This is a genomic window from Chloracidobacterium sp., assembly GCA_016711345.1.
In the GTDB taxonomy this organism is placed as follows: domain Bacteria; phylum Acidobacteriota; class Blastocatellia; order Pyrinomonadales; family Pyrinomonadaceae; genus OLB17.
Map to the genome: position 1 here is coordinate 1 of JADJTD010000012.1, position 46,317 is coordinate 46,317.

The window sequence follows — 46,317 nt, forward strand, 5'->3', positions numbered from 1 at the left end:
TGCTGAATTACAGGCCAAAAGACAGACAACTGGTAAAACCGCCAAAGGTGAAAAAGAAAAAGAAGAAATAACACTATGAAGCCTATTATTTGGAGTTACGAAGGCAGCAAACAATCGGTGGCGATTGGCACTCATTGTCGATGGCCGCTTGCCCGTGCCGGAACGTGCAGTGATCGCCGACACTGGACGCGAAGCAACTTCGACGGCGGTATCTCACGGAACACATGCAACCATTGCTTGATAAAGTTGGCCTTACGGTCGAAATTATTCCCCACAGATACGCTCTGCATGACTCTACGACTCGAAAGGCGGCGTTTTGATTCCGGCATATACCGCCAACGGCGTGGGACAACTCGAGCCCTTTGCAGTGGCGAATGGAAACGTGACGTTGTTTATCGTTGGTTGCGTGAGCCTGAACGCGGCTCGGCCCAAAGAATCCAGTCATTCAATGGCTCGGTTACAGCTGAGACGAAATCGGACGTTGTAAGCCGTCTAAACGAAAATGGGCGGAAATTAACTGGCCTCTGCTTATGGGATACGGAATTACCATGTCCCGTGATGAGTGTATCCGCACTATTTTGGATGCCGGATTGCGGAACCCCGTAAATCGCGGTGCAAAATGTGTCCGTTTATGACGAACGCCGAATGGCAAGAGCAAAAACAAGATGACCCTGATGATTTTCACTTTGCGGTCAATCTCGAAAAGCAAATTACGGCTAATGACGAACAAGGCGGCCCTCTATCTGCATCGTTCCGGCGTTCCGCTCGACGTGGCAGACTTGACCGTTCCCGACGCTCCCGAACATCCTTTGTTCGGTCAAGGGATTCGTCTTGTAACGCTTCTGGTTGTTGGACTTAATAGGTTCACTTTTCGCAAACGGGAGTCAAGTATATAATTCCCATAAATAGACCCGTATTGATAAAGGCGGTGAAATGACACTGAAAACGAAAGTTTCTACAACTACATATCTCGGTTCAGATAAGGAACGAGACAAGGCTCTTGCTCAAACCTATCCGGGAATACAATTCACCCAGTCGTGTAAGCATCGCAATGTTGGCGTTACTGTGAAGCAGAAGTTTACAGTTATGGATGGTGTATTCAGTCGCCCAGAATCGCTTAATGTGCTTTGTGCAAAATGTCTCAAACCGTATGGATGTTTAAGTCGAATCCGCCAAAAATATCGAAAATGTAATAAAAATCCCGTAACCCCTTTGTTATCAATAGCCGGACAAGTCCTTGCGAACGCACAGCCCACGTCTCCAAAAATGCTATATTGATTAGGTTTTATCGAGGTTTTGACGTTTTTGCAAAGGGCGTTTTGGGGCGATTTAAGGCGGTCTAGGTCGGTACAATCGCCCCAAATGTCTACCACTAATTGAGCTGCGTCAAAATCATCGTCGCCCCTGCTAAGATCGTCGTGTCGGACGCGTCGGCGCTGGCTTGACGACCTCTCAGCAAAAACGTTCCCGCGTCTTCCGCATCCGGCCCGACTTCCATAGAACCAACGAACTGATAGACGCTGCTAGCCCCGGCAAGGGCGGACGGCCCAAAATTCGTCGTCAGGTCAACGACCCTTAGCACTTCACCTGTGCCATAGTCCGAACGAGCCATCCACTCACCGCTGCCCGTTAGCGTAGCTGTGCCGCCAAATTCTAGTCTTAACTCCGATACGGCACTATCTGACAGGAAGTTAAGCTCGACCTTGTAAAGCCCGCCTGACATTACGTTGCCGACTAATGCCGTATCGCCAAACGTCACGTCGTTGTTGTAGGTGATAGTTGTCTCGAGATACGACCGCTGGACCCTTGCGGTGAAATATGGCAAGTCGTTCCAGTAGCCGGGACCGAGTTTGATGCCACGCCCGCCGTCGCTTTCCTCGCCGAACTCAAATTCAGCGAGGTAAGGATTGTCTGACACCCACAACGCGGTTGGCAGTGGAGCGTGAAATTTTGCGAAAAACTTTTGTGACATAGTTTTTTCCTATGGATAGACAAGGATTTCGACGGAACAGTTATTGGCATTCAAGTCCGCATAAGTACCGACGGTCAGATTATTACTTTCTAAAAGGATATAATTGGCGTGAGACCATTGCCAACTCAAGAGAACACCGTCAGTCTCGTAACTTCCGACGTTCGACCCGTAGGTTGCGAACAGAAGCACTTTAGTATCATCTGGAAACGCACCCGTCAGTGTTGCCCTATATGACCCAATGGAATTGCGCGTCCACACCAGCGTCCCGCCGAGCGTATTTTCCACAACTACAGCAGTCGGAGCGCCCGTCCCCGCTTGTGACAACGACGCCCGATAAATCTTAACACCTGAATTTGCGAGATATGGACGGTCATTCCAACGTCCCGGCCCGACCTTGATGCCGTATGGTGCGTCTGATTCCTGTAAAAACTCAAACTGCGGAATATAAAGATTGTCCGCGACCAGTTCAGCCCGTGTCAGCGGTGCGGCGAATGTTGCTTGATAGTTGTCGCTCATAGTTTTTCTGCTCCTTTTGGTTCGTCTACTTTTGCCTCTTGTTCCGGCACGTTCACTTCCATTTGCTGGCATTGAGACAGTCCGAGCAAAAGACCGTTGACCTGTTTGAACGGCTGCTCCTCGAGAAAATTAACAATGGCTTGCGCCAAGTCTAGAGGTACTAATACGCCTGTTTGTTTTGTCATATTTTTAAGCTAATAGTCCTGTGTTTCGTAGTGCTTTGATTGCCTGAGCCACTGTGTAGCCGTCAAACGTATCGTCTGTAAGTATCGCGGTTGCCGCTCCTGCTGTTCGCGTGGCTGCGGCAACACCCGTTGTTGGTTGCACGATGGGCGTCTTTCCCAAAATCCAAGTTTTTGCGAAGTGGACGTAGCGATTATCGATCCGTTCGCCGTGTTGGTAATGATGTGTTTAGCATCAGCCAGCGTGATGCTCTCGGTAAAAGTTACAGCGTCACCGAATAAGAAAGCTGAACTTCCGCCGACCGCGTCGAACGTAACGACGCCCGCACTGCTCACGGCTATATCAAGATAGTTGCCAGAGTCGCGTTCAACCCGCACCTGTGGAGCGGCGGTGTCTCGAACTTGCAAGCGAGCCGTTGGAGCCGTTACGCCACTTCCCAACCCAAACTTCCCGACATGATGCGACGGCATATCTGGCAGAAAGTAAATGCCGTATTTCAGCGTTGAGCCATAGCTTGCCGTTGACGTGTCGGCATAGATCAGATAGTTGTTCGTGATCGCACCGCTGCCGCTGTAGCCTTCAAACGCGATGCCCTTAAAGTTCGGGATGGTGTTGCCGTTGTTTAATACCGAAACCCGCAGAGCGTTCGCGGCGGTTATCGTTCCGCCGGAGTTGTTTTGTATTCGCGTGAACGTGCCGTAGAAGTTTGTAACAGTTCCGGCGTTTACAAGCTCTTGTTTCAAGCCTGAAAATGTCGTGATGCTTCCGTTGATCGTTGTGCCGAAAAGCACAGCACCGGCTTCTGTTGCTGTCTTGCCGACATCCACAGACAGCCTTCCCCAAAGTCCATAGGCAGTTTCACAGTTACCAGCAACGACAGCGGTGAACTTGCCGCCAAAGATAACGCCGTTTCCGCCGCTTCTATCTACCGCTTGCCGTGCCTCACCGAAAACGCCGTAAGTGCCGGCATTTGCAGCGTTCAAATTATTGATCGAAAAATTTGCTGCAGATACAATACTTGCCGAGCTTTCAAAACTGTAAGCGTAAAAATAAGTGTTGCCGGGATTCGTAAGACCGTTCGCGCTGAACGTTCTACCCCTTACATCCGTGACGTTTGGCGTTGTAAGAAACGACGGCATCCACGACGCCATGCCGCTTAAATTCGCAGCGGGAAAGCCCGTGCAATTCGTGAGAAGCCCTGAGTTCGGCGTTCCAAGTATCGGGGCGATCAATACCGGCGAGGTCGCAAAGACTAATTTGCCTGTGCCTGTTTCGTCGGAGATCTTGGCTGCAAATTCTGCGGAGGTCATCACAGCCAGATCGCCGATAACCAAGCGGCTGGCTTCCATGTCAACCGCGATCTGCACGCCTTCTTTGACGGAACGGACGCTTTTTGACGATCGCGATGTTTTTGAGACTTGGAAGAGGCGAATGTCGCGGCCTTTTGGATCGAATGGAACTGCGATGGTTTGGCCGACGACGCCCTTGGCGAGAAACTGCGGCTCCATCGTCTCTTCGTCTTCCCATCGCCAATAAACATCGACAGCGACGGCCTCGGTCTCGCCGTAATCTACAACGCCGCGCAGCACAAGATTAAGCGGCACGCTTGTCTCTGAAAGGTTTTGTCTTAGTATTAGATCTGACATTTTAGATCGTGATCTGCGTCACGCTTGCCGACAGTCCGTTGTAATTTTCAACGCGAAAATGTACGCGGTCGCCAACGATGGTCGTCAACGTGACCGCCGTGACCTCGCCGTTGACGTCGGTGAAAAGCGGGCTTTCGGCCACGTCACCATCGAGGTCTTCGCTCCAAACACCGACGGCGATATTATCCTCGACCGGCGTCGGCACGCCTGCCTCGTTCTCAACTAAAACTACAAAATCAACAAAGGTCGCTGGCATAATTTCCTCACACGCACGGTTCTATCGGGATCTGCAAAACTCCATTTTCATAGGTAACTGTTCCAAATTCGGTGCGGCATGTTGGCGGCTCAGGGACGCATACGCCGCCAACGCAAATATATCCGTCGGGACATGGATTATTGACGTCGCAAAATGTCTGAGTCGGCGTCGAGATATCGACCTCGAAGTTTTCCATGTAGGCATTCGGATAGGCCTGACACTCGATCTCGACCTGCAGATCGTTGAGCCGTTTCATTTTCTTGACGCGATAATGTGAGAATCCGTATTTCGTCAGCCGCGATGACGGCACCTGAATGACCTTTTCCATGTGCAGGTCGAGCGTCTCGGTGAACCACGTTTTGAATTTGAGCGACAGGTTGTTCTGCAAACCGCCTTCGTCGTGCGGGCCAAGATCGAGCAGCGACCACGCCATTTTGATCGCCTGATTTTTATTTGTGACACCGAGCAGGCTGTATTTTTTCGAGTTGATCTTGCGAGCCTTGTCGCCGACGACGCGGCCGGCACGAAGCTGAGCATCGACATCCTCGACGGGATTGAGCGGCGTTTCGAGCCAGTCGTTCGCTGCGTCGTCAAATGTGCATTCGATGCGGTTCGGCAGTTCGAGATCGGATTTGCGTGAGACGGTCAGCGTCGATTTGCCGTCTTCCCAAATGATATTGCGGCCGTCGTCGCCTTCGTCGGTGAACGTCGGAGCTTCGTCAAGCTCGGCCTCTTCCATCATTCGCAGCGGCACAATGTGGATCTGCCCGTTGAAGAGGAACGGTCGCGACAAACGCCCTGCCATGCAGATATCTTCGACCTGCTGCTGCACCTTTTTGCCGATGAGTTCAGGATTTGATTCTGAGCGAGTATGGTCCCAGTCGGTGTCAAAAGTGTCGGTGAAACGAACGCCCTGATCGCACCATTCGGCCGCCTCGATCCAACTGTCGATGTTCAGCCGTTCGTAATCGTAGCCAAATCCCCAGCGTTTGTCTGTCAGAATGCGAGCAAGCTGCCACGCTCGATTTGTCGTCGTGCCCGTCGTATATGTTACGTCGTCCGTGTAAATGCGGACGTTATTGAGGCCGGTTATGATCGCCGACGCCGTTGCGTTGTCAGGGCTGATCGTTGACGGATCGCACCAGCCGAAGTTGTATCTGATGTGTGCAGTGCCTGAGTATCCGTGCGTCGTTAGATCGGCTCCGGCCGACGTTTGTCCGCGTGTGCCGAGGCGTTGATTGTAGTGCTGAGCCACGACATTCTGAGCGACGCCGCCGACGTTAAAAACTGCCTGCGAAATGCTTGCGATAGGACCTTCGCAAACCTCATACATCGCATAAAACCATCCATGATCAGGATCGTTGTTATTGAGCAATCGATTGAACGCGATCACCGGCATGCCGTGCGAACGCCTGCGGCCCATTATCACGCGGACCGGATTATCGAGATTGGTTTCGTTGCCCTGCGAAGTAGCGAGCAGGTTCGGGCCTTGCGATTGAGTGTTCAGGACGCGGTTTGCGATCGTGCGGTGCGACAGGTGATACATCGTCGGCACGCCGCGAGCGGTGCACGATGCTGTCGTTTGGCGGTCGCAGTATGTCCACGGAGCAGATGTTGCCGGATTGTTGATGCCGACCGCTCCGCCGAGGTGTTTGTCATACGGGCAATCGTGCTCGGCAACCTCGGCAGTCGTCGTAAGTTGCCCGCCAAAGATCGCCGAGCAATTTTGATAGTGAGCACGCCCGGGAACAAGAGCGTCCGACGAACGAAAGCCCTGTACGGCCTTGAGCTTGATCGTATCGACCGACGCCTCATCCTCAAATCTCAAATGTCCATGCCAGATCGGCAGCATCAATTCGACCTGCGGGAACCAGTAATAAAGCTCGACCTTGACGCCCTCGCCGTGATCGATCAAAAGCTGTGAGATGACTTCGTCCGCGTCCCACATTTCGAGGTCGATCTCTTCGTCACCGATAGAGCTATCAAGCTGCACCGGCAAAAACCAATCAGGATTATTTTCGGCAATTATGCGAGTGTCGATCGGCGAAACGCCAGGTGACAGGCTTGCGGCTTCATCGGTTTGCAGGACGCTGTACCAGATCGCACCGTCAGGCGACGGCCATTCGACCTTGACGAGTTCAAAAACGTCGATATTCGTCTGGGCGATCCGCAGCGTTCGAAGTGCGGCGAGAGCGGTCAATGTGGCGGAGTCAAAAACAGGCATTACGTCACACCCCACTTATTGATCAAAAATTGCTCAAGGTCTGCGTAGTCGGTCGCCGGTATTTCCTCGTCACACAGGATGATCTCGCCGACGTTCATCTCGGCAAAGCGTCCGGCAAAATCGCGGTCCTTTCCGATCTGGGCGTTTATCAGCCCAATGCCTGCAGACTTATACCAATGACAGATGCCGAAGGTGTTCATCGGAGCCTGCATGTTCGCGTCGGCAAAAGCAACGCCGTTCTTGCGATAGGAAACGCCGAGTGCGTGATCGTAAAATTTAGTTGTGCCGCTGTCGCCTGACGCCATCGCGACGCTTCCGGCCGCCGTGTCACCGGTGATAATGCCTGCGTAGTTCGAGAACGTCGCCTCTCGCATTTGCATTGCAAAGAATGCGTGTTTAAGAACGGGCGTGGCGGACGTTGTGAGATATCCGGTGTTCGTAGCTCCAACATTAAATCTGAAAACTTCGTGTCCATTCTGCGTCGTTCCTGACAAGGACACATTGCCGACAACGGAGAAATCATGTCCGCTGTTGCTTATGTCAACATCACCATTTACCCCGTTGTACCACGCCCACATGTAATCGATCAATTCCTCGGGGTGGAACACCGAACCGTCCGAACGGTAATAAATGCCCGGCACGCGGCGCTGCTTTAATTTCACCCGAAAGCGAGAAAAGATCATAAGTCAGCATCTCGCCGGAGATCGAGTTTTCCTCAAATGACGCGTGAAACTTACGGCCGCGAAAATCGATCTCAAAAATGTCAGTGTCGCCGGTGATGTGATCGCGAATGAAGTTAAAATAATATTCGAAGCGTGGCAGGCCGCCGATCTCGTTCTGATAGTCTTCGTCGTCCGGCAAACAGTCCGACATGATCTCCCATCCCCAAAGCCCGCTTGCGTGCCCGACGACCGCAGACGCACCGTAACCCGAACCGAAATCAGCCGTCAGGCGTTCGCCCTTCCACTCGATGGCTCCGATCTCCATTCCGGCTAAGTTCAGTTCGACGTAATCTTCGATCGTTGGCATACTTCCTCAAAATTGTCGGCGGCGTTAGCACGATGCGTTGTGCCGGGTCAGGAGGTGAAAACCCCGCCGCCGAGATTGTGTCTATCTAATTCCCATCGACCGGCCGAGATCTCGTCCCGTTCCGGAGTTGCGCTTCACATCGCTGACGACTTGAGCGCCGACGACTCCCGGCTTTTGTCGCATTCCGTTGACGAGGACATCGCCCGGACGCATCGCATTGATCTTGTCATGCAGCTTATTTAGAACGATCTCAAGCAGAGAGTTCGCCTGTCGCCGCTCGCCCGACATAAAAGCATCCGGCGAAACCCGCGAATAAGTTGACGGCCCTGCGTTCGGATCGTAGGACGAGCCTGAACCGGAACCGCCGCCGCTTGCCGCACCTTTTCCGCCGCCGCCGACTGCCTTTGCACCGAGTGCGGCACCGGCTCCGATAGTTGCGTAGATCGCCGCCGCTTGAAAGTGAGCCACCGCCGCAGCTCCGGCTCCGGGATTGCCAAACAAAGAGAGTGCCAACATCGCAAATCCCTGAGCCGTTTCCCACACAGCCTGCGTGATCGCCTGAGCCGCAAGATTCGCGAGGATTGCCGCTGTCGCCTTCTGCAGCGATGCACCGATGCTGTCGCCGTACAAAGCCCACGCCGCGATAGATTGCCCGATTGCCGACGCCATTGATCCGAACGTGTCGTTCGCCATGTCCTTGAGCGTCTTCATCTGATCGGCGGCGATCTGCGTGGCGTCTTTCATCTTGTCGGGATCGAATGCACCGAAAATGTCAAAATCTTCCAGCTCCGAACCTTCGCCGCGTTTCTTCAAACCGCCCGGTCGTTGATTCTTTTTCTTTAATCCCGCGAGCGCATCAAGCTGATCGAGAAACGCCTTATTTTGCCGTTCGACGGCATCGGCAACATCGTTCTCTTTTTTGACGCGAGCAGTTCCGATCTCAAGTCTCAGCAGATCGAGTCTGTGCAGGTTCTCGCTCGTAGGCGTGAGTTTTTCGACCTCATCGCGTTCGTCTTCGAGCATGTCGATACGAAGCTGTCCGACGCGGTCGGCGTAATCGACCTCATCGATCATCTGCTCACGCAGTTGGCCTTGTAGAATTTCGATTGCTTGACCAGCCTCGGCCTGACGAGTTTGAAGTCTGTTCGATACCTGTTGCTCTTCCCAGTCTCGAAACTCGTTCCAGGCAGCCATCAAGCCTGCGGTTTCTTCGTCGGCTTCTTTTTGGCCTTCGTTTTCAAAACCTGAATATGATTTGCCCCATTCGCCGCCCTTGGCATTGGACTCAGAACCACCAAAGAATTTTTTAAGGGCCGCCGGACGATGCGTGCGAAGCATGTTCTGGACGCCGGACATCGGAGACGTGCCGTTTGCGTCTTTGCCCGTCAACGAAGCATTTGGATTGCCGCCGAGAACCGTGCGATAGAGATCGATCAATGACGCTCCGGCGGTTGATCGTCCGACGCCAGCAAACCGCGACGTAAGAAAACGGCCCATGGCCTCAAGCTGTGCTTCAAAACCTTGTCCTTTGAACGCTCCGAACTGTTTCTGCTCGCTCTTACCGAATTGAGACAGCCCGATATATCCCTTGCCGTTATCGATTGATGTGCTGTAGGTTCCGCCAGTTTCAAATCCAACGATGGTCGCCAGATCGAGCGGCGAAATTCCGAGCTTTTCCGCAACCTTTACAAACGCCCGACCTTGAGTGCCGAGTTTGAAAACTTCTTTTGGTGATTTTTTGGAGCCGCCGCTTCCGCCGCCGATGTCCGAGCCGAAGCCTTTTGGCGGATTGTATGATCGCGTATCGTCCGATTGACGCAATGCCCCGATTGACGCGGGGCGGCTGTTTTTGCCCATCATGCCGAGTATTCCCCAAGGCGAGAAGTTCGACAATTTGCCCAACTCAGAGCTGTTGTCACCGTTAGCAACCGCCGCTCCAACCGCTCCGAATGCTCCGGCCTGTGCGTATCTTTTGGCTGCGTCCGCAGCCACGTCCCATGCAACCCCGACGCCGCGAAGAATGTCGGCGACGTACATTCCCCACGATTGAATCTCGCCTTTGTTGTTCGACAGCCACGTACTCATGTACGTCGCCATGTCTTTGAACACCGACATCAACTCAAAACCAATGGTCCGCCCGACGCCCGCAAGCTGAGCCTCAAGCTCAGTCATCTGATCGCCGAATTCGTCAGCCGCGCGAGCAGCCTTGTCATCGATCGTGATGCCGAGTTCTTCTGCTCGTTTTCGGAAGGCCTCGAGGTCGTAACCGACCTGATCCATCACAGTCAGCAGATCGGCTCCCGATTTTCCAAAGGCTTTTTGTGCGAGTGTGATCTGCTCGATGCCGGGTTTTGCTTCGCCGATGCGTTTGAAAACCTTTGCAAGCGAACCATCGAGATCGTTGAGAGCGGCAACAGGTTCAATGCCGAGAGATTTTAGTTTTGCAGCGGCTTCCTTCGATCCTTCGCCTGCTGCACCGACCGTCTTTGCAAATTTTGCAACGCCGCCTGTGATGGCTTCGAGTGATGAACCGCTTTGATCTGCGGCGAGTTTGAGAGCCGAGATCGACGTGGCTCCGAGTCCTGTCTTGACCGACGCATCGTAGATCGTCGAGCCGAACTCCGACGCCGACTTTGTCATCTGGAACATCGCCGCGCCGACGGCAGCTCCTGCGGTCGCAATACCCGTCAACGCTCCGGCGATAGCCGTTCCCGACAGTCCGCCGAGCGAGCCGATCGAACTTGTAATGCCGCCGATCCGCTTGTCGAGATCGTTGAACGCAGCCTTAGCCTTCGACGCGTCCGCGTCAATGACGTACTTCATTTTGAAGTCATTTGATGCCATCGTTTATTTGCGGGTCCGTTGCCTCTCAGCATCCCGACGTTTGTTATCGATTGATTCCGCTTCCATCAAAACTCCGATCTGGTTCAGCCAATAATCAGGACATGTTTCTTCAATGACGTGCGGCAGCACATGAAACTTTTCCGCTACTGCCAAGATAAATGCCTCGTCGGGCGGGCCTGCCTTGTCCGAAACCTTTGCCTTGCCCTTGGTCTTTTCGCCCAGCTCATACCACTTAGCTATTTGCTGGGCTGTTCTTTTGGGGCGAGATCGGTCTCGATAGCTTTCCAGATCGCGGTGATGTTCACAGTCTCGATCTTGTCGAGGTTCTCAACGGTCAGATTGCCGTTATCCTTCGATAAAGCCTTGCCTTTTTCGTCAGCGAGTTCGGGTAAAGCGTGAAGCCTCGGCAGCAAAAATTCGGTGTCGTAAGGCACGTAACCGGGGTCTTCTTTCCGTCTGGTCTGTGCCTCAATGCGGGACGCCTTTATATCGGCCGTCGTAAAGCAGTAATACTGAACAGCGATTTCATCGACCTTTCTTTCGCCTTTGTCGTCGCTGTATTCATAGGGAGCCGTGCATTCCCGCACGACTCGTGTTTTGCCAATTTTGATCATTATTTTTCTCCTGTTTTGTTAAAAAACGGGACGAGCCTGACGACTTGTCCCGTTCGATCTCGCATCTTCGATCTTGAATTAAATTGTCAACGGCCTATCCGTTCGACTCTTGATAGTTGCCATACTGTCCGAGCGAGGCATCAGTTGCCCGGAGCGTGTCTTTGAGGCATTCGAAGTTAAACTCAAACTTGTTGACCTCGTTGCCGCTTGAGAGCAGGTTCCAGTTTGCGAACGGCTCGATCTGTATTTTGTAGAGATTCACGATGCACGGCTTGTCTTCGTCGGCGATGTTGATGCCCGAAAACACCAGGCATCGTTCGTAAATTCGCTGATTCATCAACGCGACTGATACGCCTGCGGCCTCGGTTGCGGCGATCTTGATCGGCTGCACCATTGTCGGAGTGGAAAGGCTGAGGATCTTGATCAGTCCGGCGGCGGCGTCCCAAATTTCGTAATGTGTGCCGAGCGTCAGCGTCTGCGGCGATCCGGTCGAATCTGTCAGCACGATCGACGAAAGCCGTGTTTTGCCGCTCGGATGTGCAAGGATGTCACCGACCGCAACGCCCGCCGCGTAAGACGTCGCCGCAGACGAACCGCCCGCAATCGTTGCTTTTGTGCCGTAGGTGCCGAGTTTGATCAGGTCGGGCGTGTGAACGCTCGTGACGATCTTACCCGACATTCCCATCATCTTCACGACTGAGAGGTCTTTTGACGACAGCGACAGCCGCTTCGAAATGTGCTCGACCTTTTCGTTCGCGACGGTCAGCGACAGTTCGTCGATCTCAAGCAGCGGGATATCGAAAGTCACCGGAACGCCGGTCGTCGTGTTTCGTGTGCCGAGGGCACCTTTGCCGTGTCCAAAATAAAAGTCTGTATCTGCCATGATGTTTTATTCCTCGTTGGGTTATTTCTTCGCTGTTTTTTCTTCGGACGGTGTTTCGGCTTTCTTGACGTTGACGAGCTCGCCAAATGATTCGGCGTGAATTTCGGCAACCTCGACGACCTCGCCTGCTTCGCGGATCTGGTGATCGACATAGCAGCGGGCGTGGAGTTTGACCGCAACTTTCTTTTCCTTCGGGATTAGATCTTCTAATTGCATGATTTGTTATTGCTCCGCATTAAATTTGTCTGTGATGAACTGCACCGCGATCTCGACCTGTGCTCCTGTTATTTCAAAAGTTCCCTCGGCGTACTCAATGCTGTATGCCGTTTCCCGCGTCATCATTGCGAGTCCGATGCCGCTTGCGGGCCATCGTTCGGCGAGATAGTTGTCACTCTGGCTGCCGGTGCCGCGAATTGCCTTCTTGACATCGGCGATGGCGATCCTGGCGTTCGAGGCGTCCGTGCCGCGTTCGAGAAATACCTTGATCATCACCGGCATTTCGTGAACCGTTTTGCGGCTGGCGTTCGACTGCTCCTGCGATTCCGCACGGCCTTGAAAAACGCTGATCGCGGGCAATTCCGTTTGATCCCAATTAGGTCGGCTGTCTGCCACGCGGGTCCCGTTATTCGTTTGATAACCGTTTGCCGTCAGGATGGTTTGCATCCGTGTGACTATCGCCGCGATTATTTTCTGGTCCTTCGGGTCAGCCATTACAAAGTTTTCAAATGCAGGGTTGTGACGCCCGTTCCGTTTACCTCAATGCGTTCGATCCGGTAGTTCGCACTGTTGATGACCGCCACGCACCGCGTGACTATCGAATTTGTCGTCACCACCGAAGACGCCATGTCGAGTTTTGGGTTCACCGTCTCGATCTCATTTGTCAAAAGGTTCGTCTGCTGCGTTGCCTGCGTGAACCATCCGTTCAGGTCGGCGGCGATCCGGTCAGTAAACGCCTCGTTCCAAATATCGACCGACGAGTCAAAATCACCGTTTTCAAATATCGATTCGAGGTCGCCGTCTCCGATCATGATGGAATTGTTGGATAAACAAGGATTCCGACGGGTGTGGCAGACAATTTTCCGTCACCAATCGTGACGACCTTGATTGTGCCTGCATCAACCCATGCCACTTCTGCTGGCTCAAGTGTTAGCCCGCAAGTGCGGGGCGTTTCGATAAAGGTATATGACTCGGTAAACCCTTGTGTCAGCGATCCTAGGTACTCGCCTGAATCGTTGCGCGTCCAAACAACTTCACCGTAAAGAGAGCTCTCCAGAACTATCGCTGTGGGATCGTTCGTGCTGCTTTGATTGAGCAATGCCCGATAAACCCGCACACCGCGTTTAACCTGATAAGGCAGATCGTTCCAAGCCGTCAAGCCGTCACCGAACTTTACTCCGAGGTTGCCGTCAGTCTCGATGCCGATCTCAAACTGAGCCAGAACAGGATTCTGCTCTGTCCAAAGTGCGGCTGGCTGCGGCCCTGCAAATGTTGCTGGATACGACATTTATTTCGTCTTCTTTCCCTTCTCTTCGTCGGTAGCGAGTTCGACATTGCCCTGCTCGATCAGGCGGTCGGCGATGACGGTTTCGACGGTTGCTGTCGATCCGGCTTTGAATTCCGCTCCCTTGTATTTCACATTGCGGACAAATTTGACCTTGACGGTTTCGATAGTTTCTTCTGTTGGTTCTGACATAATTTCCTTTTTCTCCTGTTCCTATGCGTAAAGCAGCCGTGTAAAGCCGCGATCTGATATCGATGATTGACTGATCTCGCTCTTGCTCAAGATCGCCACGCAGCTCGCGTATGTTCCGGCCACGCCGTTGCCGGTCGTTGCCAGCAGGTCCATGTATCGTTTGCGTCCGCCGCCGCCGAGCTTGACGTGAATGCCAAAGAGCAGATCGTCCTCAGTCGCACCGGGCAGACCTTGGCCCGAGACGCCGAAATTCGCACTCGGCACATCGGTCGCTCCGCCCATGTTCGACAGATCAGACTCCTGCAATTTCAGTCCGGTCATCACGATGTCGATCGCGCCGACCGTGAAGATGATCAGCATCTCTTCATAGCCGGCCGTGTCGATGGTGTTCGTCACGAGCGCCGCGTCATCCGATATCGGACCCGGCGAAGTGACGATGACGGTCTTGAGAAGTTGCAGTCTTTGCATCGTTACACGCTCAGTGCCTGGTTAAATCCGCGAAGTGTCGCCGACGAAGGCTTGACCTCTGCCTTTGCTCCAAATGCGAAGACGCAGAGGAACGTTCCCGATGTTCCGTCGCCGCCTGTCGCTGAAAGGTCGAGATATCGTTTGCGTGATCCGCCGCATTTGACATGCACCTGAAATGCCGTATTGTCAGCCGTTGCCGATGGCAGCGTTGCGGGCGAGACTGAAAAGTCGGCTCCGGAAACGTCGGCGGCACCGGACATGTTCGACGCGTCAGATTCCTGCACCTTGAGAGCCGCCATCGCGATGTCCATCGCTCCGAAATAGGCAACGATCATCATCTCGTCATAGCCGTAGGTGTCGATGGTTGCAGTCGTGAATGCCGCGTTGTCAACGATCGCCGCAGGCGGCGTCACGCTGATAAAAGTCATGTCTTGAAGTCTTTGCATTTTATTTTCCTCGTGAAAAACTTAAAAAAGGCGGGATTTTCACCCGCCCGATCCCTATGAAGCGGCTGTGATAAGTCCGACGATGGCACCTTCCTGACGCGATGCGGCGGTTGCCGATGCGTTTCCGATGTCGTGAACAACGATGTCAAATCGCTGCGTGCCCTTGATCTCGATCTGGTCGTTGGCAAAGCGTGAATGCTCGCTGGTCGCGATCGTCACTTCTCGGCGTGTGCCGAGGCTTGCGGCTTTCGACAGGTCGCCGAACAATGCACAGACCTGGCTGTTTGCCTCGGCCTTTGGCATGACCTGCGTGTAAACCACGCGATAGCCCATGAACCGCTGATTGCGTGCATCCTCGATCTCGGAAGCCGTGTTGCCGCCCGCAGCGAGTGCGAGCTTGACCATCACGTTCCAGTAGAACGAGCGATGAACGAACCACGCCGCACGGTCGCTGTCCGCGTACTGCGGCAAGTGTCCGACGACGCCTTCGAAATCAACCAGGGCGAGTTCGCTATAAAGGTTGCCCGAACCTACCTGCAATCCGGCGATGTTGGCGATGGTTCCCGAAAGGTCTTTCAGTCTGTTAGTCGCACCCTTGATGCCGCCGTAGGTCGATGTTCCGTCACCGATGAATCCGCACTCGTCTTCTTTCTTGGCGAAGGCGTATGCGATCTCGTTGGCAACTGTGTCGCCAATGCTGATCGCCGAGTCTTCGTTAAGCTCACTCGAGATGCGGGTCAGTGCGATCAGCTTCTTGGCCGAAAGCGAGACCTGATCCCATGCCATCGTCGATTCGGTCAATGCCGATTCTTCGTTGGCAAAATATGCCGTCACGCCGCCGATCTGTCGCGGGTCAGTGCGGTCGCTGGATGACATCGGCACGATCTTCGCGTTCTGGCGAAATACGCCGTAGCTTTCGCGAAGCAGGATGAGATCGGTTCCGAATTCCTCTGGAACGAGAAAGCCGCCTGTTTCGTTGACGCCCTCGGCGAACGATCGGACGATGCCTTTCTCGATGCAGAATTGGCGGGCGGATTCTTTCGCACCCTCTTTTCCTGCAACGCCGATGAACCACTGTCCAAAGCGAAACGCCTTTTCAGCATCACCGCCGAAACCACGAACGGCTCCGTGCTGCGGCAGGCTGCGTGCCAGCTCGGTTCTCTCGTTGGTCGGAACCGGTGCGGGCGGAACGAATGTCGATTGCGGCATCTGCTTGCGGGCAAACGCCTTGAATTCAGCGATTGTCGGCTCGCCGGCGGTCTCATCGAGCAATCGCTTCTGATGAAACGCGTGCTCAAGCTCTGGCTTGCCAAGTGCGGCGGCCGTCTCGCGAATTTCCGTCTTGACCGTTTCACGGGCAAGTAGTTCAGCGGCTCGTTGATTTTTGGCCTCTTCGGCTGCAATCTCTTCTGGTGTCATTTTTTTATCTTCCTTTTGGTGTGAAATTGCCCGCTGTTGCGAGGCTTCTAGAACTGTGAGAGCTTCGTCGACCTCGGTCGTGTCCAGCTCAAGCTTGTATCGAATCGTGCGGTCAGCATTCTCTTCATCTTCGATCGAACGGCCGACGCCGACGCTGATGTCGGCAGGGACGGCGACTATCGAAACTTCGTATGGCTCCCAGTCGTCAGCGGTGTAAACCCGCTCGGCACCTTTTTTGTCCGATTTGAGATTGAGGTCCCAGATCATAAAGCCGACCGAGACGTTTTGGCGGATGCCGGTGCGAACGTCGTTAAAAACTTCTTGTGCCCGTGCCGATTCGCCAAAGCGAACGGTGCAGCGGGCGATGCCTTCTTTTTCGTTGAATTCGTATTTCTCGATCACACCGACAACATCGCGTGTGTCGTGATCCATCAGCAGCGGTGCGCCGCTGTCGAGCCGCTGCGTGCGGACATTCTTCTTGCCCATTCGCAGTTCGATCGCTCCGTAGTACCAGTTATCGACCGGCTTTGTCGAAGCAAACGCAAGCTCGACCGTCCGCGAATCTGCATTCACATCCTCTTCGCGGATCTGAAACGCGAAGTCGCTGCGCTGCATCTTCCCGTAAACTTGCTGGCGAACCTGGTCGATTGAATTGCGGTCTTGAGGCATAAGAAAAAGCCGCCGGAATTACCCGACGGCTACAACATTAAAAAAAATCAAATGCAATTAAATTTTAGGGGGGGATAAATACACCTGATCTTGTACCCAAACGCACGAAAAGCCCGATATATCGGGCTTTTCGTGTAACAAATGGTTTCGTCTGTTTTCTAGCTAACAAATTCGTGATCGTGGCCGTTTGTTAGCTCGCGTTTTTTCGGCGGAACTTCCTCGTCATCATCGTCCGTATCGTCATCGTCAGACTCTTTCGGCTTCTCTGCTGGAGCCTCCGAGGTCTGCTTCGGAGCATAAAGCTCATCGATGTCAGTTCCGGTAACTTCCTGAGCAAGTTCTTTATCGGCTGCCCATTGCTTGAGAAAGTCTGCATAATCTTCGCCGCCTTCGGCGTGAACCCTGCTCGGCGTGGTAAGACGGTTTTGCAAACGAAGCACGTCGGTCTGGGCGTCCTTCGTTGGATCGACATAGGCAAATCCGCGCGGCTGCCATGCCGGGTTTTGGATCTCGTTAAATTGAGCGGCCGTGATATCGAGTTTGCCGTGAAGCCATGCTCGAAATACCCACGCGTGAAAAACGCGGCGGCACAATGTGTTTGCATAAAATTCCTGATCGCTCTTGCAGCGTTCGCGAAATTCGCCGAGGCCTCCGCGCGACGATGAAAAGTTGACAGCCTTCCAGTTTCCCATCAGCAAGAAATACGGCACTCGAAGAGCGGTCGCGACATCCATGTCGAGCGTTTCTTTGAATGCTGGATGGTTCTGAGTCGGATGATCTGGCTTGAATTGCTGCAGTTCCCATCCCGGTAGCATCTGCGTGATCGCAAGCGGCGATGAGTCGATCAGTGGGTTTGTCTCGTTGCCGTCGTCAGTTTCCTTGCCTGTGAATTGTGCCTCGGCATCGCCGGAGGTATTTTTGAGGATCGCAAATTGATTCGCGCTCACGCGCGAGGCCATCGTCACGCTTTCAACATAGCTGTAGGTGTTTTTCGCCGGAAGCAAAGCGGGAGCGAGTTCCGGAACTCCGTGCACTTGCGAAGCGTCTTCGAGAATTCGAAAGCCGTGGATCATCTGCTCGGCTGGAATTCGTGTGCGTGTCCGCGATCGGTTCCGCGTGAACATCATCTCGCTCGTCGGAGTCGTCAGCCAATATGCGACCGGTTTGTCCCTGGCGTCAAATTCGATCGACATTATGATGCGATTGCCGTCCGTCCGCGTGTCATTATAGGTGAAATCGAACCATGTCACATCCCAGACCTTGAGCGAAAATCCATATTCATTGTCGGCATCGATCATCTGGATCAGAAAAGCACCGTCGCGTTCGCGCTGTGTGAGGCATAGGTCTTGAACGCCTTTCCAGTCGAGGTTTCCGGCGAGTGTGCAAGTTTCCGGCTGTCCCCATTTCCAAAACTCTTCCTCGACGTGCTGATTGAGTTTTACGTTGAGTTTGCCATTGCCTTTTCGGGCTCGCGATTGCAGTTGAATGCCTTTGCGTCCAATGACATTCGCACGCATCAACTGCAAATAGCTGGCGATGTGCAAATAATCGCGAGCGGCGATGCGCGAGCGGGCGATCAGCGTCGATAGCGAAACCTTTTGCTCGTAATTCGCACCGGTCGGCGTCGTCGGCCAGTCGGCGTTGAGACGTGTGCGTTTCGCAGCCGCATAAGCTCGTTCGTTTTTTGGCGGAAACAATGCGTCCCAAATCCTGACCGACAGTTTCTTTTTCTTTTGTTTATTCATCGTAAACCCTCATATTGATCGTCTGCATGATCGGCTTTCCATTTCGAGACCGTTCGGCGGCCAGTTCATTTGCGTAGATCGCGGCGTATTTGTCACGCGTTTTCATCGTCTCTTCGCGCGACGCACGCACGACCTTTTTCGATCCCGACGGCGTCGAGACCTGATATTCGACGGTTTTGCCGTCGGACGTCAGCATTCCGGCGTCGATCGAGTCGATGATCTGCTTTGCCGTCGAACGCGTTTCGATGGTCGCCGTCGATGTCGGATCAAAACCAAGAATGACGCGAGTGCGGCCTTGCCCGATCCTGATCTTGTTTGTCGAGTCGGCGATCTCCGTCAACCACGCCTGCCATGTGTACCATCCTGCGACGGTCATCAGCACGGTCTTTGTCGCCGGAACCGTGATGTCGAACGCCGAACCGTCGGCGACAACCTCAGTTCCCCAAGCGGCATTAAATCCAACGCCGGGACCGCGAAAATAATAATTCAACTGCCAGAGCGTCGCCGGATAATCATCGTAAGATTTTGTCCATTGAACTTCTTCTCGCGTCGTGATGACGGTCGGCTCGATCGTTCGTGTTGTTGCTGTCATGGTCTGTATCCCTCAAATGGATTGTTCTTCGTTAAACTGCCGCGAAACGGCAAAACTCTCGGCGTTGGCGTTGTCGGCGTTGTCGGCGGTTCGTCCGGGGAGTTGTCAAGCATTTCTTGACTACTCGTTTCGTCACGCTCCACAACCTCGCCATGAGCCAGCCTTCGCCTGGCGATCGCTTCATAATTCGGCGGAAAGATCGCCCTGGCCGCGAGTGCGTAAACCCTGACGTCGAGGGCTTCGTTGCGGACGCCTTTCGCGACCGGCTCATAGACTCGATAAGTTCGCCCGCCGCGAATGTGCGTCACCATCCGCTCGCTGCAGAGCTGCTTTTTGTGAGCGTCTTCGTTGTACGGCTGGCGATCCGGAAAATGACAGTAACCGGGACCGGGCTTCTCGACCTTGAACGCGGAGTAAATATCATCCTTCGCTGCGTTCGTGCCGACCGGGAATAGCCTGACCTTCGGGCCGCGACTTGTGACCGTTGGTTTTGCGAGCAGCGGAGCGACCGGACCGCCGATGCCTTTCACTGCAAACCATCGTTTCTTCGCGTATTTCTTGCAGAATTTTGCGACGACGGTCGAAAGGTAGCCGTAATCGACGCCGACGCACTGGATGCGAAACGCAGGCGTTCCGGCAACGCCCGGAAACGATCCCATCAGAAACGCAGCCAGCTCGTCCCAAACGCTCGCGAGAGCCTCGGTTTCTTCGTCCGCTTCGTCGTCGTTCGTGACCTCGATGCCCGGCGAGCCGTAAAAAACCTTGTAATCTATCGACCACGATTCGTGATCTTTTCCCCAGCCGACTATCTCGCACTCAAGACGATCTTTCTGCACATCGACGCCTGCGGTCAACATCAAAACGCCGGGCGGCACGACGGCCGGATATTCTTCGAGGTTCCAGGTCAGGTCTTCGTACTCGATCTGCTCGACCGGCTTCCAGACCTCGCCGAGAACGGTGTTTGTATAAACCTCGAGCTTTGCCATCGACTTTTTCGATTCGAGAAAATCGACGATCATCCTTCCCCAACTTACAAAAGGCGAATAGATCTGATTGATGCGAAACGATGCGACGCCGTTAAATTCCTTCGCCGCCCGCCAGTAACCTTTCGCCAGCATGTCCTCGCGGTCAAATTCCTCGATCATCGCGGCACAGTGTTCGCAGAGATAATATGGCGATTCCGGCGAGTCTTTGTCCCATTTCAGCCCGAAGGACGTTTCCTTTCCGCCGAATTTCAGCGTCTGAAACTCTTCGCAATGCGGACACGGCACATAAAACTCACGCTGATCGCCGCGTTCAAAGTCGTGCGAGATGTCCGCACAAGTTTCGCCCGCCTTCGAACAATCGCACCGACGCGGCGTCGAGTTTTTAATGATCAGTTCTTCGCCGTCGTAGGTCTTTGTTCGAGCCTCGCCGAGCTTGACGGCGTCGCCTTCATTCGTCGGCTTGTACGCGGCCTTCTCGTCAAACGCAAGCACCTGAGCGGGACGCGACGACAGCTCGGCCGGCGATGTCGCCCACACGATGTAAAGCCCGCCGCCGGGAAAGCGTTTGACGTTCTGATTATTGTCTTGAGATGTTTGATAAATCGCGTTTTTCAGTTCCGGCGTCGCACGCACCATCGAGTCGAACGATTCCTGCGTCCACGCCTTTGCCTTGTCTTCTTTTTCGGCACAGTAAATGATCTCGGTCGGCGCCAGATGAATGCGTTTGCCGATGATATTGTTCAGCATCTCGGTCCCGCCAACCTGCGAAGATTTTTGAAAAATGATCTCGCGAACAAACGGATCGTCCGCACAAGCCATGATCTCCGTCAAAAACGGCAAAGTATCGTTCGACCATTTGCCCTTGCGCGAACCGCGATCGACAAACCGAAACGTCTCAGCCCACTCAGGCGTAGTCATCTCGTCCGGTATCGCAAGATCGATGCCAGCTTGTACGGCCTTTAATGCTGTTGACGAATAGGTCATTATTTTTGATCGATGAACGCCGCAAAATTACTCTTCAACATCTTCATGATCCGGTCGCTGTCGGCCTTCAAAACCTTTTTGACCTCTATCAGATTTTTTGCCTTCGCGAGCTTCATCGCGATGCGTTTCGGCTGCCTGACCGTGTATTCCTGATAGATCGCACCGACGATGCTCTGCACGAGCACCGTCATCTCGGTTCGCTCGACCAGTTCGCCGCGTGCCTCGGCGAGTTTTAGTTCCTTGAGTTCGTAGGTTGCACGCAGGTCGCGAAGTTTTGCCGCCGAGATCGAATCTTTTGCCGACAGCAGGGCAAATTTCACCTCTTCGCTAAAGCGGTAAAGCGTCAGTTTTGCTTCAACAAGCACCGGCTCATAACCAAGATCGTCGAGCCGAGACTTCACCGTCGCACGGTCGAGCTTGCACCGCTTCGCGATCTCACTGATCGAGATGTCTTCGAATTCGATTTTCACCGCAGCTTGAGCCATTATTTGATTTTTTTCATGTCGAGATAGGCGCCGAGCCACTGATAAAGCCTGATAGCCTCTTCATCGGTCAAGTCAATGTGAAAGTGGAGATCGCGGAACGTGTCCGGCGTGAAAAGCATCGTCGGATAGCGCTCGTCCACTTCCGAGATGTCGCCGTCAAAGTCCCATGAAATGCTGAGTTGGTGCACCGTACCTTCATCTTTAATTTTTGCGATACCGTAGTTTTCTTCTATATTCATCTCTTATTTTATGACCGTGCCTTTAACCTAGCCATTGTCGTTGCAACGCCCGCGTCGATGTTTTTCGCGAGATTGCGGTCTACGACTTTCCTGATCGGCTTTTCCCAGATGTCGGCTTTTTTCTGTTTTGCTTTCGGTGTCAAAACGTACATCGGCACCCAGCCTTTTGCACCGCCGAGATCGGCATAGAGCAGCTTTGTGCCGTTGTCGTTCTCGACTATCGCCGCCTTGCCCGAGGCTATCAACGCTTTCGGCCTGTGCTCGGCACGGATGCGGCTGCCTTTGTTCGGCCGGGCAAATTTCGTCGGCACGGCGATGTGATTGCCAAGCGGAAACTTTGTCGCTCCGGCCTCGTGCATCGGTAAGAACTTCGCAGTGGTGTAAATTGTGGCCGTAGGTCGATACTGGTCGCCGCGTGCGATGGTCACTTTTATACCGATCGGCGAATTCGTCAGCCACGCATTGCGGATCGTAAACGTCCCGCGCAGATTTGCGACGACCGCCGCCTGAGCTTCCTTGGCGGTTTTGGTCACGCCTATCGCGATGCCGTTTTTCATGTATTTTATGATTCTTTCGGCAGACGGCGGGCGTTGAACGAGTTTTGCGGACATCTTGAACATTTCATTTCCTAAGTCTCGACCGATGTCACAAAGACGCCGGTCAAATTATTATTGCGGGAGATCCCAACGACGTAATATTCATAATTGTTCGGCGAGTTGATCATCTTAAAAACCTTTCTCTGTCCGAGGTGCGTGATAAATGCTGTTCTTAGCTCACGATAACGTTTGCCGACGGCCTGGCCTTGCGAAACGGTCTGCGACGCGATGGTGTGATCCATGAACGTGTCGAAATCCAACTGCTCCTGAAAGCCGAGCCGCGTGAGATCCTTCATCGTCGCCGAAGTCACCGCACCTTTCCGCCTCGCAGTCGGCAAAAATACCTGCCAAAAATCATCCGTTTCCGAAAGAAAATTCAGCCCTTTCACCAATTTTTCAAGTATTTCAGCCGTTTTCGTCATAAATTTTGAGGGAGTTAGTTACTCCCTCGATCCAATTCAGCGAGGCGAGATAGCCAATAGCACCTCATTTATAATTGGATTTCCGCCCTTTCAGGCGAACTGTTTTGTCAATTTTCTACAAATACCCGCAATGATCGCCGCCGTTCGTTGCTGATAGTTCGTCGGTGTCAATCCCGTTGGCGGTCGCGGTTTGCGTCGGACTTCCCTTTGCGGCATCTTGTGTCGCTGATGCCATACGCTGTTGACTTCCATATCCGGCAACGTGTCGAAGTAAACGATTCGCCTGTTCTTTTTTTGCAAGTCTAAGCATTTGAATTTTGCCGATATAAAAAGCCAGTTTCGGTTTACGGTAACAGGCGGTTTTTCAATGATTCTCGTAAAAACTTCCTGTGATATATCCTCTGCGTCTTGCCAGTCATTGAGCATCGAAAAGCAGTAAGTCGTGATCTGCTTGTTATGTTTGAGATAAAGCCCCTCAATATCCATTGACCTCAGCTTTGTTATTGCTCACATCGCAAACAAAAGTGCCTGCCTTGAGGCGTTTGCGATGGTAGAACTGATAGCTCCAAGGGCTTGTTTTGGTGCCGGGCCATCGTGCCTTGCCCCAATTTGCGACAAAGTAATCACAAACCACGTTCTGCGTCGGATCTGTAAGCCGTGCCGGGTATGCGATCTTCATAGTCGCCGCTGCAGGCAGGGCTATATCAACAACAGCCGGTGTCGCCGTGCCCGTCGGCATTTGTGCCGACGCCGTAAAAAATAAGATTGTGATCAGTGCCAGTGTTTTCATTTCCCTAGATTGATCTTTTCCTCGATACGCTGAATGTCTGCCCGCGTTTCGGAAAACTGCTGCTTGATGAAATCGGAGCGCTCGTCAAATAATTTAAGCAGCGTTCCGCTGATATGGATCTCGGAGTTTGCCGTGTGAACCTGAAAACTGCTCTGCATATTGTTCAGCGTCACTTCCATTTCATCGACTTTATCTGACATTGACTTCCATCTCGCCGTCGAAATCCCGTAATGCACCGCCCAGCTAAAAACAATGCCGAGCAAGGTCAATACCTGAAACCAGTTAGTAGCCAGCCATTCGCCCATTCGTGAGAGTTCCCCTTATTCAAAGATCACGCGGCCAAAGGCCTCCGCGATCCGCCACAACCCATAACCGCCAAAACAAAGAACGCCCGCGAATACCACGAGCCAGATGCGATTGATTATCTTTTGTCTTTGCTTCGGGTCCATTGATCTTCCTTTTCGCCTGGCGGCTGATAGCTTGTCAGAACAGCGTCCTTCCGCTGAGGCTTCTCAACGATCCGAAATCCCAACCAAAACAAAAGCATGAAAACCGCTGCTGACATTACTTTTTCTTCCTTCCGAAAAGCCCCTTGAGCATCTTCGTTATTCCCCAACCGACCTCGGCGATCTGAGTGCCTTGATCGATCATCCCGTCAACCGAAGGCGGCGTGAATTCCTTCACCGTGTCCGCGACCTTTTTGCCCTTCTCGAAAGCCTGATCAACCTTTTCGGTTTTAGTTTTCTTATCGGCCATTACTTCCCCAAAGGGTTAGCCGATCCTTGTATGCGGCCCGTAACTGCCTGAATGAACGCCAAAACACCCGCAATAATGGCAGATATCTCAGGATGCCCCGCGAAAAAGGTCGAAAAGAACACCAACGCAAAGTTAATCCCCTGAGCGACCATTGCTAAAATTCCGATAAATTGTGACCAAGTCATAATAGTTTTTCTCCTATCTGATTTTCAGCTTCTGCCCGACCTTGATCAGGTCAGATTTCAGCCCGTTCAACTTCTTAATTTCGGCCACCGAAAGGCCGTATTCGATCGATAAACCCGACAGCGTGTCGCCCTTTTTCACAACGTGAATCGGCGGCTTTGCGGCAGAGATGGTCGTGTCGGCGGCGAGTGTGGGTCCGCTTTCGCCGTCGGCTTTCTCTGTCAGCGAGCCCGGGTTCCCGCCTGCCGGAACAGCCGCGGAAATGTGCCAGTCCCGTTCGTCGTCGTACAGTGTCGGATCGGAAACGACTGAAATATGAGCGTGATGATCGTGCGGATTAACGCCGGAGTAAGTCTTCCAGCGCTGCAAATTACTACCTTCAACCGTGATCTTGCCTTCGTAAATGATGTATTTGACCCGCTTGTCACGGCTCGCACAGATCGCGTCAACGACAGCCTTGATCGAATGAATGTCCGGCGCGAGGTCTTCGTCGATATCGATCGCACAGACAACGCCGGCCGCGTTCGGATTGTGATCGCTCTTGCGGTTTTTGTGCGATAGATCGCCGATCCATCCGTCGGACCGCTTATCCCGATTCGGATACGCAGCATTGATCTGCTGATCGCGTAGATGTGCAAGGCTTTTGGCAAGACGATATGTCACGCCAAACAGATTATTTTTTTTTGGCTTTAATTAAGTTTTAGGGGGGGATAAATTGCCGACGGTTTCAGTCTTCAGCCGCATCCGGCGAGCCTTTCGACCACTGCCCGATCCCGCGGGATCGGCATTGTAAAACACGATCTCACCGTCAGATTCAAGCTCACCGGCCAGCCGCGAGATCACGTCAACATGCCACTTGAAATGAGCCTTGAGTTCAACGATTGAGCAGTTTCCACCCATTTTTCGCATGTATTGCAGGATCGCCTTTTTCTTTTCCCGAACACTGAAACCATAGTGGCTGTCCATCAGATTCGCCGCCCTATGAAGAGCCGTGGCCGCAAAGGTGTCAGGAGCTTCCGAAGCAAGCAACTTCACCCTCGCCGCAAACGACAAGCCCTCACGCTTTACCTCATAATCCAATTCGACCATTTTACCTAATGAGATGTGGTTGATATGAAACCTTTGGAAGACGCGCTCCTTTTGAACTGTTGCAGCTTTGGCACGCTGGAATGATGTTTGCCGCGGTATGATTGCCTTCCATTTTCACGGGAACGATATGATCTTTTGTAAGTGGCTTTTTCAATCCACAATACGCGCATTTGAACCGATAGGCGGCTTTAATTGCCCGCCACTGTGTTTCAGTAAGATCAACAATGGCGTTTTTTAAGTGAGTCCGTCGCCGATACCGTTGAGCGGAAATAGCGGCGGGATTGTTCTTTTTCCATTGCACGCGATTTTGACGCTTTTTCTCTGGGTCTCGCCGGTCATCGCACGCCCGTTTTATTTCTTTTTGGGCAGCACGGTAAAGAGCAGGGTCGTATTTTAGGATTGGGCAAATCTTGGTATGTGCTTTCTTTAGCCGGACGCCTTGTGCTTTTATACGTTCGATGTCCTTTTTTAATTCCTGAATATCACGGATGTTTCTTATTTGGGCTCGCCAGTTGTTGATGTAATCTCTCCGTTTTTCTCTGTGCTGTGATAAGCGAATAGGGTCGTTTTTTAATCTGTGACGCCATTCGAGGGCGTTCTGTCTAGTGCTTTCTTGGGTTCTAATTCGAGTCGCAGCCTTTCGCTCTTTCCATTCATCCTCTGAAATTTTCTGATACTTGTAATTTCTCGCTTGTAACTCTTTGACGCGCTCGGGATGGTCCGCCTGCCATTGACGGGATCGCTGATCGATCTTTTCCTTGTTCGCGAGATAGTGCTTTCGAAAACGGATCGCGTGACAGTTTCGACACTGCGAACTAATGCCCGATTTCAAATGTGCATCCTTCGGGAATGCCGTGATCGGCTGTTCAGTTTTGCATTTGGTGCAAACTTTATTCATAAAATCCGTTGTCGTTGAAATTCATTTTTTTAATAGAAAAGAAGACCCCTCGGGCTCTTGCGATACCCGCGATTCTGATGATGACCTTAGGACCCGTGAAATTCTCACTCATCACTTCCTCCTGCTCTCTCTGGTATGGCTCGATCTTTTGCCACGCGATATATTCATTGGCAAACCACCAAAGCGTATCTGTCGCGTCTTCCCCCCGGCCCCCCGCCCCCCCGGGGCGGGGGGGCCCCGCGGGCCCGGGCCCCCCGGGGCCGCCCGGCGGGGGGGGCCCCTGTTCGCCCCGTGCTTTGCGAGTTGGGCTAAGTGGAAGGTCGCCGCAAAGTCACCAACTCTCTCAAGTTCCTCGTCGTCACCGATGTCAAAATTCTCACTGTAAAGCCAAGAAGCCTCGTGCTTCAAGGCCTCCCTGTCGGCTTTGGCGGGGTTGATCGTTGAACAAAAATGTCGATGTCCGGGAAGGGCCTCTTTGCATTCCTCGCAATGTCGATCCGGTCGAGTACATACGCCATTCTGTTTCCGATGCCCACATTCACAAACGCCCGCCTCCCTGTCGGCTTTGGCATCAGCCTGCGGTTTGGTTGGTTGTTCGGCCGCGACATCGCCGCATTGCGGGCAACGATCAAACGCAGTGCCGTTCCAAGTATGTCCGCAAGATAAACCGAGCCTCAAGCGGCTTTGAAACTCACTCGCACCGCCAGCGGGCCTGCATCGCTTCAAGTCTATGCCGTCCTCGTAGGCGTTCTTACCGCATTTCGTGCAAGTATCTGAAAAGGTGAAGGCGTGACTGCCAGCGGGTTCGGCGGCGGTCAGGGCGGCGTTGTAAATTAGCAACGGCTTCCCTGCCAACTGATTCAACGCGTCAATATCAGAGTGCAAAAGACAAGTATTGCCGTCAGGATATGCCCCTGTTTTAATCCAGTAACCGTCTTGCCCTTGGTCGTATTCCAGTCTTGGCAGTGGTCTCGCCGCGTCTTGGGCTGCGCCTCGCTCGGCGGGTTGTGGTGTCGGGGTTTTAGTCATTTTGATTGCTCCTGTGCGTCTATAATTGCTGGCGTTGGCACTGGATAGTGCTTCTCAAAAAGAACTAGCACATCGCCAACAAAATCCAACCACTTCTGGTCAACCTCAGAAGACGGGTGAACAAATAGTTGTGGTGGCGTTGATTCGTTCTCAAAATAGTAATCGTGAATTGGTGTTTTACGTTCATATTACCCTTTCGTGATTATCCTTGACGGTAGGTATAAATTTTGCTATTATTATAGTTAGTCGAGAGGCTAACTATTATGAAAGCAGCAGTTAAACCCAAAATGAAGCGATATACGGTCAAAGATTTTCGTAATCAATTTCCGACCGATGATGCCTGTCTCGAATATCTCAAAGATTTGCTATATCCAGAGGGTATCACCTGTAAAAAGTGCGAGAAAATCACCAAGCACCATAAAGTAGCCTCACGCCGAAGCTATTCGTGTCAAATTTGCGGTCATCACGTTCACCCGACCGCCGGAACCATCTATCACAAATCAACAACGCCTTTGACCGATTGGTTTTATGCCGTCTTTCTTATGGCTTCAACACGGTGCGGCATATCAGCTAAACAGCTTGAACGTGAATTAGGCGTTACCTATAAAACCGCTTGGCGTATGTTTAAGCAAATTCGATCTATGCTTGACGAATCCGACGCCGACAAACTGACCGGAAAAGTTGAAGTTGACGAAACATACATAGGCGGTAAGCACATCGGCACAAATATCAGAGGTCGCAACACCAAAACCAAAGCCGTCGTTGCTGGAGCCGTAGAGCGTGACGGTGGCAAAGTCAAAACGAAAGTTATCCCAGAGGAAGCGCTCCGACCTTACTTAATTTTGTCTGCAATTCTATCGAGACTCAATCGACCGTATTTACCGACGAATGGAAGTCCTACAACAAAGTCAAAGATCACGGCTACACCCACCACCGCATTTATCACGGTAAACGGGTTTATGTGCAAGGCGAAAATCATACAAATACCATTGAAGGCTTTTGGTCAATCCTCAAAGGTGGCATTAAAGGCGTTTACAGGCACACGAGCCGTCAGCATCTACAAAGCTATGTCAATGAATACGCGTTTCGTTACAACCGCCGAAACGACGAAACGCCTATGTTTCTTCAGTTTCTTGGTCAGGTTCGCAAATCCGTTGACTAGCCTTTTTTTAAGGCGTCCTGAAAATCCTCTTGCGAGAACATTTCTTCGTCGGCTTCCGAGATTTCTTGGACGGCCTGATTAGAAGTCTTTTTCACGTCTTCTTTTTGTTTTATTTTTACGGTGCGTTCACTGACCATAATTTCTCTCGTAATTCACTAAATTTCGCCTGCACGCTATCGCCTATAACTAACTGTTTAGATGCCACCTCTGGAAATTTATCACTACCTTTTATTGTAATTTGTAGTTTTGAGAAGTGAAAATTCAGGTCTGACGCATCTTTGTTTTGAGTAAATTCCTGCCACCCCTCTTCAATAAAGTCTCTTTCCCTAGGGTCTAATTCTTGGTATATCACTAGAACTGTATCCTCATTATTCTGTAATTGTTTTGGCGGTTTATCCACAAACTTTAGTCTTTTCAAGCCTTTACCTCTAAACATTATATCACCGCCCAATTCTTTTCAACGGCAATGTCGAAAACTGAATGGTTTACGATCTTCAAAGTAAAAGCAATATAATCTAAAACTCCGTGCTTACCGCTATCCGCAATCCACGCCTTTGTGGGCTGAATGGTAACAAACCATTCAGGAAATTGAGCGTGGGATGCCGCTAATTCATATAGCCATTTTTTGCTTTCATAATGCCCCTCTAATGTAGTGTAATTATCGCCCGCCCGAACCAGAGATTGCTTCAGCCCATCAATTTCTTTTTGTTGTTCCCGCAGGTCTTGCTTGTGGTTCTCTTTAAGCCGTTCAATTCTTGCGCTAAGCGTGTCAATTTCCGTTTTCCGCCCCTCATTTTCGGCATATACAGCTTGATAACGACCTCGCAATTCATCATCTGGCTCGGCGTCCGGTAAGATTGATAACCCTTTTCCTGAATCCCCATTTTCTGTGGCTTGACCGCTTCGCCACTGTTTCAACCAGATCAGGCCGTTCAAAAGCCACACGGTTGCACAAAGAGTAGAAACAGAAATAAGACTGACTGCCCAAAGCGGCAATTCTTTGACGTAGGCAGAATATCCGGTAAGTGTAGTCACTGCCACACCTCCTGCATACCAAAGTACCTGAAAGATAAAATTGCCGAGAACGCCCTGCGTGAGAGGCTTATTGGCAAGCGGATTTTGCATAAGAAAAGACCAAAAATGTTAATATAACATAAAATCATTCATTTACCTCCCTTGAGGGTATAAGCACGTACCCTTTTAGTGCTTTCCCGTATTGCTATCAATTGTTCAAGAATTTCTAACAACAGTTCCATCATTAGAACGCCTATCGGATTATGAGCGGATCGGGTAAACAACTCCACGCGCTCAGCAAGTTCTTGTTGTTTGTCATTTTCATCACGTTCTCCTCCCTGCGGGTTCAGTGCCTCGAACGGCTGAGGCTCGGTGTCTTTTGTTATCGCTTTTCGCAGTTGCCGTCTCAAAGTGTCAACGTCATCAGCTATACCTAAATCCTCGACTCCGTTAAATGCCGCATCAACTCTTCCGAGAACGGCAATTGATGTTTCAATTTTCTCTTTGAGAATCGCGACCTCGGACATCGCGGCGGCGTGTTCGTTGGCTAGAGATTTGAGGTCGTTGGTGTCACATATACGAGTACAGCCTATTTCTAAGTGCAAATACTGCGGGCAGCGATACACAGTCTCGTCTAGCGGAATTGTCTTTATACACTCCAAAATCGTCTCGATCTTTGCTTCGTTCATACAGCCTCCATTTCGTCTAGGATTGCTCGAAAATCCGCTTTTGTCTCCAAATAACCCTGAGCATAGTAACCGTCCTCATCGCCGTCTTTACGGGCTTTCATCGCCTCCACCCGCGCCCTCAACGTCGCTATGAGGGCTTTCTCGCGTTCGAGTGCGAAGTCTGCCATGTCGATATGTTTCGGATTATAGTTCTTTGGCGTTTCAGCGCCCTGTGCCGCAAAAGTATCATCAATCCATTTTATTGCTTCCTTTTGGACTTTCCGCCGATTATCCATTTTCGTTCTCCTTTAGTTTTTCGATGTATTTACACGCGGGCGATTTTCCCTCAATGCGTCTATTTTCCGCGTCGTGTAACTCCTCGACCGTTAAAAAGCCCAACCGCTGAATCAGGACACACGCCCATCGGACAGCGGATGGCGTCGGCTAATGCTATTTTCAGCTTCGCAATCTCCAACGCCTTCGCTCGCTGTCCGGCGTCGAAGCCTGCCACGAATATATCTTGTTCGCCTGCTTTTGCGTAAACCTCTGGCTCGACGTGATTCATCCACGTTTTCCAAGCCAACTTCGCCTCGTCGCCTTTGTTTTGGTTGCTCATATTACTTTTCCTGTCGTCGTTATTTCAGACCTTGCCTCGTGATCTGAGCCATGATTTGTAGGCCTGCGGGCGGCATTTGTCGCAGGGCCATGATTCGAGTGTTCCGTAAATTCTGCCGTCGGTATCGCGGCAGGCGTCGCATCGTTTGCCGGGATCTTCGGTTTTGGTTCCGCTGCCGTTTTGGGTTGGGATGCCGTTTCGATACCATTCGAGAGCCCAGGCGAAGTTTCCGGGATTGTAGCCTCGTGCCACCCAGGCCGTCCGACATTCACGCAGCTTGTCCATATCGATCTCGCTTCCCAGCCCGCTGGTGATCGTTTCGTGGAGTTCTATTCGCGGCAGTTTTCCGGTGATCGTTCTGACCGATTCGATGGCCGGATGATACTTCTTCGCGGGTGCGGTCGGCTTGGCCGACGCCTCCCTCTTTTCTTCTTCTTTTATTTCTTCTTTCTTATTACTTCTTTCTGATAAGCGTTTCTCAGGCGTTACATTTTGTTTATCTCTAAATTTCTGGACTCGTAAGTTACTCAATTCTTTAGCTTTAAGTTCTCTCGCGTACTTGCGTGATTTGAGCGTTACAATTTTGTTACGAAGCGTTACAAGCGTTACATCGGCCGTGTTGTAGCGTTTGAGTTCCGCAATACATCTCTTTGCTTCGTCAGGAAAACATCCCGTCGCTTTCGCAAAATCTTCATAGGTTCCTTTCATCTCCGGGTTGCCCGCTTCGCGCATAATTGCGATACATTCCAGCCAAAAACCGCGCGTCGCGAGCGAACACATTCTCACCTTCGGCTTTCGCCAAGCCGGTAGTTCAAACTTAAAAAACCAGTCACCTTTTGCCATTATTTTTACCGCGTCGAAGCATCATGAATGCTGGCGGCTGGCCATTCGTGTAAAGTTTGTCGTTTTTAGACCTTCGAATAGTGGTCGAGACCACTGCAAGAGACCCCTTAGTTACTCGATACACCGGAAATGGCAGCTCTTTTCAAGCCAATCAAGCCATGTGTACACGCTTTGCGGCTCGGCCTGTGTATCAGCGAAAATCGCACAGTCTGGTATCGGCGTGATCTCGCCGTGTGCCGCCATTAAAGCCATTGTTGATGACTGAACGCCTGCTCCCAGACTGATGATATGTTTCACATTCTCCATTTTTCTAACAAAGCCCCATCGCCCTGATCTCGATCTCGACACGCGGATTGAGTTTGTCCTCGAACCGCTCGGCACGCAGGCGTTTGATCTGCTTGTCGTCGTGGTAGGCAAAGCCCGTCAGGCTGTCGAGCACGATCTTAAAGATGCCGTCGAGATCGCCGACCCTTCGCGGCCTGAACCACTTGATCGTCACGCCCACATCACCCACAAACGGAACGATGCCGAGCCGCTTTGCCTCTTTCGCGACATCGTTTTTGTAAGCGATGCCGTCAGCGGTCAGCCCACGCTGCACAAAAGCCTTTTTTCCACCAAACTTCGGCGTCACCACCCGCGAAAAATGCAAGTGATTCAAAGCCGGCGGCGTCGGCAAAACTAAATTAACGGCGTTAGGCTGCGGCATTATTACTATTGTTTAGCTCTTGAAAAGCCTGCGGAACGATCTCTTCAAAACACTCAGGGCAACAATCTACAGGCGGGTTACCAACAAGCAGGACGGCAACCGATACTGCCTGCCCCTTAAATGTTGTTTCAATCGCCATCATTGATGCAGCAGGGATGCCTTCTTTTGCTTGCCTACAAAAATCACAAATCTTTGCCATCATATTTATTTCTCCGGCCGCCGGTCGCTGCTGACGGGTAGCTCGGACGCGGCGTAATAGATCGGAATATTAAAGATCTCGGCAAAGCGTGTTCGATGTGGGCACCTTTCGAGTCGCGCCAGTTCGATAGAAAATAAACGCCCTCGCCCTGAAAGATCATGATCTGCAAAGCGTCGAACAAATATTCAAAATACTCACGCCCTGGCTTCTGATCGACCAGCTTCATCGGATTAAGCGGCGTGTGTCCTTTTGCGACAATGAACGCCTCGGCCGATTCAAATAGTCGAAACGCGACGTCTTCGTCTAATCCTGTTATCTTGCCCGCCAGATAGATCTGCATTTAGATTCCCTTCCTATAACTTGTAAGATCGTTGCCGTATTTTTTAGAACGCTTTTTGCCGACGGCGATGAGTTTGCCTTGCTTCTGCAAACGTTGAAAGATGCCGCCGGAGGCCTGTTGTTTCTTCGTCTGCGGGCCGTGGCTTTGCTCGTACCGCAAGCGGACATCCTCAGCCGAAAAAGGCTCGTGAGCGACCGACGCAAAGGTCAGGATGTATCGCTCATAAGCCGCCTTCCATTCCTCATGAGCGGCATCCAAAGCCGCGTCGATCACCGCCTGACGCGGATTGCCGTTAATCACACAAGCGGTCGGATCGGCACCGGGCGGAGGAATATAGATCATGCGTTCATCAAACATTGACGGCTGAATGTGTATTTCGCTCATTTGTCTTTAACCTCGATCCTGTTCGGCCAGTCGTCTTTGCCTTTCGGCGGTTTTGGCAGGTTCGTCTCGTCAGCGATGGCGGCTCGAAAGGCGTGCCAGAAGCCGGGATTTTCCGCGATCGCTCGACGCTTCCAGACACGTTTTCGCCATGCCAGCAAAGCGACGGCAGACGAAAGCACCGCAATGACGCCGATGTAAGCAACGTGAATTAAAATATCCATTTCCACTCCGTAATCTGTCCGGCGGCGACGATGGCGACGGCAAGGATCACCGCAGCAAGCAAGATCGCCCTCGGATGAATGTCCTGCCGGCAAGTGATGCACCGGCAAGGCCGCAAAATATCAGTTGTTCGTCTCATATTTTTCCTCAATCAATGCCCGGCGGTGAGTCCTGTCATCGCCGAAACAGACCGCCGGGGCTTTGGAGGTGTTATCGGCTATTTCGGCCTATGTTGATCAGCCGAAACTTTTTCAAATTTTGCCGCCGAAGCGTGGCATCGCTCGCCCTGTTTCCGGTCAGTGTATTGGCGAGTTCGGCGGGCTTTCGAGTTACAACTGCACCCACGCAACCTTGTCAAAAATTAAATCCGGTGAAAGATTTTGGATTGTCATCTTATCGTTTCAGCTACGCCCTCGACTCGTTGCCGCCTCGGGCTTCTGCGGCCTTTCACCGGAAACTTGTTTTACAACGCCGCCAGTGCTGACTTCATCGCCTGCAAAGCGCTCGCGAGCATCACATCGACGTTTCGCCCGTTAAGGTATTTCGCGATCTCGTCCACGTCACCGGCGAATTTCAGATTGAGCAGTTCGTTCACATCAACACGCAAAGCCGTGACCTCGTCGTCCGACAAAGACGTGCCCTGCTCGGCAGGCGATGAAGCTGTCTGCTGAGCAGGTCGCGTTTGGTTGGTCGCGGACGGGCGGGCTGCGGTCGAAGGTCGTGTTTCCGGTTTCGGCGTCGCGTCGTCTTCCGGTGCAAATATCTCGGACACCATCGGCACATCGCAGACGGCGGCGGTCTTTGCTCGTTTGATCGCCATTTTCAAGACGGTGTTTTCGAGATCGGCCTTGTCGGGATTCTCGACGCGGCCCGTCTGCTGTCCGATGACGCGTTCGTCGTTTGCGGCAAACTTTGCACCGCAGCCGTTCGAAACGCCGTCTTTTTCCAGCAGTAAAATCCGCCGCCCTGCGTTTTGTTATCTTTGCGGACCGTCGGCTGATCGCATTCCGGGCAAAGCCTCGCGCCGGTGAGGTAAGCGTATTTTTTCTCACGCGTCGAGCAGATGCCGTCGCCCGAAGCGATCTGACGGCCCTCGGCGTTGTAAAGTTTGACGTGTGCCCGCACGCGAAAGTGATCGCCGTCGAGATATGTCTCGGTCGTTTCCGGATTGCCAAAAAATAGCTTGAAAAGCGAGCAGATGTTCCGCGTGCCTTCCTGCAGCAGCATCGGTTTTGCGAGCGTCGTCGTGCCGAGCTTGTGCGAGAAGTGATGATCTTCCTTCATGTTCTTTTGCACATAGTCTTTCAAAATATCCCGCATCTGCTGCTCGCGTTCGATCCGGGCCTTAAAGATCTCGGGCGACATTTCCTGCCCGACGACCAAAGCCCCGCCGTTCGGTTCTCTGTGAACGAGGTCCGTGTTTCTCGGATCGTCCGCCGCTGATCTTGTTTCCATTGCTGTTCCTGTGTACATGATTTTTCTCCTGTTTGTTTTGTTAAAAAGGACAGTCGCCCGTGAGTTCGTTGGCGGCGGTCTCAAGATTGTCGATGGCCGATTGAAAAGCCCGATTAAAATAACTGAGGCGTCCGTCGGCTTCTGGTGACGAAAGCATCGGCAGTTTGATCGCCCGAAGCTCGTCAACAAATATCAATAATTTTTCTTTATCCGGGGCGAGAGATTTGGTTTTTTCGATGGCAGCAAGCCGCTCGGCTTCCAAGGCCTTCTCGCGTTCGATCCTGTCCAGTTCGTCCTGGGCTTCTTTTGCTTTGCGATCAGCCTCGCGAGCCCTTTCGTCGGCTTCGGCTTTCTCGGCGGCAATGCGTGCGTTTTCCTGTCGAAGTTTTTCATTTGCCTCGGCGTCAATCGCACGCTGCTCGGCCTCGATGCGTTCCTGCTCTTTTCGAGTTTCAAAAGCAGCTTTTGCCCCGAGCAAATAGACCTCGAACTGGTCGTCAGGTATCGTGCCGAGGCCGACGATGAGCATGTCTGCGGCTTCGAATTTCGCGAGTTTTGCTTTGCGTGCGGTGATGAGTTTATCGATGCGTTCTTTTTCGAGACGTTCGACGTAGGTTGATTGGGCCTTGAGGTGATCGCGAACTTTGTTGACGGCGTTGCTGTACGTCCGACGGATTCCGTCGAGCAGTTGAGCGGGCCGCAGAAGCGGTTCTTTTTCGATTTTGTGACGTTCAGTGAGAGACTTATCGACATGGCTGAGCATCTTGTCGATGTCCTTCGCCCGGGCGATCAGATCGGTTTGTGACGGATCTGTGACGACGATGGCCTCAGCCTCGGCCTTGATCTCAAGAAACGGCTGGAAGTCCGCCGCGAAGCATTCCATGACCTTGACGGCCCGATCGTCGCTGATCTTCGTTTGACGAATGAGTGACCGGATCTCGGTTTCGATATTGTCGGGCAGCGTTGCGAGCGCTGCGGATGCCGTATCGTATGCTGTTTGGATTGCTGTTGATTCCATAATTTCACCACGCCCTTGAGACGTCGATATTCCTTTTCATTCGTTCGAGTTCGTCGGGCGGCAGGACGAATTCGGTTAGGTCGAGTGCGATGGCCATGCCGAGGGGCATTTCGATCAGGAAGAACTGCGACTCGCCGTCGCGGTACCGTTTGACCTGTCCGGCCATCAGCGAGACTTCCAGCTGCTGCCGCCCGCGTAAAGCGATAAACCGAAACGCCGGCAACTCCGCCCAAACCATCTGCCCGTAGATCCACACCATCGCCACCGAAACGCCCGAAACATGCGTGATCTCATCAATGGCCTGCTGCTGAATGGCGGTTGTCATTTGATCTATTGAATCCCCCAGAAGATCTCAGCAACATCGACGATCTCGTGCGGCTCGATGAGCCAGAGCATCATAAAAAATGCACCAAACGCCATGAACAAAATGCACGATAAAATGTGCTTGAACAGCGACGGCTTTACTTGCCGCACGTTGCGCCGGTCTGCCTTCGGGTTTTTGCGTTGATCTTCCATTTTGTAAATTGCTCCTTTCGTTTTCTGTCGTGTTCCCGGGCTTTTTCGAGAGCCTCGGCCTCGGTCGCTGCGTAAAATAATCTCGGCGTGATCTTGCGATGCCCTTTCTCGTAATGCACCGCGACAAACTTCATCTCAGGCCTTCCCGCCGGACAATCAATCGTCTCGCCCGAATTGATCTCCGTCGTGCCTTTCGGCGAATTTTTAAGCTGGGCGAGTGTCATTAGTCCTTTGTTTTCCAAAGCACAAATAGAACGAAACCGGTTACGAAAAGATGGAAGATGCCATTAACGGCATTCAGCGTAGTTATTCCGCCAATGGCCATCGAAAGGCCATTAAATCCCCATCCTGCAATACACAAGACAATCATTAGTGTTCTCATATTTTTTACCTCGCTACCTTCCTGTCCTTATGCCGGGCGATCTCGTCGGCGGGCGAAAAGCCGAGCGTGTCGAGGTGATTTAACTGCCGCTGGAGCGATGCGATGGCTTCGCGGATCTCGCGTTTGCGATCGGCGACCGGCTTGCCTTCAAGCTCGGCCTGCACGGCCTCGGTCGATTCTTTGTGCAGCTCCGCGACCGAAACCTCGCCCGCCTCTTCGAGCAGGTCGAGAAACATCGCGTCCATGTCCGCCTTGATCAGCCAAACGCCTTCGGGATTGACCATCGCGATCTTTCGAATGAGCTTCTTGGTCTTTGCGTAGGTGCATTGATCGCCGAGCATTTCGTACATCCGCGTCAGGCTGATGTCATACTTCGCCGCCAATTCCTTAACATGCCCCGCCGTAACTTCGCTGATAACCGACTGTGAATCCATCATAAAGATCTCCAACTTTTAACCTGTAAAGGCCGCTAAAAATTCCACTTTAAGTTGCCCCGCTTGTTCGTTAATGTGTAACAGTGCCGCTCGTGCGGTGAGTTACTTGAAAATTTACGCAGTCTCTGCAAATTTGAATGAGCCTTGGCGAACAGTGATTTGCAGACACTCTTCGCCGCCCTGACTGACAACCTTCATCGAACGGCATAAGAGAATGTCACCGTCGATCAAAATGTTCGTCTTCAATGCTAGATCGCGAGTGTTACTGTCGAGAGCGTCAACACTCAAATTTGTTCGTTTGCAATTTCGCGGCAAAATGACAGTAACGGTCGCCGGACGCGGACCGGTCGTTTCCTGCTTAGCAACCTGTGTTTTTCGTTTTCTCTTGGGCTTTGGTGTTATTTCGTCTGTCATGATTCTCCTGTTTTCTTAAAGGACGCGAAGCGAAAAAACACGCCAATGTTTCCTGCTCCGCTCCGCGTCCTGCCCTTGGCCCCTTGCGGCCAAACTTTTGAGGGCAATGGTAGCTTTCGCGAGTCCTCGCCCTCATGACTCCGGCGCTATCTCACATCCCGCCGGAATGTCGATCTAAGTTACTGTCGCCGGTATTCTGCGAGGCCGGCGATTATTTGCTTGCTGTGTCGGCGTCGCCCAGCGGACGTTTCCGACTTGATAGTTCCCGTTCGTATCGGGATAGCGATCTATTGAATGTTCCGGTGTCGGCTTCATGCCGACTTCGGCAAAGAACTCGTCAAATGATGTGAAAAGGAACCTAATGCCGCGACCGCCATAACTAGCAAAGTTGATGTGATTAGGGTTGTTGCATCGTTCTTTTGCGGCTCGATAGCTGCGATATTCAGGAGTTTGCTTGCGGCCTAATGATTGACCGTTTGTGCGAGATCGCAAGCCGGTTGCTTCGTGATTGAGGCATTTGCACGAGGTCGTCGGTCGTTTTCGATGCAAAAGGCTCGATGATCGAACAACTGCCAGATTTCCGCACGAACAAAGGCAATGCCATCGACCCGTTCCTTTTATGACACCGGCGAAGCCGATCACAAGAAGCCGCCCAAAGCGCTGGCCGGTCAGATTGGTAAAGCGATGATTGCGTTTTTCGTTCATGCTGCCGCTCCCGTTATCGGTTTTTGCAGAATTTTGCCGTTGCCATCGACAACAGTCACGCCTTCTTTGGTTACATCCATACCGGCGTACTGTGCCCTTTCCCTGACTATCGCAATTTTTTCGCGGGCTGCCTCGCGAATGAATTGAGAAACAGGAATGTCTAGATACTCGGCCGTTTCCGTAATCTCGTCCTTTTCATCGCTGCGGATTTTTATGTGTAATGTTTCGTCTTTATTTCCCATTTTGAAATATCCCTTTTGTGGTCAATTTGTGTTGACATTGTGATTATACATTTCAAATACACATTGTCAACACCTTTTTTTACATTTTGTGTTGTTTTTCTTTTTGAGGTGATTTATGTATGAATTCGTGACTGTGAAAACCAAAGACGATCATTTACACATTCGACTGAAACCGGCAGTCAAAGACGAGTTAAAAATCGTTGCTGATGCGAGGGGGATGACGATGTCAGGATTGGTATACTCGCTGATAGTGAAAACGATTCGCGACGAAAAGAATCTAGAGCCGGAACTTTTCACAACGCAAAAGATTCCGGTTCTGAAACAAAAGGGAATTATATACTTGACTCCCTCAAATAAATCTGCTATATTTTGATTGTTGGTTGCAGAAGCCACAGTAAAATACAGGAGAAAATGAAAATGACAGATTTTAGCCACTTACATGCTTTAGAAGAACGGGCGGTTCGTATACGGGAGCGGATGATAGACGTGCAAAAGAATGACGCTCAATGGAAAGCCCAAGCTACGCAGCTATTCCAAACGGAAAAAGAGATAGCAGACGAACGCGAATTTCTAGGGCTGGAAGATATGTCAACGGACGATCTATATGCGGCTTTGGAGGAAAAATAATATGTGTTTGGTTGAGGATGAAGTACAGAAAACAAGACGGGATGCCGCGCGAGTCGCAGTTGATAGGATTATCAATGAAACGCCGCGTCAAATCTCGACAGAAATGTATGTTCGCTCAGTAGCTTTTGCTGCCTATGCGGAAGGCTGGAACGGAAAAGCGGATGAAATCAAGGAGGAAGAGGATGAAAGTAGCTGGCGAAATCGAAACGTATAGCCCGCGAGTGTGCCAATGCGGGCATTTGGAAAAGGATCATGATTTATATGACGCCGTGTCCAGAAAACGCATGGACTGCCTAGTGGGAGTATTTATGGGGATGGAGATAGATGCGAAGCCGTGTCCGTGTAGCAATTTCAGTCTGGTTCACGTCGGACAACATCACAGAGATAACCCGAACGAACGGCTTGAGATGGACGCAGGAGCCGGACACTCAGATTACCCGTCGGAGCTGATATTTACGTCTGACAAGTTTGTTGTCACCGCCTTTGGCTACGACCGTGAGCATTGTGAAGATGTTTTACAATGCGTCTTACATGGACGGTTTGGGGATCACGAAGGCGACCGTGAATGGAGGAAGGTATGAAACAAAAGGAATTGGAGCGGCATGGCTATAAACACGACCCTTACTGCGATTGTGGTATATGTCAATTTTGTAAAGGCGATGAGGATAAGTTCGGTAATCTGACAAAGAAAGGCGAACAAGATACCGACGCTTTAATGGATGCGGTTAAGCGAATGCTGATTCTCGAATGCTCTGAATGTGACGAAGCCAGAACAGAGAATCTTAAAAACGTCTTGCTACACGCCTGTGCTTTTGAGACTCGCCAGTTTGCAAAAACCGCTTGGAAGCACGGATGGATCGTAGAGGCCAGTAAAGTGCTGTGTCCCAACTGTCGAGCAGATGCAGAGGAATGGAGGGCTATATGAGCAAAAGCACAATATCAACCTTTGAACTATTCCAAATGTTTCCCGACGCAGAATCCGCGAGGCTCTACCTAGAGTCTCGCTTATGGCCTGATGGCGTAACGTGTCCGACGTGCAAAAAGGGCGAACGGATAACCACGCGGAAAGGCGGTTACTATCGGTGTAACGCCTGTAAACTGGATTTCACGGTTCGGACTGGAACGATCTTTGAGCGTTCGCACGTTCCGCTTCACAAGTGGATCTATGCGATGTATTTGCTCGTAACGGCTCGTAAGGGTATTTCGTCGCTCCAACTCGGCAAAGAGATAGGCGTTACGCAGAAGTCGGCGTGGTTTATGCTTCAAAGGCTCCGTGAGGCTTGCGGCTCCGACATTGATAAACTTCGTGGAGTTGTCGAAATTGACGAAACCTATATCGGCGGCAAGGAAGCGAACAAACACGCCAATTTGAAGTTGAATCGCGGACGCGGCTCTGTCGGTAAGCAAGCCGTTCTCGGTATGCGTGAGCGCGGCGGTAGAACCAAAGCAATGCACATCAAAAACAACAGCTTGCCCGTTATCCAACAGGAAATCCACAATCACGTTGAAGTCGGTTCGACCGTATTTACTGACGAACACGGCGCATATAGCGATCTGGACGGACTGTATTTCCATCACGCATCGGTCAACCATTCGGGCGGTGAATACGGACGCGGACTGATAAGCACCAATTCTATTGAAAGCGTTTGGGCGTTGCTGAAACGCGGAATTACTGGCGTTTACCATCATGTTAGCCCGAAGCATCTTGACCGCTACGTTGCTGAATTTACGTTCCGGCTGAACTTCGGAAACGTCAAATATCACACGCTCGAAAGGCTTGATAGCTTCGTTCTCGCGTCCTTTAACAAACGATTGACCTATAAGGAGTTGACGGCATGAATGAGAAAAAAGAGATTCCCGAAGCGCTAGACAAAATAACCGATAAAGTGCTGAATTACAGGCCAAAAGACAGACAACCGAAACCGCCAAAGGCGAAAAAGAAAAAGAAGAAATAACACTATGAAGCCTATTATTTGGAGTTACGGCGGCGGCAAACAATCGGTGGCGATTGGCAATCTTATTGTCGATGGCCGCTTGCCCGTGCCGGAACGTGCAGTGATCGCCGACACTGGACGCGAAGCATCTTCGACTTGGCGGTATCTCACGGAACACATGCAACCATTGCTTGATAAAGTTGGCCTTACGGTCGAAATTATTCCGCACAGATACGCTCTGCATGATCTCTACGACTCGAAAGGCGGCGTTTTGATTCCGGCATATACCGCCAACGGCGTGGGACAACTCCGAACCTTTTGCAGTGGCGAATGGAAACGTGACGTTGTTTATCGTTGGTTGCGTGAGCCTGAACGCGGCTACGGCCCAAAGAATCCAGTCATTCAATGGCTCGGTTACAGCCGAGACGAAATCGGACGTTGTAAGCCGTCTAAACGAAAATGGGCGGAAATTAACTGGCCTCTGCTTATGGGATACGGAATTACCATGTCCCGTGATGAGTGTATCCGCACTATTTTGGATGCCGGATTGCCGGAACCCCGTAAATCGCGGTGCAAAATGTGTCCGTTTATGACGAACGCCGAATGGCAAGAGCAAAAAACAAGATGACCCTGATGATTTTCACTTTGCGGTCAATCTCGAAAAGCAAATTACGGCTAATGACGAACAAGGCGGCCTCTATCTGCATCGTTCCGGCGTTCCGCTCGACGTGGCAGACTTGACCGTTCGACGCTCCCGAACATCCTTTGTTCGGTCAAGGGGATTCGTCTTGTAACGCTTCTGGTTGTTGGACTTAATAGGTTCATTTTTCAAAAACGGGAGTCAAGTATATAATTCCCATAAATAGACCCGTATTGATAAAGGCGGTGAAATGACACTGAAAACGAAAGTTTCTACAACTACATATCTCGGTTCAGATAAGGAACGAGACAAGGCTCTTGCTCAAACCTATCCGGGAATACAATTCACCCAGTCGTGTAAGCATCGCAATGTTGGCGTTACTGTGAAGCAGAAGTTTACAGTTATGGATGGTGTATTCAGTCGCCCAGAATCGCTTAATGTGCTTTGTGCAAAATGTCTCAAACCGTATGGATGTTTAAGTCGAATCCCGCCAAAAATATCGAAAATGTAATAAAAATCCCGTAACCCCTTTGTTATCAATAGCCGGACAAGTCCTTGCGAACGCACAGCCCACGTCTCCAAAAATGCTATATTGATTAGGTTTTATCGAGGTTTTGACGTTTTTGCAAAGGGCGTTTTGGGGCGATTTAAGGCGGTCTAGGTCGGTACAATCGCCCCAAATGTCTACCACTAATTGAGCTGCGTCAAAATCATCGTCGCCCCTGCTAAGATCGTCGTGTCGGACGCGTCGGCGCTGGCTTGACGACCTCTCAGCAAAAACGTTCCCGCGTCTTCCGCATCCGGCCCGACTTCCATAGAACCAACGAACTGATAGACGCTGCTAGCCCCGGCAAGGGCGGACGGCCCAAAATTCGTCGTCAGGTCAACGACCCTTAGCACTTCACCTGTGCCATAGTCCGAACGAGCCATCCACTCACCGCTGCCCGTTAGCGTAGCTGTGCCGCCAAATTCTAGTCTTAACTCCGATACGGCACTATCTGACAGGAAGTTAAGCTCGACCTTGTAAAGCCCGCCTGACATTACGTTGCCGACTAATGCCGTATCGCCAAACGTCACGTCGTTGTTGTAGGTGATAGTTGTCTCGAGATACGACCGCTGGACCCTTGCGGTGAAATATGGCAAGTCGTTCCAGTAGCCGGGACCGAGTTTGATGCCACGCCCGCCGTCGCTTTCCTCGCCGAACTCAAATTCAGCGAGGTAAGGATTGTCTGACACCCACAACGCGGTTGGCAGTGGAGCGTGAAATTTTGCGAAAAACTTTTGTGACATAGTTTTTTCCTATGGATAGACAAGGATTTCGACGGAACAGTTATTGGCATTCAAGTCCGCATAAGTACCGACGGTCAGATTATTACTTTTAAAAGGATATAATTGGCGTGAGACCATTGCCAACTCAAGAGAACACCGTCAGTCTCGTAACTTCCGACGTTCGACCCGTAGGTTGCGAACAGAAGCACTTTAGTATCATCTGGAAACGCACCCGTCAGTGTTGCCCTATATGACCCAATGGAATTGCGCGTCCACACCAGCGTCCCGCCGAGCGTATTTTCCACAACTACAGCAGTCGGAGCGCCCGTCCCCGCTTGTGACAACGACGCCCGATAAATCTTAACACCTGAATTTGCGAGATATGGACGGTCATTCCAACGTCCCGGCCCGACCTTGATGCCGTATGGTGCGTCTGATTCCTGTAAAAACTCAAACTGCGGAATATAAAGATTGTCCGCGACCAGTTCAGCCCGTGTCAGCGGTGCGGCGAATGTTGCTTGATAGTTGTCGCTCATAGTTTTTCTGCTCCTTTTGGTTCGTCTACTTTTGCCTCTTGTTCCGGCACGTTCACTTCCATTTGCTGGCATTGAGACAGTCCGAGCAAAAGACCGTTGACCTGTTTGAACGGCTGCTCCTCGAGAAAATTAACAATGGCTTGCGCCAAGTCTAGAGGTACTAATACGCCTGTTTGTTTTGTCATATTTTTAAGCTAATAGTCCTGTGTTTCGTAGTGCTTTGATTGCCTGAGCCACTGTGTAGCCGTCAAACGTATCGTCTGTAAGTATCGCGGTTGCCGCTCCTGCTGTTCGCGTGGCTGCGGCAACACCCGTTGTTGGTTGCACGATGGGCGTCTTTCCCCAAAATCCAAGTTTTTGCGAAGTGGACGTAGCGATTATCGATCCGTTCGCCGTGTTGGTAATGATGTGTTTAGCATCAGCCAGCGTGATGCTCTCGGTAAAAGTTACAGCGTCACCGAATAAGAAAGCTGAACTTCCGCCGACCGCGTCGAACGTAACGACGCCCGCACTGCTCACGGCTATATCAAGATAGTTGCCAGAGTCGCGTTCAACCCGCACCTGTGGAGCGGCGGTGTCTCGAACTTGCAAGCGAGCCGTTGGAGCCGTTACGCCACTTCCCAACCCAAACTTCCCGACATGATGCGACGGCATATCAGGCAGAAAGTAAATGCCGTATTTCAGCGTTGAGCCATAGCTTGCCGTTGACGTGTCGGCATAGATCAGATAGTTGTTCGTGATCGCACCGCTGCCGCTGTAGCCTTCAAACGCGATGCCCTTAAAGTTCGGGATGGTGTTGCCGTTGTTTAATACCGAAACCCGCAGAGCGTTCGCGGCGGTTATCGTTCCGCCGGAGTTGTTTTGTATTCGCGTGAACGTGCCGTAGAAGTTTGTAACAGTTCCGGCGTTTACAAGCTCTTGTTTCAAGCCTGAAAATGTCGTGATGCTTCCGTTGATCGTTGTGCCGAAAGCACAGCACCGGCTTCTGTTGCTGTCTTGCCGACATCCACAGACAGCCTTCCCCAAAGTCCATAGGCAGTTTCACAGTTACCAGCAACGACAGCGGTGAACTTGCTGCCAAAGATAACGCCGTTTCCGCCGCTTCTATCTACCGCTTGCCGTGCCTCACCGAAAACGCCGTAAGTGCCGGCATTTGCAGCGTTTAAATTATTGATCGAAAAATTTGCTGCAGATACAATACTTGCCGAGCTTTCAAAACTGTAAGCGTAAAATAAGTGTTGCCGGGATTCGTAAGACCGTTCGCGCTGAACGTTCTACCCTTACATCCGTGACGTTTGGCGTTGTAAGAAACGACGGCATCCACGACGCCATGCCGCTTAAATTCGCAGCGGAAAGCCCGTGCAATTCGTGAGAAGCCCTGAGTTCGGCGTTCCAAGTATCGGGGCGATCAATACCGGCGAGGTCGCAAAGACTAATTTGCCTGTGCCTGTTTCGTCGGAGATCTTGGCTGCAAATTCTGCGGAGGTCATCACAGCCAGATCGCCGATAACCAAGCGGCTGGCTTCCATGTCAACCGCGATCTGCACGCCTTCTTTGACGGAACGGACGCTTTTTGACGATCGCGATGTTTTTGAGACTTGGAAGAGGCGAATGTCGCGGCCTTGGATCGAATGGAACTGCGATGGTTTGGCTGACGACGCCCTTGGCGAGAAACTGCGGCTCCATCGTCTCTTCGTCTTCCCATCGCCAATAAACATCGACAGCGACGGCCTCGGTCTCGCCGTAATCTACAACGCCGCGCAGCACAAGATTAAGCGGCACGCTTGTCTCTGAAAGGTTTTGTCTTAGTATTAGATCTGACATTTTAGATCGTGATCTGCGTCACGCTTGCCGACAGTCCGTTGTAATTTTCAACGCGAAAATGTACGCGGTCGCCAACGATGGTCGTCAACGTGACCGCCGTGACCTCGCCGTTGACGTCGGTGAAAAAGCGGGCTTTCGGCCACGTCACCATCGAGGTCTTCGCTCCAAACACCGACGGCGATATTATCCTCGACCGGCGTCGGCACGCCTGCCTCGTTCTCAACTAAAACTACAAAATCAACAAAGGTCGCTGGCATAATTTCCTCACACGCACGGTTCTATCGGGATCTGCAAAACTCCATTTCAAGGTAACTGTTCCAAATTCGGTGCGGCATGTTGGCGGCCTCAGGACGGCGACGCCGCCAACGCAAATATATCCGTCGGGACATGGATTAATGACGTCGCAAAATGTCTGGAGTTTTCGGCGTCGAGATATCGACCTCGAAGTTTTCCATGTAGGCGTTCGGATAGGCCTGGCGCTTTCGATCTCGACCTGCAGATCGTTGAGCCGTTT

The 46,317-nt window shown here is 51.8% G+C and carries 74 protein-coding genes; 9 read left to right on the forward strand and 65 right to left on the reverse strand.

Going from position 1 to position 46,317, the window contains the following annotated elements; translation table 11 throughout:
• Positions 1 to 719: 719 nt before the first annotated feature.
• The gene (locus IPL32_19870; GenBank protein ID MBK8468077.1) at positions 720 to 896 is read left to right on the forward strand and encodes a hypothetical protein; all 177 of its coding nucleotides are present in this window, start codon (positions 720 to 722) and stop codon (positions 894 to 896) included.
• A 476-nt stretch (positions 897 to 1,372) separates the two neighbouring features.
• Here IPL32_19870 and IPL32_19875 read toward each other — a convergent pair whose 3' ends face one another.
• From IPL32_19875 to IPL32_20040, 34 genes are all read right to left on the reverse strand, one after another.
• A complete protein-coding gene (locus IPL32_19875; GenBank protein ID MBK8468078.1) occupies positions 1,373 to 1,972 on the reverse strand; it encodes a hypothetical protein in 600 nt (199 codons plus the stop codon).
• 9 nt (positions 1,973 to 1,981) lie between these two features.
• A complete protein-coding gene (locus tag IPL32_19880) occupies positions 1,982 to 2,488 on the reverse strand; it encodes a hypothetical protein (protein MBK8468079.1) in 507 nt (168 codons plus the stop codon).
• Positions 2,485 to 2,673 carry a hypothetical protein gene (locus IPL32_19885; GenBank protein ID MBK8468080.1) on the reverse strand — a complete coding sequence of 63 codons (189 nt, stop codon included), beginning with the start codon at positions 2,671 to 2,673 and terminating at the stop codon, positions 2,485 to 2,487. The genes IPL32_19880 and IPL32_19885 overlap by 4 nt, the downstream gene beginning before the upstream one ends.
• Before the next feature lie 9 nt (positions 2,674 to 2,682).
• Positions 2,683 to 4,317: a hypothetical protein gene (locus tag IPL32_19890; protein ID MBK8468081.1), complete on the reverse strand. Its 1,635-nt coding sequence runs from the start codon at positions 4,315 to 4,317 to the stop codon at positions 2,683 to 2,685.
• 1 nt (position 4,318) lies between these two features.
• Positions 4,319 to 4,573, reverse strand: coding sequence for a hypothetical protein (locus IPL32_19895; protein MBK8468082.1), 255 nt, complete (start codon positions 4,571 to 4,573; stop codon positions 4,319 to 4,321).
• A 7-nt stretch (positions 4,574 to 4,580) separates the two neighbouring features.
• A complete protein-coding gene (locus IPL32_19900) occupies positions 4,581 to 6,797 on the reverse strand; it encodes a hypothetical protein (GenBank protein MBK8468083.1) in 2,217 nt (738 codons plus the stop codon).
• The gene (locus tag IPL32_19905) at positions 6,797 to 7,459 is read right to left on the reverse strand and encodes a hypothetical protein (protein ID MBK8468084.1); all 663 of its coding nucleotides are present in this window, start codon (positions 7,457 to 7,459) and stop codon (positions 6,797 to 6,799) included. Before IPL32_19905 ends, IPL32_19900 begins: the two co-directional genes overlap by 1 nt.
• The gene (locus tag IPL32_19910) at positions 7,344 to 7,826 is read right to left on the reverse strand and encodes a hypothetical protein (protein ID MBK8468085.1); all 483 of its coding nucleotides are present in this window, start codon (positions 7,824 to 7,826) and stop codon (positions 7,344 to 7,346) included. The genes IPL32_19905 and IPL32_19910 overlap by 116 nt, the downstream gene beginning before the upstream one ends.
• Before the next feature lie 81 nt (positions 7,827 to 7,907).
• Positions 7,908 to 10,670 carry a hypothetical protein gene (locus IPL32_19915; GenBank protein ID MBK8468086.1) on the reverse strand — a complete coding sequence of 921 codons (2,763 nt, stop codon included), beginning with the start codon at positions 10,668 to 10,670 and terminating at the stop codon, positions 7,908 to 7,910.
• A gap of 236 nt (positions 10,671 to 10,906) precedes the next feature.
• On the reverse strand, positions 10,907 to 11,284 hold the full coding sequence (locus IPL32_19920; protein MBK8468087.1) for a hypothetical protein: 378 nt from the start codon (positions 11,282 to 11,284) through the stop codon (positions 10,907 to 10,909).
• A 94-nt stretch (positions 11,285 to 11,378) separates the two neighbouring features.
• Positions 11,379 to 12,167, reverse strand: coding sequence for a hypothetical protein (locus IPL32_19925; protein ID MBK8468088.1), 789 nt, complete (start codon positions 12,165 to 12,167; stop codon positions 11,379 to 11,381).
• A gap of 21 nt (positions 12,168 to 12,188) precedes the next feature.
• Entirely contained in the window at positions 12,189 to 12,383 is a 195-nt protein-coding gene (locus IPL32_19930; protein MBK8468089.1) for a hypothetical protein, read from the reverse strand.
• Between the two features lie 6 nt (positions 12,384 to 12,389).
• Entirely contained in the window at positions 12,390 to 12,878 is a 489-nt protein-coding gene (locus tag IPL32_19935) for a hypothetical protein (GenBank protein MBK8468090.1), read from the reverse strand.
• Complete coding sequence (locus IPL32_19940) at positions 12,878 to 13,195, reverse strand: hypothetical protein (GenBank protein MBK8468091.1); 318 nt, start codon at positions 13,193 to 13,195, stop codon at positions 12,878 to 12,880. Before IPL32_19940 ends, IPL32_19935 begins: the two co-directional genes overlap by 1 nt.
• On the reverse strand, positions 13,192 to 13,671 hold the full coding sequence (locus tag IPL32_19945; GenBank protein MBK8468092.1) for a hypothetical protein: 480 nt from the start codon (positions 13,669 to 13,671) through the stop codon (positions 13,192 to 13,194). The genes IPL32_19940 and IPL32_19945 overlap by 4 nt, the downstream gene beginning before the upstream one ends.
• Entirely contained in the window at positions 13,672 to 13,860 is a 189-nt protein-coding gene (locus tag IPL32_19950) for a hypothetical protein (GenBank protein MBK8468093.1), read from the reverse strand. It abuts the gene before it with no gap.
• 21 nt (positions 13,861 to 13,881) lie between these two features.
• Positions 13,882 to 14,328 carry a hypothetical protein gene (locus IPL32_19955; GenBank protein MBK8468094.1) on the reverse strand — a complete coding sequence of 149 codons (447 nt, stop codon included), beginning with the start codon at positions 14,326 to 14,328 and terminating at the stop codon, positions 13,882 to 13,884.
• 2 nt (positions 14,329 to 14,330) lie between these two features.
• Positions 14,331 to 14,774 (reverse strand): hypothetical protein, encoded by a 444-nt coding sequence (locus IPL32_19960; GenBank protein ID MBK8468095.1) that lies wholly within the window; start codon positions 14,772 to 14,774, stop codon positions 14,331 to 14,333.
• Between the two features lie 54 nt (positions 14,775 to 14,828).
• Positions 14,829 to 16,862, reverse strand: a complete 2,034-nt coding sequence (locus IPL32_19965) for a phage major capsid protein (protein MBK8468096.1) — start codon at positions 16,860 to 16,862, stop codon at positions 14,829 to 14,831.
• Positions 16,863 to 17,020: 158 nt separating this feature from the next.
• Entirely contained in the window at positions 17,021 to 18,607 is a 1,587-nt protein-coding gene (locus IPL32_19970) for a phage portal protein (protein ID MBK8468097.1), read from the reverse strand.
• Positions 18,600 to 19,199 (reverse strand): hypothetical protein, encoded by a 600-nt coding sequence (locus IPL32_19975; GenBank protein MBK8468098.1) that lies wholly within the window; start codon positions 19,197 to 19,199, stop codon positions 18,600 to 18,602. The genes IPL32_19970 and IPL32_19975 overlap by 8 nt, the downstream gene beginning before the upstream one ends.
• Positions 19,196 to 21,169 carry a phage terminase large subunit family protein gene (locus IPL32_19980; GenBank protein MBK8468099.1) on the reverse strand — a complete coding sequence of 658 codons (1,974 nt, stop codon included), beginning with the start codon at positions 21,167 to 21,169 and terminating at the stop codon, positions 19,196 to 19,198. The genes IPL32_19975 and IPL32_19980 overlap by 4 nt, the downstream gene beginning before the upstream one ends.
• Complete coding sequence (locus IPL32_19985; GenBank protein ID MBK8468100.1) at positions 21,169 to 21,639, reverse strand: hypothetical protein; 471 nt, start codon at positions 21,637 to 21,639, stop codon at positions 21,169 to 21,171. Before IPL32_19985 ends, IPL32_19980 begins: the two co-directional genes overlap by 1 nt.
• Positions 21,640 to 21,653: 14 nt before the next feature.
• Positions 21,654 to 21,893 carry a hypothetical protein gene (locus IPL32_19990; protein ID MBK8468101.1) on the reverse strand — a complete coding sequence of 80 codons (240 nt, stop codon included), beginning with the start codon at positions 21,891 to 21,893 and terminating at the stop codon, positions 21,654 to 21,656.
• An 8-nt stretch (positions 21,894 to 21,901) separates the two neighbouring features.
• Complete coding sequence (locus IPL32_19995) at positions 21,902 to 22,513, reverse strand: hypothetical protein (GenBank protein ID MBK8468102.1); 612 nt, start codon at positions 22,511 to 22,513, stop codon at positions 21,902 to 21,904.
• A gap of 8 nt (positions 22,514 to 22,521) precedes the next feature.
• Positions 22,522 to 22,911, reverse strand: a complete 390-nt coding sequence (locus IPL32_20000; GenBank protein MBK8468103.1) for a hypothetical protein — start codon at positions 22,909 to 22,911, stop codon at positions 22,522 to 22,524.
• Positions 22,912 to 23,001: 90 nt separating this feature from the next.
• Positions 23,002 to 23,397, reverse strand: coding sequence for a hypothetical protein (locus IPL32_20005; GenBank protein MBK8468104.1), 396 nt, complete (start codon positions 23,395 to 23,397; stop codon positions 23,002 to 23,004).
• On the reverse strand, positions 23,387 to 23,701 hold the full coding sequence (locus IPL32_20010; GenBank protein MBK8468105.1) for a hypothetical protein: 315 nt from the start codon (positions 23,699 to 23,701) through the stop codon (positions 23,387 to 23,389). The genes IPL32_20005 and IPL32_20010 overlap by 11 nt, the downstream gene beginning before the upstream one ends.
• Positions 23,698 to 24,006, reverse strand: coding sequence for a hypothetical protein (locus IPL32_20015; GenBank protein MBK8468106.1), 309 nt, complete (start codon positions 24,004 to 24,006; stop codon positions 23,698 to 23,700). The genes IPL32_20010 and IPL32_20015 overlap by 4 nt, the downstream gene beginning before the upstream one ends.
• A gap of 259 nt (positions 24,007 to 24,265) precedes the next feature.
• Positions 24,266 to 24,457, reverse strand: coding sequence for a hypothetical protein (locus IPL32_20020; GenBank protein ID MBK8468107.1), 192 nt, complete (start codon positions 24,455 to 24,457; stop codon positions 24,266 to 24,268).
• Entirely contained in the window at positions 24,457 to 24,642 is a 186-nt protein-coding gene (locus IPL32_20025) for a hypothetical protein (GenBank protein ID MBK8468108.1), read from the reverse strand. The genes IPL32_20020 and IPL32_20025 overlap by 1 nt, the downstream gene beginning before the upstream one ends.
• 13 nt (positions 24,643 to 24,655) lie before the next feature.
• A complete protein-coding gene (locus IPL32_20030; protein ID MBK8468109.1) occupies positions 24,656 to 25,210 on the reverse strand; it encodes a LysM peptidoglycan-binding domain-containing protein in 555 nt (184 codons plus the stop codon).
• A gap of 123 nt (positions 25,211 to 25,333) precedes the next feature.
• Entirely contained in the window at positions 25,334 to 25,729 is a 396-nt protein-coding gene (locus IPL32_20035) for a hypothetical protein (protein ID MBK8468110.1), read from the reverse strand.
• 1 nt (position 25,730) lies between these two features.
• Positions 25,731 to 26,627 carry an HNH endonuclease gene (locus tag IPL32_20040; GenBank protein ID MBK8468111.1) on the reverse strand — a complete coding sequence of 299 codons (897 nt, stop codon included), beginning with the start codon at positions 26,625 to 26,627 and terminating at the stop codon, positions 25,731 to 25,733.
• A 456-nt stretch (positions 26,628 to 27,083) separates the two neighbouring features.
• Between IPL32_20040 and IPL32_20045 the strand changes: the two genes are divergently transcribed.
• Together IPL32_20045 and IPL32_20050 are read left to right on the forward strand one after the other, a co-directional pair.
• Positions 27,084 to 27,293 (forward strand): hypothetical protein, encoded by a 210-nt coding sequence (locus IPL32_20045; GenBank protein ID MBK8468112.1) that lies wholly within the window; start codon positions 27,084 to 27,086, stop codon positions 27,291 to 27,293.
• A gap of 626 nt (positions 27,294 to 27,919) precedes the next feature.
• Positions 27,920 to 28,900, forward strand: coding sequence for an IS1595 family transposase (locus IPL32_20050; GenBank protein ID MBK8468113.1), 981 nt, complete (start codon positions 27,920 to 27,922; stop codon positions 28,898 to 28,900).
• A 33-nt stretch (positions 28,901 to 28,933) separates the two neighbouring features.
• On the opposite strand, the gene IPL32_20055 is transcribed toward IPL32_20050, so the two are convergent.
• The 24 genes from IPL32_20055 to IPL32_20170 all read right to left on the reverse strand — a co-directional run bounded on the left by IPL32_20055 (position 28,934) and on the right by IPL32_20170 (position 38,973).
• Positions 28,934 to 29,254 (reverse strand): hypothetical protein, encoded by a 321-nt coding sequence (locus tag IPL32_20055; GenBank protein ID MBK8468114.1) that lies wholly within the window; start codon positions 29,252 to 29,254, stop codon positions 28,934 to 28,936.
• Positions 29,254 to 29,943 (reverse strand): hypothetical protein, encoded by a 690-nt coding sequence (locus tag IPL32_20060; protein MBK8468115.1) that lies wholly within the window; start codon positions 29,941 to 29,943, stop codon positions 29,254 to 29,256. The genes IPL32_20055 and IPL32_20060 overlap by 1 nt, the downstream gene beginning before the upstream one ends.
• Positions 29,944 to 29,981: 38 nt before the next feature.
• Entirely contained in the window at positions 29,982 to 30,521 is a 540-nt protein-coding gene (locus tag IPL32_20065; protein MBK8468116.1) for a hypothetical protein, read from the reverse strand.
• Positions 30,518 to 30,796, reverse strand: coding sequence for a hypothetical protein (locus IPL32_20070; GenBank protein ID MBK8468117.1), 279 nt, complete (start codon positions 30,794 to 30,796; stop codon positions 30,518 to 30,520). Before IPL32_20070 ends, IPL32_20065 begins: the two co-directional genes overlap by 4 nt.
• Before the next feature lie 59 nt (positions 30,797 to 30,855).
• Positions 30,856 to 31,116: a hypothetical protein gene (locus IPL32_20075; protein MBK8468118.1), complete on the reverse strand. Its 261-nt coding sequence runs from the start codon at positions 31,114 to 31,116 to the stop codon at positions 30,856 to 30,858.
• 24 nt (positions 31,117 to 31,140) lie between these two features.
• Positions 31,141 to 31,959: a hypothetical protein gene (locus tag IPL32_20080; protein ID MBK8468119.1), complete on the reverse strand. Its 819-nt coding sequence runs from the start codon at positions 31,957 to 31,959 to the stop codon at positions 31,141 to 31,143.
• A gap of 111 nt (positions 31,960 to 32,070) precedes the next feature.
• Complete coding sequence (locus tag IPL32_20085) at positions 32,071 to 32,256, reverse strand: hypothetical protein (GenBank protein MBK8468120.1); 186 nt, start codon at positions 32,254 to 32,256, stop codon at positions 32,071 to 32,073.
• Positions 32,257 to 32,269: 13 nt separating this feature from the next.
• Positions 32,270 to 32,665 carry a RusA family crossover junction endodeoxyribonuclease gene (locus IPL32_20090; protein ID MBK8468121.1) on the reverse strand — a complete coding sequence of 132 codons (396 nt, stop codon included), beginning with the start codon at positions 32,663 to 32,665 and terminating at the stop codon, positions 32,270 to 32,272.
• Positions 32,652 to 32,867, reverse strand: coding sequence for a hypothetical protein (locus tag IPL32_20095; GenBank protein MBK8468122.1), 216 nt, complete (start codon positions 32,865 to 32,867; stop codon positions 32,652 to 32,654). Before IPL32_20095 ends, IPL32_20090 begins: the two co-directional genes overlap by 14 nt.
• Positions 32,848 to 33,204 (reverse strand): DUF4406 domain-containing protein, encoded by a 357-nt coding sequence (locus IPL32_20100; GenBank protein ID MBK8468123.1) that lies wholly within the window; start codon positions 33,202 to 33,204, stop codon positions 32,848 to 32,850. Before IPL32_20100 ends, IPL32_20095 begins: the two co-directional genes overlap by 20 nt.
• A complete protein-coding gene (locus IPL32_20105; protein MBK8468124.1) occupies positions 33,205 to 33,588 on the reverse strand; it encodes a hypothetical protein in 384 nt (127 codons plus the stop codon).
• Complete coding sequence (locus IPL32_20110) at positions 33,585 to 33,809, reverse strand: hypothetical protein (GenBank protein ID MBK8468125.1); 225 nt, start codon at positions 33,807 to 33,809, stop codon at positions 33,585 to 33,587. The genes IPL32_20105 and IPL32_20110 overlap by 4 nt, the downstream gene beginning before the upstream one ends.
• Entirely contained in the window at positions 33,797 to 33,946 is a 150-nt protein-coding gene (locus IPL32_20115; GenBank protein ID MBK8468126.1) for a hypothetical protein, read from the reverse strand. The genes IPL32_20110 and IPL32_20115 overlap by 13 nt, the downstream gene beginning before the upstream one ends.
• Positions 33,947 to 34,270: 324 nt before the next feature.
• The gene (locus tag IPL32_20120; protein ID MBK8468127.1) at positions 34,271 to 34,627 is read right to left on the reverse strand and encodes a hypothetical protein; all 357 of its coding nucleotides are present in this window, start codon (positions 34,625 to 34,627) and stop codon (positions 34,271 to 34,273) included.
• 2 nt (positions 34,628 to 34,629) lie between these two features.
• A complete protein-coding gene (locus tag IPL32_20125; GenBank protein ID MBK8468128.1) occupies positions 34,630 to 35,280 on the reverse strand; it encodes a hypothetical protein in 651 nt (216 codons plus the stop codon).
• Between the two features lie 22 nt (positions 35,281 to 35,302).
• Entirely contained in the window at positions 35,303 to 36,280 is a 978-nt protein-coding gene (locus IPL32_20130) for a hypothetical protein (protein ID MBK8468129.1), read from the reverse strand.
• 4 nt (positions 36,281 to 36,284) lie between these two features.
• Entirely contained in the window at positions 36,285 to 36,605 is a 321-nt protein-coding gene (locus IPL32_20135) for a hypothetical protein (protein MBK8468130.1), read from the reverse strand.
• A gap of 5 nt (positions 36,606 to 36,610) precedes the next feature.
• A complete protein-coding gene (locus tag IPL32_20140) occupies positions 36,611 to 36,754 on the reverse strand; it encodes a hypothetical protein (GenBank protein ID MBK8468131.1) in 144 nt (47 codons plus the stop codon).
• Positions 36,742 to 37,020, reverse strand: coding sequence for a hypothetical protein (locus tag IPL32_20145; protein ID MBK8468132.1), 279 nt, complete (start codon positions 37,018 to 37,020; stop codon positions 36,742 to 36,744). The genes IPL32_20140 and IPL32_20145 overlap by 13 nt, the downstream gene beginning before the upstream one ends.
• Positions 37,020 to 37,178, reverse strand: a complete 159-nt coding sequence (locus IPL32_20150) for a hypothetical protein (protein ID MBK8468133.1) — start codon at positions 37,176 to 37,178, stop codon at positions 37,020 to 37,022. Before IPL32_20150 ends, IPL32_20145 begins: the two co-directional genes overlap by 1 nt.
• 5 nt (positions 37,179 to 37,183) lie before the next feature.
• A complete protein-coding gene (locus tag IPL32_20155; GenBank protein ID MBK8468134.1) occupies positions 37,184 to 37,615 on the reverse strand; it encodes a hypothetical protein in 432 nt (143 codons plus the stop codon).
• Positions 37,616 to 37,726: 111 nt separating this feature from the next.
• Positions 37,727 to 38,026 (reverse strand): hypothetical protein, encoded by a 300-nt coding sequence (locus IPL32_20160; GenBank protein MBK8468135.1) that lies wholly within the window; start codon positions 38,024 to 38,026, stop codon positions 37,727 to 37,729.
• A 174-nt stretch (positions 38,027 to 38,200) separates the two neighbouring features.
• Positions 38,201 to 38,731 (reverse strand): hypothetical protein, encoded by a 531-nt coding sequence (locus IPL32_20165; protein ID MBK8468136.1) that lies wholly within the window; start codon positions 38,729 to 38,731, stop codon positions 38,201 to 38,203.
• Entirely contained in the window at positions 38,728 to 38,973 is a 246-nt protein-coding gene (locus IPL32_20170) for a ribbon-helix-helix protein, CopG family (GenBank protein ID MBK8468137.1), read from the reverse strand. Before IPL32_20170 ends, IPL32_20165 begins: the two co-directional genes overlap by 4 nt.
• A 417-nt stretch (positions 38,974 to 39,390) precedes the next feature.
• Between IPL32_20170 and IPL32_20175 the strand changes: the two genes are divergently transcribed.
• The 6 genes from IPL32_20175 (at position 39,391) to IPL32_20200 (ending at position 42,162) form a co-directional block, all read left to right on the forward strand.
• Positions 39,391 to 39,600: a hypothetical protein gene (locus tag IPL32_20175; protein ID MBK8468138.1), complete on the forward strand. Its 210-nt coding sequence runs from the start codon at positions 39,391 to 39,393 to the stop codon at positions 39,598 to 39,600.
• 1 nt (position 39,601) lies between these two features.
• Complete coding sequence (locus IPL32_20180) at positions 39,602 to 39,814, forward strand: hypothetical protein (protein ID MBK8468139.1); 213 nt, start codon at positions 39,602 to 39,604, stop codon at positions 39,812 to 39,814.
• 70 nt (positions 39,815 to 39,884) lie between these two features.
• The gene (locus IPL32_20185) at positions 39,885 to 40,181 is read left to right on the forward strand and encodes a hypothetical protein (GenBank protein MBK8468140.1); all 297 of its coding nucleotides are present in this window, start codon (positions 39,885 to 39,887) and stop codon (positions 40,179 to 40,181) included.
• Positions 40,178 to 40,525 carry a hypothetical protein gene (locus IPL32_20190; GenBank protein MBK8468141.1) on the forward strand — a complete coding sequence of 116 codons (348 nt, stop codon included), beginning with the start codon at positions 40,178 to 40,180 and terminating at the stop codon, positions 40,523 to 40,525. Before IPL32_20185 ends, IPL32_20190 begins: the two co-directional genes overlap by 4 nt.
• A complete protein-coding gene (locus IPL32_20195) occupies positions 40,522 to 41,439 on the forward strand; it encodes an IS1595 family transposase (GenBank protein MBK8468142.1) in 918 nt (305 codons plus the stop codon). Before IPL32_20190 ends, IPL32_20195 begins: the two co-directional genes overlap by 4 nt.
• 120 nt (positions 41,440 to 41,559) lie before the next feature.
• Positions 41,560 to 42,162 (forward strand): hypothetical protein, encoded by a 603-nt coding sequence (locus IPL32_20200; GenBank protein ID MBK8468143.1) that lies wholly within the window; start codon positions 41,560 to 41,562, stop codon positions 42,160 to 42,162.
• 702 nt (positions 42,163 to 42,864) lie between these two features.
• Here the strand turns inward: IPL32_20200 and IPL32_20205 are convergent.
• The 7 genes from IPL32_20205 to IPL32_20235 all read right to left on the reverse strand — a co-directional run bounded on the left by IPL32_20205 (position 42,865) and on the right by IPL32_20235 (position 45,975).
• Positions 42,865 to 43,464, reverse strand: coding sequence for a hypothetical protein (locus IPL32_20205; GenBank protein ID MBK8468144.1), 600 nt, complete (start codon positions 43,462 to 43,464; stop codon positions 42,865 to 42,867).
• A gap of 74 nt (positions 43,465 to 43,538) precedes the next feature.
• Positions 43,539 to 43,979, reverse strand: coding sequence for a hypothetical protein (locus IPL32_20210; GenBank protein ID MBK8468145.1), 441 nt, complete (start codon positions 43,977 to 43,979; stop codon positions 43,539 to 43,541).
• Complete coding sequence (locus IPL32_20215; protein ID MBK8468146.1) at positions 43,976 to 44,164, reverse strand: hypothetical protein; 189 nt, start codon at positions 44,162 to 44,164, stop codon at positions 43,976 to 43,978. Before IPL32_20215 ends, IPL32_20210 begins: the two co-directional genes overlap by 4 nt.
• A gap of 4 nt (positions 44,165 to 44,168) precedes the next feature.
• Positions 44,169 to 44,906, reverse strand: a complete 738-nt coding sequence (locus IPL32_20220) for a hypothetical protein (GenBank protein MBK8468147.1) — start codon at positions 44,904 to 44,906, stop codon at positions 44,169 to 44,171.
• Positions 44,907 to 45,316: 410 nt separating this feature from the next.
• Positions 45,317 to 45,508 (reverse strand): hypothetical protein, encoded by a 192-nt coding sequence (locus IPL32_20225; GenBank protein MBK8468148.1) that lies wholly within the window; start codon positions 45,506 to 45,508, stop codon positions 45,317 to 45,319.
• A 1-nt stretch (position 45,509) separates the two neighbouring features.
• The gene (locus IPL32_20230) at positions 45,510 to 45,803 is read right to left on the reverse strand and encodes a hypothetical protein (GenBank protein MBK8468149.1); all 294 of its coding nucleotides are present in this window, start codon (positions 45,801 to 45,803) and stop codon (positions 45,510 to 45,512) included.
• 1 nt (position 45,804) lies between these two features.
• Entirely contained in the window at positions 45,805 to 45,975 is a 171-nt protein-coding gene (locus IPL32_20235; GenBank protein MBK8468150.1) for a hypothetical protein, read from the reverse strand.
• Positions 45,976 to 46,317 lie beyond the last annotated feature (342 nt).

Bases quoted from the DNA above. Each gene is read 5' to 3' on its own strand.
- IPL32_20135 (MBK8468130.1), bottom strand. From the start codon at position 36,605: ATGACAACCGCCATTCAGCAGCAGGCCATTGATGAGATCACGCATGTT.
- IPL32_19965 (MBK8468096.1), bottom strand. From the start codon at position 16,862: ATGCCTCAAGACCGCAATTCAATCGACCAGGTTCGCCAGCAAGTTTAC.
- IPL32_20145 (MBK8468132.1), bottom strand. From the start codon at position 37,020: ATGACACTCGCCCAGCTTAAAAATTCGCCGAAAGGCACGACGGAGATC.
- IPL32_19955 (MBK8468094.1), bottom strand. From the start codon at position 14,328: ATGCAAAGACTGCAACTTCTCAAGACCGTCATCGTCACTTCGCCGGGT.
- IPL32_20045 (MBK8468112.1), top strand. From the start codon at position 27,084: ATGTCCGGGAAGGGCCTCTTTGCATTCCTCGCAATGTCGATCCGGTCG.
- IPL32_20090 (MBK8468121.1), bottom strand. From the start codon at position 32,665: ATGCCGCAGCCTAACGCCGTTAATTTAGTTTTGCCGACGCCGCCGGCT.
- IPL32_19970 (MBK8468097.1), bottom strand. From the start codon at position 18,607: ATGAATAAACAAAAGAAAAAGAAACTGTCGGTCAGGATTTGGGACGCA.
- IPL32_20065 (MBK8468116.1), bottom strand. From the start codon at position 30,521: ATGAACGAAGCAAAGATCGAGACGATTTTGGAGTGTATAAAGACAATT.
- IPL32_20105 (MBK8468124.1), bottom strand. From the start codon at position 33,588: ATGAGCGAAATACACATTCAGCCGTCAATGTTTGATGAACGCATGATC.
- IPL32_19920 (MBK8468087.1), bottom strand. From the start codon at position 11,284: ATGATCAAAATTGGCAAAACACGAGTCGTGCGGGAATGCACGGCTCCC.
- IPL32_19925 (MBK8468088.1), bottom strand. From the start codon at position 12,167: ATGGCAGATACAGACTTTTATTTTGGACACGGCAAAGGTGCCCTCGGC.
- IPL32_20225 (MBK8468148.1), bottom strand. From the start codon at position 45,508: ATGGAAGCCAGCCGCTTGGTTATCGGCGATCTGGCTGTGATGACCTCC.
- IPL32_20185 (MBK8468140.1), top strand. From the start codon at position 39,885: ATGGACTGCCTAGTGGGAGTATTTATGGGGATGGAGATAGATGCGAAG.
- IPL32_20215 (MBK8468146.1), bottom strand. From the start codon at position 44,164: ATGACAAAACAAACAGGCGTATTAGTACCTCTAGACTTGGCGCAAGCC.
- IPL32_20095 (MBK8468122.1), bottom strand. From the start codon at position 32,867: ATGATGGCAAAGATTTGTGATTTTTGTAGGCAAGCAAAAGAAGGCATC.
- IPL32_20100 (MBK8468123.1), bottom strand. From the start codon at position 33,204: ATGCAGATCTATCTGGCGGGCAAGATAACAGGATTAGACGAAGACGTC.
- IPL32_19885 (MBK8468080.1), bottom strand. From the start codon at position 2,673: ATGACAAAACAAACAGGCGTATTAGTACCTCTAGACTTGGCGCAAGCC.
- IPL32_19875 (MBK8468078.1), bottom strand. From the start codon at position 1,972: ATGTCACAAAAGTTTTTCGCAAAATTTCACGCTCCACTGCCAACCGCG.
- IPL32_20070 (MBK8468117.1), bottom strand. From the start codon at position 30,796: ATGGATAATCGGCGGAAAGTCCAAAAGGAAGCAATAAAATGGATTGAT.
- IPL32_20120 (MBK8468127.1), bottom strand. From the start codon at position 34,627: ATGGCGATCAAACGAGCAAAGACCGCCGCCGTCTGCGATGTGCCGATG.
- IPL32_20175 (MBK8468138.1), top strand. From the start codon at position 39,391: ATGACAGATTTTAGCCACTTACATGCTTTAGAAGAACGGGCGGTTCGT.
- IPL32_19880 (MBK8468079.1), bottom strand. From the start codon at position 2,488: ATGAGCGACAACTATCAAGCAACATTCGCCGCACCGCTGACACGGGCT.
- IPL32_20075 (MBK8468118.1), bottom strand. From the start codon at position 31,116: ATGAGCAACCAAAACAAAGGCGACGAGGCGAAGTTGGCTTGGAAAACG.
- IPL32_20005 (MBK8468104.1), bottom strand. From the start codon at position 23,397: ATGGATATTGAGGGGCTTTATCTCAAACATAACAAGCAGATCACGACT.
- IPL32_20210 (MBK8468145.1), bottom strand. From the start codon at position 43,979: ATGAGCGACAACTATCAAGCAACATTCGCCGCACCGCTGACACGGGCT.
- IPL32_20025 (MBK8468108.1), bottom strand. From the start codon at position 24,642: ATGACTTGGTCACAATTTATCGGAATTTTAGCAATGGTCGCTCAGGGG.
- IPL32_19890 (MBK8468081.1), bottom strand. From the start codon at position 4,317: ATGTCAGATCTAATACTAAGACAAAACCTTTCAGAGACAAGCGTGCCG.
- IPL32_20160 (MBK8468135.1), bottom strand. From the start codon at position 38,026: ATGACAGACGAAATAACACCAAAGCCCAAGAGAAAACGAAAAACACAG.
- IPL32_20180 (MBK8468139.1), top strand. From the start codon at position 39,602: ATGTGTTTGGTTGAGGATGAAGTACAGAAAACAAGACGGGATGCCGCG.
- IPL32_20130 (MBK8468129.1), bottom strand. From the start codon at position 36,280: ATGGAATCAACAGCAATCCAAACAGCATACGATACGGCATCCGCAGCG.
- IPL32_20115 (MBK8468126.1), bottom strand. From the start codon at position 33,946: ATGAGACGAACAACTGATATTTTGCGGCCTTGCCGGTGCATCACTTGC.
- IPL32_20000 (MBK8468103.1), bottom strand. From the start codon at position 22,911: ATGACGAAAACGGCTGAAATACTTGAAAAATTGGTGAAAGGGCTGAAT.
- IPL32_20020 (MBK8468107.1), bottom strand. From the start codon at position 24,457: ATGGCCGATAAGAAAACTAAAACCGAAAAGGTTGATCAGGCTTTCGAG.
- IPL32_20155 (MBK8468134.1), bottom strand. From the start codon at position 37,615: ATGATGGATTCACAGTCGGTTATCAGCGAAGTTACGGCGGGGCATGTT.
- IPL32_20165 (MBK8468136.1), bottom strand. From the start codon at position 38,731: ATGAACGAAAAACGCAATCATCGCTTTACCAATCTGACCGGCCAGCGC.
- IPL32_20150 (MBK8468133.1), bottom strand. From the start codon at position 37,178: ATGAGAACACTAATGATTGTCTTGTGTATTGCAGGATGGGGATTTAAT.
- IPL32_19945 (MBK8468092.1), bottom strand. From the start codon at position 13,671: ATGTCGTATCCAGCAACATTTGCAGGGCCGCAGCCAGCCGCACTTTGG.
- IPL32_20125 (MBK8468128.1), bottom strand. From the start codon at position 35,280: ATGTACACAGGAACAGCAATGGAAACAAGATCAGCGGCGGACGATCCG.
- IPL32_19950 (MBK8468093.1), bottom strand. From the start codon at position 13,860: ATGTCAGAACCAACAGAAGAAACTATCGAAACCGTCAAGGTCAAATTT.
- IPL32_19960 (MBK8468095.1), bottom strand. From the start codon at position 14,774: ATGCAAAGACTTCAAGACATGACTTTTATCAGCGTGACGCCGCCTGCG.
- IPL32_19980 (MBK8468099.1), bottom strand. From the start codon at position 21,169: ATGACCTATTCGTCAACAGCATTAAAGGCCGTACAAGCTGGCATCGAT.
- IPL32_20050 (MBK8468113.1), top strand. From the start codon at position 27,920: ATGAAAGCAGCAGTTAAACCCAAAATGAAGCGATATACGGTCAAAGAT.
- IPL32_19940 (MBK8468091.1), bottom strand. From the start codon at position 13,195: ATGATCGGAGACGGCGACCTCGAATCGATATTTGAAAACGGTGATTTT.
- IPL32_20205 (MBK8468144.1), bottom strand. From the start codon at position 43,464: ATGTCACAAAAGTTTTTCGCAAAATTTCACGCTCCACTGCCAACCGCG.
- IPL32_20200 (MBK8468143.1), top strand. From the start codon at position 41,560: ATGAAGCCTATTATTTGGAGTTACGGCGGCGGCAAACAATCGGTGGCG.
- IPL32_20080 (MBK8468119.1), bottom strand. From the start codon at position 31,959: ATGGCAAAAGGTGACTGGTTTTTTAAGTTTGAACTACCGGCTTGGCGA.
- IPL32_19935 (MBK8468090.1), bottom strand. From the start codon at position 12,878: ATGGCTGACCCGAAGGACCAGAAAATAATCGCGGCGATAGTCACACGG.
- IPL32_20010 (MBK8468105.1), bottom strand. From the start codon at position 23,701: ATGAAAACACTGGCACTGATCACAATCTTATTTTTTACGGCGTCGGCA.
- IPL32_20015 (MBK8468106.1), bottom strand. From the start codon at position 24,006: ATGGGCGAATGGCTGGCTACTAACTGGTTTCAGGTATTGACCTTGCTC.
- IPL32_19975 (MBK8468098.1), bottom strand. From the start codon at position 19,199: ATGACAGCAACAACACGAACGATCGAGCCGACCGTCATCACGACGCGA.
- IPL32_20170 (MBK8468137.1), bottom strand. From the start codon at position 38,973: ATGGGAAATAAAGACGAAACATTACACATAAAAATCCGCAGCGATGAA.
- IPL32_20060 (MBK8468115.1), bottom strand. From the start codon at position 29,943: ATGCAAAATCCGCTTGCCAATAAGCCTCTCACGCAGGGCGTTCTCGGC.
- IPL32_19900 (MBK8468083.1), bottom strand. From the start codon at position 6,797: ATGCCTGTTTTTGACTCCGCCACATTGACCGCTCTCGCCGCACTTCGA.
- IPL32_20055 (MBK8468114.1), bottom strand. From the start codon at position 29,254: ATGTTTAGAGGTAAAGGCTTGAAAAGACTAAAGTTTGTGGATAAACCG.
- IPL32_19915 (MBK8468086.1), bottom strand. From the start codon at position 10,670: ATGGCATCAAATGACTTCAAAATGAAGTACGTCATTGACGCGGACGCG.
- IPL32_20110 (MBK8468125.1), bottom strand. From the start codon at position 33,809: ATGGATATTTTAATTCACGTTGCTTACATCGGCGTCATTGCGGTGCTT.
- IPL32_19990 (MBK8468101.1), bottom strand. From the start codon at position 21,893: ATGAATATAGAAGAAAACTACGGTATCGCAAAAATTAAAGATGAAGGT.
- IPL32_19895 (MBK8468082.1), bottom strand. From the start codon at position 4,573: ATGCCAGCGACCTTTGTTGATTTTGTAGTTTTAGTTGAGAACGAGGCA.
- IPL32_20040 (MBK8468111.1), bottom strand. From the start codon at position 26,627: ATGAATAAAGTTTGCACCAAATGCAAAACTGAACAGCCGATCACGGCA.
- IPL32_20035 (MBK8468110.1), bottom strand. From the start codon at position 25,729: ATGGTCGAATTGGATTATGAGGTAAAGCGTGAGGGCTTGTCGTTTGCG.
- IPL32_20195 (MBK8468142.1), top strand. From the start codon at position 40,522: ATGAGCAAAAGCACAATATCAACCTTTGAACTATTCCAAATGTTTCCC.
- IPL32_19995 (MBK8468102.1), bottom strand. From the start codon at position 22,513: ATGTTCAAGATGTCCGCAAAACTCGTTCAACGCCCGCCGTCTGCCGAA.
- IPL32_20190 (MBK8468141.1), top strand. From the start codon at position 40,178: ATGAAACAAAAGGAATTGGAGCGGCATGGCTATAAACACGACCCTTAC.
- IPL32_19870 (MBK8468077.1), top strand. From the start codon at position 720: ATGACGAACAAGGCGGCCCTCTATCTGCATCGTTCCGGCGTTCCGCTC.
- IPL32_20230 (MBK8468149.1), bottom strand. From the start codon at position 45,803: ATGTCAGATCTAATACTAAGACAAAACCTTTCAGAGACAAGCGTGCCG.
- IPL32_19910 (MBK8468085.1), bottom strand. From the start codon at position 7,826: ATGCCAACGATCGAAGATTACGTCGAACTGAACTTAGCCGGAATGGAG.
- IPL32_19930 (MBK8468089.1), bottom strand. From the start codon at position 12,383: ATGCAATTAGAAGATCTAATCCCGAAGGAAAAGAAAGTTGCGGTCAAA.